This window comes from Streptomyces sp. NPDC024698 (assembly GCF_055559015.1).
Map to the genome: position 1 here is coordinate 111,552 of NZ_JBVHLK010000008.1, position 56,165 is coordinate 167,716.

Here is a 56,165-nt window from a genome sequence, read left to right on the forward strand (position 1 = left end):
GTCGCCTTCGAGATAGGCCGTCACGCGGTACGCCCCGCAGGAAGGGTCGCGTACGTCGTCCCCGCCGTGCTCGACGGCGTTCGCGCAGGCCTCGGTGAGAGCGACGGAGAGGTCGTACGAGATGTCCGGGTCGACACCGGCGCTCTCCATCGTGCCGAGCAACAGGCGTCTGGCGAGCGGAACACTCGCAGCCTCGCGCCGCAGATGGAGTGACCACCAGATGCTCATGCTCCAGCCTCCCGGCCGCGGCTCGACATACCGTTACGTATTGCCGCAACGACCCGTGCGCAATCGCATACGCGACGTGATGCCGCCCATACGGCCGACGCGCTCACCCGAGGGAGCGGTGTATGCGGGAGCGATCAAGGCCCGAACGTCGGCCCTTCGGGCGTACCCCGTACGGAGGACGGGCCGGTCACCGCCGTCCGTCCGACCTGCCGCACGGCGCGGCGGGGCCCAGTGCGATGATGACCCCGCCATGACTGCCCCCCACCAGCGTTCGGCGCGCTCCGGAGCAGGTCTCCGGACCCTGAGGGCCGCGGTGTTCGCCGCGGTCTGCGTCGTGCTGGCCGCGGCCGGTCACGGGATCGCCTCCTGCGCCGTGGTCCCCCTGTGGACGCTGGGCGCCGGATTCCTCGCGGTCTTCGCCGTCGCCGCCGCGCTGGCGGGCCGCGAACGGGCGCTGCCGGGCATCGTGGCCCTGCTCGCGCTCGGCCAGACGGTGCTGCACACGCTGTTCGGTCTGGGACTCCAGGCCTCCACGACGGCCACCGGGTCCATGGGCGCGATGGCGCCGGGGATGCCGATGTCCGACGCCACGCTGGTGGCCCGCGCCGCCCGGCTGGTGTGCGGTACGGCCGCGGCGGCGATCAGCCCCGAGCAGGCCATGAAGATCCTCGCCGACGCGCGGATCGACACGGGCATGCCGGGGATGGCGGGCATGTCGTCCATGCGCCACGCCGCGGACGCCGTACCGACGGCCGCGGGCACGCCGATGCCGGTGCTGCCCTCCCTGCCGATGCTGCTCGCCCACGTGCTCGCGGCCCTCGCCGCCGGATGGGTACTGCGTCACGGCGACCTGGCCCTCCTGCGCCTCATGCGGCTGTCGGCGCACGGAGTCACCGAAGCGGCGCTCGTACGGTCCCTGCGCGCCGCGCTGACCCTCGTACGCGCCCTGCGTACGGGACTTCCCGGGGCGCCCGAGATCGCGCGCACGCCTCGCACCGCGCTGCTCGCGCCCCTCGCCCCACGGACGACGGCCCTTCAGCACACCGTCGTCCGGCGCGGACCACCCGCCTCCACCGCGTTCGCCCTCGTCGCCTGACACGACGCGCCGCTTCACGGAGATCCACCGGACGCCCCGGTCCCCGAGTCCTCGACTCCGCGGATCCGACGGGCTTCACGGAGCCTCCCGAGGGGGACGCGGTCGTGCCGCACGCGCGCGTGCCCGCCGGGTCTCGCCCGGCACCCTTCCGCCCCCGTTCCGCGGGGCACCGGGGCACCCGCGCGTCCCCTTCGTCACCGGACTGAATGTGGAGTGTTTCCTTCCATGAAGGTTTCTCGTCTCGCCGCCGCCGGCACCCTCGCCGCCACGGCCGTTCTCGCCCTGTCCGCCCCCGCGTTCGCGCACGTCAGCGTGCAGCCCGAGGGCGTGGCCGCCAAGGGCGGCTACACGGTCGTCGACTTCAAGGTGCCCAACGAGCGCGACAACGCCTCGACCACCCAGGTCGAGGTGAACCTGCCGGCCGACCACCCGCTGGCCTCCGTCATGCCGCAGCCGCTCGACGGCTGGACCGTGAAGGTCACCAAGTCCAAGCTCGACAAGCCGGTCACCGCGCACGGGGAGAAGATCGGCGAGGCCGTCACCAAGGTCACCTGGACCGCCGACGGCAAGGGCATCGAGCCCGGCTTCTTCCAGAAGTTCCCGCTCTCCATCGGCGCGCTGCCCGAGGACACCGACTCGCTCGTCTTCAAGGCCGTCCAGACGTACTCCGACAAGGAGATCGTGCGCTGGATCGAACCGCAGAAGGAGGGTGCGGAGGAGCCCGAGCACCCGGCTCCCACCCTCGCGCTCTCGGCCGCGACCGAGGGCGGCCACCACGGCTCCGCCGCCGCGGAGGACGCCTCCCACACGGAGGAGACCGCCGAGCACACCAGCGAGGCCGCCGCGGGCGACAACAGCGACACCACCGCGCGGGTGCTCGGCGGCGTGGGCATCGCCGTCGGCCTGGCGGGCGTGGCGTACGGCGTTCTGGCCGGCCGGCGGCGTACCAACGCCTGAGGTCCCGGCATCCGCCTGAGGTACCGAGACACACACGCTCCCGGTGGACACCGGAGGGTCGCGGACGCGGCTCTCCGGACCGGCCGGACCGGCTCCGGCTGGTCCGACCTGGCCCTTCGGCCCCGCCCGACCCCCGGTGTCCGCCGGAGCGCTCACATCTGGGACATTTTTCTATGCGCAAGAAGACGTACGTGGCGGCCGCCCTGTTCGCCGCCACCGCACTGACCCTCTCCGCCTGTGGCAGCGGTGACGACGGCGCCGAGCCGGCCGCCGTCGTGTCCGCCGAGGCCGGCTCCGCCAAGGCCGCCACGGTCCTCGACAACCCGTTCGAGAAGCCGGACCTCGTCCTCACCGACACGACCGGCAAGAAGTACGACCTGCGCGCGCGGACCAAGGGCAGGCCGACGCTCGTCTACTTCGGCTACACGCACTGCCCCGACGTCTGCCCCTTGACGATGAACAACCTCGCCGTCGCCAAGAAGCAGCTGCCGAAGGCCGAACAGGACAAGCTGCGCGTCGTGTTCGTGACCACCGACCCGGCCCGCGACACCCCGGCCGCGCTCGGCACCTGGCTCAAGGGCATCGACCCCGACTTCATCGGTCTGACCGGCGACTTCGCCGCGATCCAGGCCGGTGCCCGCAGCCTGGGCATCACCATCGAGCCGACGACCAAGGACAAGAACGGCAAGACCGTCTCCGTGCACGGCACCCAGGTCATCGCCTTCTCGCCGAAGACCGACGCGGGCTATGTGCTGTACGGCGAGAGCGCCACCGTCGACGACTACACCAAGGACCTGCCCAAGATCGTCGAGGGGAGGACCCCGTGATCCGCCGTACGGGCCGCCGCGCCGGAGTCCTCGCCGCCTGCTCCCTCGTCGTGGCCGCCGCCGGCACCCTCACGGGCTGCGGCGCGGACGGTTCCTCCTCGTCCCCGGCCGCGCCCGAACTCAAGGTCACCGGCGCCTACATGCCCGCCCCGAGCATGGGCACGATGGCGGCGGGCTTCTTCACCGTCACCAACTCGGGGGGCGCCGACACCCTCACCTCCGTCACCAGCGACCTCTCGGACGAGGTGACGATGCACGCCACCGTGGACGGCGCGATGGAGGAGCGGACGTCGTTCACCGTGCCCGCCGAGGGCACCCTGGACTTCGCCAGCGGCGGCGACCACCTCATGTTCGCAAAGCTCACCCACAAGCCCGGACCGGGCGAGAAGGTGTCCGTGGAACTGCATTTCGCCAAGTCCGGCACCGTCAGGATCTCCATGCCGGTGAAGCCCGCGACGTACAGCCCGAAGACCGGGCACTGAGGGAGGCATCACCGTGAAACCGACCATCGCCCCCCGCCTCAGGACCCTCCTGCTGCTGTTCCTCGCCGTCTGCGGCGCGCTCCTGGCGGGCGCCGCGCCCGCCTCCGCGCACGCCGCCCTGACCGGGAGCAACCCGACGCAGGGATCGGTGGTCGACACGGCACCCGCCCAGGTCTCGCTCACCTTCTCCGAGCAGGTCTCGCTCAACGGCGAGTCGCTCCAGGTGCTCGACCCCAAGGGCGACCGGGTCGACGCCGGGGGCGCCGCCGACCTCGGCGGCGACACCTACGGCCTCAAGCTGCGCCCCGGGCTGCCCGACGGCACGTACACCGTCACCTACCAGGTGGTGTCGGCGGACAGCCACCCCGTCTCCGGAGCCTTCACCTTCTCCGTCGGCGCCCCCTCTCAGACCTCCGTCGCGCTGACCGGCCAGGCCGTGGGCGGCGGCGTGGTGGGCTTCCTCTACGGAACCGCGCGCTACTTCTCGTACGCGGGATTCATGGTGCTCGTCGGCGGCGCCGCCTTCGTGCTGGCCTGCTGGCAGCGGGGCTCGGGCATCCGTCCGGTGCAGCGGCTCGTGGTCGGCGGCTGGCTCGCCCTGACCGGCGCGACCCTCTCCCTGCTGCTCCTGCGCGGTTCGTACGTGGGGTCGGGCAAGGTCGGCGACATCTTCGACCTGAACCTGCTCGGTGAGGTGCTCCAGACCAAATCGGGCGCGGCGCTGGTGTCGAGGCTGCTGCTGCTCGCCGCGGCCGCGCTGTTCATCGCGGTGCTCTTCGGCGCGTACGCGAAACGCGACGAGGACGACCGGGCGGCCGGCGCGGACCCGGCGGACGGCGCACCGGCCCAGACTCCGGACACCGCCGAGGACGGCGAGGCCCGGGGCACGAACACCGGGGACCCGGCCGCCGGACCCGAGGACCTGGCCGCCGAGAAGAACGACCTCACCTTCGGGCTCGCCGTCGGCGGCACGGTCGTCGCGGCCGGCCTCGCCGCCACCTGGGCCATGGCCGAACACGCCTCGACCGGACTCCAGCCGGGCATCGCGATGCCCGTGGACGTGCTGCACCTGCTGGCCGTCGCCTTCTGGCTCGGCGGTCTCTCGACGCTGCTGGTCGCCCTGTTCCGGGCTCCCGCCGAGGCCCCGATCGAGGTGGCGGCCGTACGCCGGTTCTCCCGCCTCGCGTTCGGCTCCGTCCTCGTCCTGGTCGCGACCGGGATCTACCAGTCGTGGCGGCAGCTCGGCTCCTGGTCCGCGATCACCGGCACCTCGTACGGACAACTGCTGCTCGTCAAGGTCGCCCTGGTGGCCGTCCTCGTGGGCATCGCGTGGATCTCACGGCGCTGGACGGCCCAGCTGGCCGAGCCGGCGGTCGCCGAGGCCGCCGTCGTGGTGGAGCGGCGCTCCGAGGTGCGGACACCCGCCGCCGTCGTGGAGCGCTCCGAGGTGCGGACACCCGCAGGCGTCCCCGCCGACTCCCGGCGCGCCGCCCAGCTCGCCCGGCAGCAGGCGGCCGTGGACTCCACCCGCGACAAGCGGGTCCGGGACGCCGACCCGCAACGCTCGGGCCTGCGCCGCTCGGTGCTAGCCGAGGCCGGGGTCGCCGTCGTGCTGCTCGCGGTCACGACCGTGCTCACGGCCACCGAGCCGGGACGTACGGCGGAGGAGGCCCGGCAGGCCACCGCGTCCGCCTCGCGGCGCTCCGGACCGCTGTCCCTGAAGATGCCCTTCGACACGGGCGGCGAGGACGGCAAGGGAACGGTGGAGGTCACCCTCGACCCGGCCCGCGTCGGCGGCAACCAGATGCACGTCTTCGTGCTCCGGCCGAACGGCAAGGCCTTCGACGTGCCGGAGGTGAAGGTCGCCTTCACCCTCACCGCGAAGAACGTCGGCCCGCTGCCCGTGGCCCCCGACCGGATCGCCACCGGGCACTGGGCGGCGAGCGGCGTGCAGATCCCCATGGCGGGCGACTGGAAGATCGCGGTGACCGTGCGCACCTCCGACATCGACCAGGCCACCGTGAACAAGACCGCGCAGATCGGCTGAACCAGACCATGCCCGAGCAGTCCACCCCGGGGACCACCGGACCCGGGACCCCCTCGCCCTCCACCCGCAAGGCCTCGTCCGCCCTGGCGTCCCCCGCCGCGAGCTCGTCCGGCGATTCCCCGCAGGGGGTCATGTCACGGCGCCGCCTGCTGGGAACGGCGGGGGCCACCGGGCTCGCGCTCGGAGCCGCGGGGGCGGCCGTGGGGTACGCGGCGGCCCCCTCTCCCGCGGAGACCGTCCCGCTGACCTCCGTCGGCGCGGACATGGCAATGTTTCACGGGAAACATCAGCCGGGCATCACCGACGCCCTCCAGGCGAGCGGCCATCTCGTCGCCTTCGACCTGGCGGCGGGCTCGGGCCGCCGGGAGGCCGCCGCACTGCTGCGCCGCTGGTCGGATACGGCCCGCCGGCTGATGGCGGGCGAGGCCGCGGCCCACGGGGACACGGATGTCGCACGGGACGCCGGCCCGTCCTCCCTCACCGTCACCTTCGGCTTCGGACACGGCTTCTTCGCTCGTACGGGCCTGTCGAAGCAGCGCCCGGTCGCCCTGGACCCGCTGCCCGACTTCTCCTCCGACCGTCTCGACAAGGCCCGCAGCGACGGCGATCTGTGGGTGCAGATCGGCGCCGACGACGCCCTGGTCGCCTTCCACGCCCTGCGCGCGATCCAGAAGGACGCCGGCTCCGCGGCGCGTGTGCGCTGGCAGATGAACGGCTTCAACCGCTCGCCGGGAGCCACCGCCGCGCCGATGACCGCCCGCAATCTGATGGGCCAGATCGACGGCACCCGCAATCCGAAGCCGTCCGAGCCCGACTTCGACGGACGGATCTTCGTCCCCGCCTCCGGCACCCCCGCATGGATGGCGAACGGCTCCTACGCCGTCGTCCGCCGCATCCGGATGCTTCTCGACGACTGGGAGAAGCTCTCGGGCACGGCCCAGGAGGACGTCATCGGGCGCGGGAAGTCGACCGGGGCGCCCCTCAGCGGCGGCACCGAGACCACCGCGATGGACCTGGACAAGACCGACGCCGACGGCAACCTGGTGGTGCCCGTCAACGCGCACGCCCGCATCACCCGGCCCGACCAGAACGGCGGCGCCGCCATGCTGCGCCGCCCGTTCTCCTTCCACGACGGCATCGCAGCCGACGGGACGCCCGACGCCGGTCTGCTCTTCGTGTGCTGGCAGGCCGACCCGGTGCGCGGGTTCGTCCCCGTCCAGCGCAAGCTCGACCGCGGCGACGCGCTCTCGACGTTCATCCGCCACGAGTCGAGCGGCCTCTTCGCGGTGCCGGGCGGCGCGGCGGAGGGGGAGTACGTGGGGCAGCGACTGCTGGAGGGGTGACGGACCGCGCACCGGACGGAAACGGTGCGCACCGCCGCACCGCCGCACCGCCGCACCGCCGCACCGGGATGCGTGCCGGGTTCGCGGGTACGGACACCGGTGTCCGTACCCCGCTCCGTACCGCGGTATCGGGCTCCGTATCGGCCCGGGGGCCGGGGGCCCGCGAGCGTCGGGCGCGTCGGGCGAGGCCCATTAGGGTGACGGTATGTCGGCGACGCGCTACACCTATCTCGGCCCCGAGGGTACGTTCACCGAGGCCGCCCTTCGCACGCTTCCCGAGGCCGCGACGCGGGAGCTGGTCCCCATGGTGTCCGTCCCGGCCGCGCTCGACGCGGTCCGCGGCGGCCAGGCCGCGGGCGCGCTCGTCCCGATCGAGAACTCGGTCGAGGGCGGTGTCACCGCCACTCTCGACGAGCTGGCCAAGGGCGACCCGCTGATGATCTACCGCGAGGTCGTGCTGCCGATCGCCTTCGCCCTGCTGGTCAGGCCCGGCACTGCGTTGAAGGACGTCAAGACGGTCACCGGGCACCCGGTCGCCCAGCCCCAGGTCCGCAACTGGCTGGCCGCGCATCTGCCGGACGCCCTGTGGGAGTCGGCGGCCTCGAACGCGGACGGCGCCAGGCTGGTCCAGGAGGGCCGTTACGACGCGGCCTTCGCCGGCGAGTTCGCCGCGGCCACCTACGGCCTGGAACCGCTGGTGACCGAGATCCACGACGCGGCGAACGCCGAGACCCGCTTCGTGCTGGTCGGCCGCCCGGCCCGGCCCGCCGCTCCGACCGGCGCCGACAAGACGTCCGTCGTCATCTGGCTCGGCGACGACCACCCCGGAGCGCTGCTCGAACTGCTCCAGGAATTCGCCGTGCGCGGCGTCAACCTGATGCGGATCGAATCCCGCCCGACCGGCCAGGGCATCGGCAATTACTGTTTTTCGGTGGACGCCGAGGGACACATCACCGACCGCCGGGTGGGCGAGGCGTTGATGGGACTCAAGCGGATCTGCCCCCAGGTGCGCTTCCTCGGTTCGTACCCGCGTGCCGGTGTCGCACTGGAGGACGTACGGCCGCTGCGGCCCGGTACGTCGGACACCGAATTCTCCGCGGCCTCGGACTGGCTGGCGCGCTGCGCCGACGGCCGGTTCTGAACGGCGGCTCCACACCCGTCCGAGCGGTTCCCCCAGGTCCCGCCTGCCGATGTCCTTCATCCACAAAGTTATCCACAGGCTTGCTTCTCGACCTGGGGACAAGTCGACAACGAAGCGCTACATCATCGACAAATCGGCTACTCGACCCAAGTCCATCCACACCCTCGCACGTCCCTCTTCGTCTACCCTTTTCCCTTGATCAACCCGATGGAGCGAATCGTTTACACCCGAAAGTGGACGTACGGAGGGTTTGAACCGGGAATTCCTCGGCCGACGAAGAGGGATCGGAATGATCAATTCCGACATCCACAGATCTTCCACACAGCCTGTGGATAACTAGCACGGGGGGTCGATCCCTGTGGACAACCCGTCCCGCAAGTCCCGCCCCGCACAAGGAAATCCGGTCAACCGATGAAGCGCCGTCTGCCCCGTTTCAGGGAGTAGGCCCCTTTTCCTTGACGTCCTTCGGTGATCAAGGGATTCGGTCCGGCATTTCACTCATACCGTGACAGCGGTCACGCTCTGGAATATCGGGTCGTTGGGCGGAAGCGGGCACCGGTAGCCTTGTGGGGTGATTGACCTTCGCCTGCTCCGTGAGGACCCCGACCGTGTTCGCGCCTCCCAGCGCGCCCGTGGAGAGGATGTCGCGCTCGTCGACTCCCTTCTCTCCGCCGACGAACGGCGCAGGTCGTCCGGCGTCCGCTTCGACGAGCTGCGTTCCGAGCAGAAGTCGCTCGGAAAGCTGATCCCCAAGGCCTCCCCCGAAGAGCGGGCCGAACTGCTCAAGAAGGCCGAGCAGCTCAAGACCGACGTCAAGGCCGCCGAGGCCGAGCAGAACGACGCGGACGAGGAGACCAAGCGGCTCCTCCTCCAGCTCGGCAACCTGGTGCACCCGGACGTCCCGGTCGGCGGCGAGGAGGACTTCGTCGTCCTGGAGACGCACGGGACCATCCGCGACTTCGCCGCCGAGGGCTTCGAGCCCAAGGACCACCTGGAGCTCGGCGAGGCCCTGGGCGCCATCGACGTCGAGCGCGGCGCCAAGGTCTCCGGCTCGCGCTTCTACTACCTGACCGGCGTCGGCGCGCTCCTGGAGCTCGCCCTCGTCAACGCGGCGATCGCGCAGGCCACGGAGGCCGGCTTCACGCCGATGCTGACGCCGGCGCTGGTCCGCCCGCGCGCCATGGAGGGCACCGGCTTCCTCGGCCAGGCCGCCGAGAACGTGTACCACCTGGAGAAGGACGACTACTACCTGGTCGGCACCTCCGAGGTCCCCCTCGCCGCGTACCACATGGACGAGATCCTCGACGCCGACAAGCTGCCGATGCGCTACGCCGGCTTCTCGCCGTGCTTCCGCCGCGAGGCGGGCACCTACGGCAAGGACACCCGCGGCATCTTCCGCGTGCACCAGTTCGACAAGGTCGAGATGTTCTCGTACGTCGACCCGGCGGACGCCGAGAACGAGCACCGGCGGCTCCTGGACTGGGAGAAGCAGTGGCTGACCGGCCTCGAACTGCCCTTCCAGGTGATCGACGTGGCCAGCGGCGACCTGGGCTCCTCGGCCTCCCGCAAGTTCGACTGCGAGGCGTGGATCCCGACCCAGGGCAAGTACCGCGAGCTGACCTCGGCCTCCAACTGCGACGGCTTCCAGGCCCGCCGGCTGTCCGTCCGGATGCGCGACGGCAAGAAGGTCCAGCCGCTCGCCACCCTGAACGGCACGCTGTGCGCCGTCCCGCGCACCATCGTCGCGATCCTGGAGAACCACCAGCTCGCCGACGGTTCCGTCCGGGTTCCCGAGGTGCTGCGGCCCTACCTGGGCGGCCGCGAGCTTCTGGAGCCGATCTCCAAGTGAGCAGCGCCACCGGTTCGACGGGACCGTCCCCGGCCGCGGAGCCGGGGGCGTTCCCGTACAGGCTCGTCGCGACCGATCTCGACGGGACGCTGCTGCGTTCCGACGGGACGGTCTCGCCGCGCACACGTGAGGCGCTCGCCGCGGTGACCGAGGCGGGCGCGGCCCACATCGTCGTCACCGGGCGCGCGGTGCCCTGGACGCGGCACATCCTGGACGAGCTCGGCTACGAAGGCCTCGCGGTCTGCGGTCAGGGCGCGCAGGTCTACGACGCGGGGCAGCACCGGCTGCTCACGTCGGTGACCCTGGACCGGCAGCTGGCCGGTCTGGCGCTCGCCAAGATCGAGGCGGAGGTGGGTCCGCTGCTGCTGGCCGCGAGCCGCGACGGGCTCGACGGTGAGGTGCTGGTGGGTCCCGGCTACCGCAGGCTGGAGGGCTCGCTCCCGGTCGTCCCGCTCAGGAGTGCGGCGGACCTCTGGTCTGCCCCGCTGAACAAGGTCTACATCCAGCACCCGACGCTCTCCGACGACGAGCTCGCGGGCACGGCCGAGAAGGTCGCGGGCGGGCTCGTCGGGGTGACGATGGCCGGCGCTGGGATCGTGGAGCTGCTGCCCCTCGGTCTCTCCAAGGCGACGGGACTGTCTCTTGCGGCCCGGCGCCTGAAGATCAAGGCGGCCGAGACCATCGCCTTCGGCGACATGCCCAACGACCTCCCGATGTTCGCCTGGGCGGCCCGCTCGGTGGCCATGGCCAACGCCCACGACGATCTCAAGGCGATCGCGGACGAGGTGACGTCCTCGAACGAGGAGGACGGGATCGCGGTCGTGCTGGAACGGTTGCTGACGCGCTCGTAGCGCGGGTGCGGGGAACGGTTCGCGCCGCTCGTGCTCGTGGCGCGCTTTTCTCATGTCGCGTGCGGAGGATGCGCGGATCGAACGCGCGCGGGGTTTCACCCCCGACCACGGCTTAGCAAGCCGGTGCCTTTCCACTCGGCCAATCCTCCGGGTGGGCGGCCCGCGCGGTGACGCGCGCTCGAAGCGGCCGCCCCGGGCAACTCCCCCTGCGAGCGGGGTTCGACGGAGGGTAGTGACTACTCCGGAACCCGCTGCGGGCTGCCCTGTCGGGAGCTCGACGAACTGCTCCTGATGAACATCGTCGCGCTCCTCTCCCAGCGTGTGGCGCCGGCTCGACGCGGCGGCGTGGACACAACCACTGTGCCCGTACGCCGACTTGGGCGCCACTGATTAAAGGGCGGGCCGACCCGGGCTCACTTGCGGCGCCATCTGCGCCGGCGCGCCTTGCTGAAGAACCAGCCGGCGGGCGGCTCCTCGGAGCGCCAGGGCTGTGGATCGGGGCCGCCCTCACGCCATCGCGCGGCGAGCATGCGCGCGCGGGCCGACGGCTCGGTCGTCTCCGCGGAGCGTATGAAGTTCTCGTCGAGCACGAGGTCGTCCCACGGCTCCCCCGCCGTGTCCCCGACCCCGTCCCCGGTCCTGGCTCCACGCCCGGCGGGTCCATCGACGGGTCCGTCCCCGGCCCGGTCCCGGCCGTCGCCCCGTGGTTCCTCGGTCGCCATCCCCGTTCCTCCCGGCCGTGCGTCCCCGTTCGCCCAGTGTGCCCGGGCCGGGATGAAGCCGCTGTCAAGAAAAAGGGGGCTCCCGCGCGCGTGCCGCCCACCAGACGGCACGCGCGCGGGAAGCCGCTCACTCCTCGCCGGCCAGCGTCAGCGACCGCAGCCGCTGCCCCGCGTACCAGGTGGCGAGGACGGTCACCACGACCAGCAGGACCGTCGCGGTCGGCAGGCTCACGTCCGAGGTGACGATGTCGCCGCCGGTCACCTTGTGGCCCACGGCGAGCGCCCACTGCTGGACGCTGAGCGTGCGCGCGCCGGACACCAGGGACCCGAACAGGGCCTCCCAGACGAGCGCGTAGACGAGTCCGAAGACCACCGCGTGCCGGGTCACGGTCCCGAGGAGCAGGAACATCGCGGCGTAGGCGATCGAGGCGACCAGGGCGGCCACGGTGTAGGCGACGGCGATCTGCTGGCCGTTGCCGTTCAGGATCATGCCCGCGATGAAGGTCGGCAGCGCCGAGAAGGCCATGGTGACGGCGATCGCGACGATCAGCTTGGTGAAGATGATCGTGGGCCGCTTCAGGGGCTTGGCCAGCAGATACACCACCGAGCCGTCGTCGATCTCGGGCCCGATCGCGCCCGTGCCGGCGATCACGCCGATGATCGGCACCATGGTGGCGAGCGCGAACCCGCCGAGCAGGTCCGAGGCCACCTGGTCGTCGGCTCCGGAGAAGCTCCGGACGGCCAGGGAGATCACGATGAGCAGGACGGGCAGGATGCCCAGGATGAGGGCCCGGCGGCGGCCGAGCAGGCCCCGGTAGGTGAGCCGGGCGACTGTGGGGTCGTACATCTTGGGCCTCCTACGCCGCGACGAGATACGAGAAGACGGATTCGAGCGACTCGTCGGACGGTGACACCGTCAGCAGCCGGATGCCGTGGTCGCGGGCGACCTTCGGCAGCAGGGCCGTGAACCGGCCGAAGTCGACGGCCTGGATGCGCAGCGCGCCCTCGGCGAGGTCGACCTCGATGCCGGAGGTCGACGGATCGGCGATGAGCGCGGCCGCCAGCGCCCGGTCGTCGCTGGAGCGGACCAGATAGCGGTGCGGGCGGTCGGTCATCAGCCGGCGGATGCGCCGGAAGTCACCGCTCGCCGCGTGCCGTCCGGCGACGATCACCTCGATGTGGGCGGCGAGCTGCTCCACCTCTTCGAGGATGTGGGACGAGAACAGCACGGTGCGGCCCTCGTCGCCCATGCGCCGCAGCAGGTCCATGAGCTGCATGCGCTGGCGCGGGTCCATGCCGTTGAACGGCTCGTCGAGCAGCAGCAGCGAGGGTTCGTGGACCAGCGCGGACGCCATCTTCACGCGCTGGCGCATGCCCTTGGAGTACGTGGAGATCTTGCGGTCCTGCGCGTACTCCATCTCGACGGTGGCCAGCGCACGGTCGGCGGCCTTCGGGCCCAGTCCGTGCAACTCGGCGTTGGCGAGGACGAATTCGCGTCCGGTCAGGAAGTCGTACATCGCCTCGCGCTCGGGGACGATGCCGATGTGCCGGTAGATGTCCTCGTTGCGCCAGGTCGGCTTGCCGTCGAGGGTGACGGTGCCGGTGGAGGGGGCGAGGAAGCCGCCCATCATGTTGATGAGGGTGGACTTGCCGGCGCCGTTCGGGCCGAGGAGTCCGGTGACGCCGGGGCCGATCGTCATCGTGATGTCGTTGACCGCCACCACGTTGCCGAACCAGCGTGAGACGTGGTCGATGGTGAGCGTGGTCACAGCCCGGCCTTTCGGTAGCGGCGCATCAGGAGGCCGTAGCAGCCCGCGATGAGACCCAGGACGACGGCCAGGTAGACGACGCCCTGCGCGGACGAGGGGCCCACCTGGCCCGGGAAGGCGGAGGAGGCGCCCAGGAAGGCCGTCTGGACTCCGTCGATGAGGGTGATCGGCGAGAAGAGGCCGAGCCAGGGGACGGCTCCGCTGCTGGACCGCTCGAAGGCGATGGCCTGGACGGTGGAGACCGCTCCGTAGGAGATGGTCAGGGCGGCGATGACGGCCGCGATGCCGAAGCCGCGGCGCGGGGTGATCGCCGAGATGACCAGGGCGACGCCCGCGAAGAGCAGCGACAGCAGTGCCACGGAGGCCAGTCCCTGTCCGAAGCCCTTGGACTGGTCGGCGAAGTCGAGCTTGGCCAGCAGCGCGCCCACGTAGAGGACGATCAGCGGGGCGGCCGTGAGGATGAACAGCGCCGAGGCCAGGGCCGCGTACTTGGCGCGGACGTAGTCGGCGGTCTCGATGGGGCGCGAGAAGTACAGCGGGATGGTCTTGAAGCGCAGGTCCCGCGAGACCGCCTGGGGCCCCTGGGAGGCGACGTACAGGCCGATGACCGCCTGCATGATCACCGCGTAGCGCGTGTAGTCGACGGGCAGGTCCTTCGCCTTGGTGGCGACGGCGACGGCCACCATGATCAGCGCGGGGACGCACATGACCACGAAGAGCAGCATGGGCAGGACCTTGGACTTGACCGAACGGCCGAGTCCGTAGGCACCGCGCAGGGACTGCGAGTAGAGGGAGCGGCGGGCGTAGGCGCGGCCGAGGCGCGGGCCGTCGTAGTTGCGGTAACCGATGTTGTGGATACGGGTCTGCTCACCCGGCTGGGTGAGGGGGTGCTCAACTGCCATGGCCGACCGCCTCCTTCCGCTGGGCGTCGCTCTCGGTGAAGACCTCGGCGATGTGGTGTCTGCGCTGTTCCATGCGGACCAGCCCGAGGCCGAGGTCGGCGACCACGTCGCGGACGAGGTCGTAGGTGTCCTCGCTCTCGGCGGTGAGCAGCAGGATGTGTCCCGCGCCCGGGAGTCCGCCGCCCTCGTGGGTCTCGATCCCCCGCGCGTGGAGCACCTCGCGGACCGCGCCCGTGCCGTCCGGGTGCTGGTCGCTGTCGGTGACCTCGACGGCGAGGGTGGTGGTGGTCTTGGTGAAGTCCGTGGTGGAGCTGGAGCGCAGCAGCTTGCCGCCGTCGACGACCACGACGTGGTCGCAGGTGCGCTCCAGTTCGCCCAGGAGGTGGGAGGTGACCAGGACCGAGATGCCGAAGTCCGTGTGGATGCGCCGGATCAGTCCGAGCATGTCGTCGCGGCCGACGGGGTCCAGGCCGTTGGTCGGTTCGTCCAGGAACACCAGCTGCGGGTCGTGGACGAGGGCCTGCGCGAGTTTGACGCGCTGCTTCATGCCGGTCGAGTAGCCGCCGATGGGGCGGTAGCGCTCCTCGTAGAGACCGACGTGGCGCAGGGTGTCCGCGGTGCGCTCGCGGGCGGCGGCCGGCGGCAGCCCGGACATCCGCGCCATGTGGACGACGAACTCGGTGGCCGAGACGTCGGGCGGCAGGCAGTCGTGCTCGGGCATGTACCCGACCCGCTCGCGGATGGCGGCGCCCTCGGTGGCGACGTCGAGGCCGAGCACATGTGCGCGGCCCTCGGTGGCGGGGGACAGACCCAGCAGGATCTTGATCAGTGTGGACTTGCCGGCTCCATTGGCTCCGACGAGTCCGGTCACACCGGGCCCGACGTCCACGGAGAGCCGGTCAAGCGCGGTCACCCTGGGGTACCGCTTACTCAGGCTTTCGGTCGCGATCACAGTCACGTTTCGACGGTAGTGGCGCACCCCACACGGGTCGTCAGCCCACGGAGGTGGATCCGCGTCAGCCTCCAGGCGTACGGGCCCGTAGGGGTCACCCTCAGGTACGGGGACCGGCGGGCGGGCCGCGCCGGGTCGCCGGCGACCGGTTGTCCACAGCCGGACACGGGCCTATTGACGCAGCCTCTAACAACTGTCACATTCGCCGGTGTCACGTTGCGAGCACGTACCGCGGTCGGTGCGGACAGGTGGGGCGGTGGCATGACGACGGCCATGACAGGCGAACTCGCGGTGGAACTGCGGGGGTTCAAAGAGGTGCAGCGGCTCGCGTACGCCTGCGCGGAGGCGGTCGCGGCGCAGCTGGAGCCGGGCGTCACCGAGCGGGAGGCGGCGCGCACGCAGCGGGTGTGGCTGCGTGAGCGCGGGGTGCGGGACTGGTTCCATCTGCCGTTCGCCTGGTTCGGCGACCGCACGGCCTTCGCCGGTTTCCGGATCCCGTTGCAGTTCTTCCCCACGGACCGCCGGCTGGAGCCGGGGATGCCCTTCATCCTCGACATGGCGCCGGTGTACAAGGGCTTCACCGCGGACATCGGCTACTCGGGCTCGCTCGGGCCGAACCCCGTCCAGGACAGACTGCTCGCCGATCTTCAGGCGCACCGCGAGCTGATCCTGCGCGAGGTGCGCGAGCGCCGGTCCCTGCGCGAGATCTACGAGGACGTGGACCGGCTGATGGTGCGCCAGGGCTGCGCCAACCGGCACCGCGCGTATCCCTTCGGGGTGATCGCGCACAAGGTGGACCGGGTGCGGGAACGGCCCTGGTCACCGCGGCTGTTCGGGTTCGGCGTCCAGTCCCTGAAGGGGCTGGCGGGCGACGCGCTGCGCGGGCACCGGGAGGGCTGGTCCCCGCTGTGGTCGCCGTACACCTTCTCCGACCACCCGCCCCGGCCGGGGCTGTGGGCGGTCGAACCGCATCTCGGATTCCGGGGTACGGGCGCGAAGTTCGAGGAACTCCTGGTGGTCACCGACTCCAGGGACCCCGAGGAGAGCGCGTTCTGGCTCGACGACGATCTGCCGCACGCGCGGCGCTGGGCGGAGGACAAGTGAGTCTCGTGGGGGCGCGCGAGCGCCGGGTGCGGACGGGCGGGATCGAGCTGTGCGTCGCCGAGCTGGGTGACGAGAGGCAGCCGACCGTGGTGCTCGTCCACGGCTATCCGGACTCCAAGGAGGTGTGGTCCGAGGTCGCCGTGCGGCTCGCCGACCGCTTCCATGTCGTGCTGTACGACGTACGGGGGCACGGCAGGTCGACGGCGCCGCGGCCGCTGCGCGGCGGGTTCACGCTGGAGAAGCTGACCGACGACTTCCTCGCGGTGATCGACGCGGTCAGCCCCGGTGAGCCGGTGCACCTCGTGGGCCACGACTGGGGTTCGGTGCAGTCGTGGGAGTTCGTCACGGTCGCTCGCACGGAAGGCCGGATCGCGTCCTTCACCTCGATGTCGGGGCCCTCCCTTGACCACTTCGGCCACTGGATCAAGCGGCGGATGCGCCGGCCCACCCCGCGAAGGGTCGGCCAGCTCCTCGGCCAGGGCGCCAAGTCCTGGTACGTGTACCTGCTGCACACGCCGGTGCTGCCCGAACTGGCCTGGCGCGGCCCCCTGGGCAAGCGGTGGCCGAAGATCCTCCAGCGGCTGGAGAAGGTGCCCGCGGGCGACTATCCGACCCCCTCGCTGCCCTCCGACGCGGCGCACGGAGCGTGGCTCTACCGCGACAACGTACGGTCCCGGCTCGGCCGGCCCCGCGAGGACGCGTACGCCCACGCGCCGGTGCAGCTCATCACTCCCCTCGGCGACGCGTTCCTCTCCGAGCGGCTCTACGACGAGCTGGAGAAGTGGGCCCCCGACTCCGTACGCCGCACGCTCAGCGCCAAGCACTGGGTCCCGCGGACCCGGCCCGATCAACTGGCCTCCTGGATAGCGGAGTTCGTGACGGCCAACGCGGGCCGCGGGACCGGTGCGCCCGCGCCCGAGCCGGTCGCCACCGGAAAGTACGCGGACCGGTTCGGCGGACAGCTCGTGCTCGTCACCGGTGCCGGCAGCGGCATCGGGCGGGCCACCGCCTTCGCGTTCGCCGAGGCCGGCGCCCGGTTGGTGGCCGTGGACCGGGACGCGGAGGCCGCGGCCCGCACGGCGGAGATGTCCCTGCTGATCGGTTCGCCCGCGGCCTGGGCCGAGACGGCCGACGTGGGCGACGAGCAGGCCATGGAGAAGCTCGCCGACAAGGTCGCCGCCGAGTACGGCGTGGTGGACGTCCTGGTGAACAACGCCGGGATCGGGCTCTCCGGCTCCTTCCTCGACACCACGGCGGACGACTGGCGGAAGGTCCTCGACGTCAACCTGTGGGGCGTGATCCACGGCTGCCGGCTCTTCGGGAGGCAGATGGCCGAGCGCGGGCAGGGCGGCCACATCGTCAACATCGCTTCTGCGGCGGCGTACCAGCCCTCCAAGGCACTGCCCGCCTACAGCACCTCCAAGGCGGCCGTGCTGATGCTGAGCGAGTGCCTGCGCGCGGAACTGGCGGGCCGGGACATCGGCGTCTCGGCGATCTGCCCCGGCATCGTCAACACGAACATCACCTCGACCGCGCGTTTCGCGGGAGTCGACGCGGCCGAGGAGAAACGGCGCCAGAGGAAGTCGGCGCGGCTCTACGGGCTGCGCAACTACCCGCCGGAGAAGGTCGCCGACGCGATCCTGCGCGCGGTCGTCCGCGACGAGGCGGTGGTTCCGGTCACCCCCGAGGCGCGCGGCGTCCGCCTCCTCCAGCGGTTCGCGCCCGGGGCGCTGCGCGCGATCGCCCGCATGGAGCCACGCCTGTGAGGGACGGATGAGCGACGAGGCGGGCGGTGCCGCTTACCGCATCGAGGACCTGGCGCACCGCAGTGGCGCCACGGTCCGCACGATCCGCGCCTATCAGGACCGCGGTCTGCTGCCCCGGCCCGAGCGGCGCGGGCGCGCCAACGTGTACGCGGACGCCCATCTGGCGCGGCTGCGGCAGATCGCCGATCTCCTGGACCGCGGCTACACCCTGGCCTCGATCAAGGAGCTGCTGGAGGCCTGGGACGCGGGCCGGGGGCTCGGCGGGATACTCGGCCTGGTCGCGGAGGTCGACGGGCCGTGGACCGACGAGGAGGCCGCCCGGATCTCCCGGAGCGAGCTGGTGGAGCGGTTCGGCGGCCGTCCCGACGACGCGGCGGTCGCGGAGGCCGTGGAACTGGGCGTGCTGGAGCCCGTCCCGGGCGACGGGGACTTCTTCCTCGTCCCGAGCCCTCAAGAACTTTCCGTGGCGGTCGAGTTGTACAACGCGGGCGTCTCCCTGTCCGCGATCGCCTGCCATCTCAGGGAGTTGAGGGGGCAGGTCGAGCACATCGCCTCCCGTTTCCTGGAGTTCACCACCGAGCACGTCTTCGCACGCTATCTGGGCGAGCGTCCGCCGAGCGACGCCGAAGCGGCCGAGGCGGCCTCGCTCGTACGGCGGCTGCGGCCGCTGGCCCAGCAGGCGGTGGACGCCGAACTGGCCCGTGCGATGCGGCACTTCGCGACCCTTCACCTGAGCCGGCAGCTGGCGGCGGGGCCGGTCCCGATGGAGCCGGAAGGTGCTCGTCGGGTGGAGGTGCCCGCCGGGACAATGCGGGCCGTGGAGCGTCTGGTTGGCGTGGAGCACGCGGCGGAGTTCGTGACGGCGGCCGCCGAACGTGAGCTACAGACACGTACGTTGGACCAGCTGACCACAAACGGCCCTTTCCCCACAGTTGTTGACGAAACACCTTAAACCGTAAGCGCGTTGTCCACAGATTCGTCAATTCACCTGTGGATAACGCCACTTGGTTGTGGATCAAACCTCCAGTCCAAAATCAAATGCGTGATCCGCCTCTCTCCAGGCACGCTGAGAGGATGCAAGAACATGAGCAGACGGATGATCGGACAGAAAGACGAGCCGATGAACCGATGGACGAAAAGCGCACCGTGAAGGTGTCGAAGTACCTCTCGAAACATCTGCGGCACCAGCCCGAGCGGATCGGGCTCACCCTCGGCGAGGGCGGCTGGGTCGAGATCGGCACCCTGATCACCGCGGCCGCCGCCCACGGTTTCCGGTTCACCCGCGAAGAGCTCGACCACGTGGTGGCCACCAACGACAAGCAGCGCTTCGCCGTCGAGGGAACCCGGATCCGCGCCAGGCAGGGCCACTCCGTCGAGGTCGACCTCGGACTGCCCCCGGCGACCCCGCCGCCGTACCTCTACCACGGGACCGTGGCCCGCAGTCTGGACCCGATCCGCGCCGAGGGCCTGCGGCCCATGAACCGGCACGACGTGCACCTCTCGGCGGACCGCGAGACGGCCACCCGCGTCGGCGCCCGCCGCGGCCGCCCGGTCGTCCTGTCCGTGGACGCCGCCGCCATGCACCGTGACGGCCATGTCTTCCAGGTCAGCGCCAACGGCGTCTGGCTGACGCGGACCGTCCCCCCGCGCTATCTGCGGTTTCCCGGCCCGCACTGATCCGGGACACCGGGGCGCCAGGACACAGGGGCGCCGGGACACTGGGGGGCGCCTGGACGCACGGGCGCCGTGGCGTCGGCCGCCTGGTCCTGAAGTGTCGGGTGCCTGGTCCCAAGGCGTCGGCCGCCTGGTCCTGAGGCGTTCGCCTCCCGGCTCCGTCTACGCTCGACGCATGAGTCTGCGTCTGAGCACCGTGATCCTGCCGTACGTCCGCTGGAACGAGGGCGGGCGTTCCGCATGGCAGCGCGCGGAGCAGCTCGGCTTCCACACCGCGTTCACCTACGACCACCTCTCCTGGCGGACCTTCCGCGACGGCCCGTGGTTCGGGGCCGTGCCGACCCTGACGGCGGCGGCCGCCGTCACCGACCGGCTGCGACTCGGCACGCTCGTCACCTCGCCGAACTTCCGGCACCCGGTGACCCTCGCCAAGGACCTGATCTCCCTCGACGACATCTCGAACGGCCGGATCACGCTGGGCATCGGAGCCGGCGGCACCGGTTTCGACGCCACCGCGCTCGGACAGGACCCGTGGACCCCGCGTGAGCGCGCGGACCGCTTCGGTGAGTTCGTCCCGCTGCTCGACCGGCTCCTGACCGAGGACTCCGTCTCCTACGGCGGGAACTTCTACTCGGCGCACGAGGCGCGCAACATCCCGGGCTGTGTCCAGCGCCCCCGGCTGCCGTTCGCCGTGGCCGCCACCGGCCCGCGCGGACTCCAGCTCGCCGCCCGGCACGGGCAGGCCTGGGTGACGACCGGCGACCCGAAGCTGTACGAGACGGGCACCCCCGAGCAGTCGGTTCAAGCCATTCGCGGACAGGTGTCCAAGCTCGCCGACGCGTGCGCCGGGATCGGCCGGGACGTGGCGGAGCTCGACAAGATCCTGCTCACCGGCTTCACACCGGACCGAGGCCGTCCCCTGGAGTCCGTAGACGCGTTCGTCGACTTCGCGGGCCGGCACGCCGAACTGGGCTTCACCGAGATCGTGATCCACTGGCCGATCCCCGACTCGGACTTCGCCGCCGACGCGAAGGTCTTCGAGCGGATCGCCATGGAAGCCGTGGCCCAGCTGGGCTGAACCCCGCCCCGGGACGCCGCGGGACCTGACGGCCGCGGGCGGGATGCGGCGGTAACCACTCAAGTGTGCGCACCGCCGCACGGCCGTGCGCATATATGCGGGAGAATGAGCCCGTGACCTCAGCGACTCGCCGGCCCGAGACCCCGGCCTCCACCGTCCCGCCCCGGCTGATCGCCACGGACCTCGACGGCACCTTGTTGCGCGACGACAAATCGGTGTCCGACCGCACGATCGCCGCCCTCGCCGCCGCCGAACAGGCCGGCATCGAGGTCTTCTTCGTCACCGGCCGCCCGGCCCGCTGGATGGACGTCGTCAGCGACCACGTCCACGGGCACGGCCTGGCCATCTGCGGCAACGGCGCCGCCGTGGTCGACCTGCACGGCGGCCCGGGCGCCCACCGCTTCGTCAAGATCCGCGAACTGACCCCCGACACCGCCCTCGACGTCATCCGGATCCTGCGTTCCGCGGCGCCCGGCACGGTGTGCGCCGTCGAGCGGACGTTCGGCCTCCATCTCGAACCGGGTTACCCCCTGATGCACATGGAGCCTCCGGAGATCGTCCTGCCCGCCGAGAAGCTCCTCGCCGAGGACGCGCTGGACGCCGATCAGCCGGTGCTGAAGGTGCTCGCGTTCCACCCGGAGATGGACCCGGACGAGTTCCTCGCCGTCGCCCGCCCGGCCATCGGCGACCGGGCCAACGTGACCCGGTCGAGCCCCAGCGCCCTGCTGGAGATCAGCGGCCCGGGCATCTCCAAGGCCAGCACGCTCGCGCTGTGCTGTGCCGAGCGCGGTATCGCGCCCGAGGAGGTCGTCGCCTTCGGTGACATGCCGAACGACGTCGAGATGCTCACCTGGGCCGGCCGGTCGTACGCGATGGGCAACGCCCACCCCGCCGTGATCGCCGCCGCCTCCGGGCGCACGGTCGCCAACAACGAGGACGGGGTGGCGGTGGTGATCGAGCGGATCCTGGCGGACCGCTCGTAACGCGGTGGGCGGCTCGTAGCGCGCTCACAGCGCTGCGAGAGCACGGCCACGGGCCCTCCTGTGGCTTCCCTGGGGGTCCGGGTCCGACCGGGTGCCTCCGGCGACATCCCGGGGCCCGAGTCCGACCAGGTGTCCTCCGGCAACATCCCGGGCCCCGGGTTCGGCCACGGCCCTCCGGCGCCACCCGCCGGAGGGCCTAGACGACGACCCCGTGCTCCGCCAGCCACGGCACCGGGTCGATCGCCGACCCCATGTCCGGTGTCACCCGCACCTCGAAGTGCAGATGCGGGCCGGTGGAGTTGCCGCTCGTGCCCGACTGCCCGATCCACTCACCGGTCGAGACCCGCTCCCCCTGGTCGACGGCGACGGACGCGAGATGCGCGTACTGCGTGTAGTAGCCGCCGGGGTGTTCGATCACGACCTCGATGCCGAAGGCACCGCCGCAGGACACCTTCACCACCCGGCCGGCTCCGACCGCCCGCACCGGAGTGCCGATCGGCACCGCGAAGTCCTGCCCGGTGTGCCGGTGCGCCCAGTGCTCACCCCCGCTGCCGAAGCCCGCGGAGAGTTCGTACGTCTCCACCGGAGTGACCCACTCCCGCGTGAACCCCGTCGGCGGCTGGTCGAGACGGACCGCGCCCCGGCAGGCGCCGGCCGCCACGGAGGCGTCCGCCCGGCTCTGCAACGCAGAGCGCGCCTCGTCGAGGCCGGCCTCGATGGTCCGCTTGATCGCGGCGAGCTCCTCGGTCCGCTTCTCCAGCGCCTGCCACTCGGAACGGGCCTTCGCCTCGTCCACGGCCAGCCGGCCTTCGGCGCGCCGGCTCTTCGCGACGGCGCCGGCCACGGCCAGATCGGCCCGACGCACCGCCTGCTGACCGCGCATCAGCCCGTCGGGGTCCTTCGCGAACAGGATCTGCGCCGTGTACGGCAGCCCGCCGCCCTGCCGGTACTGGGCGCGCACGATACGACCGAGGTCCTCGTGCAGTACGGAGATCTCCTGCCGCTCCTGTACGAGCCGGCGCTCGGCCCGCTCCGCCCGGCCGCGCTGCGCCTCGGCGTCCTGCCGTCCCGCCTCGTACCGTCCCGTCGCCACGGCCGCGTCCTCGTACAGCCGCGCCACCTGGGTGCTGACGTCGAGGTCCGCGCCGTCGCCGTCGCCCTCGGCCGCCGCCGGCCGGGCCGCGAGGACCACGAGCACGGACAACAGGGCCGGGATCAGAAGGGGATGACGGCGAGAGGAGCGCATGACAGCGATCGTGGCCCGCGCTCCGGGACCCGGCCCGTTCAAGGGGTGCACCCGGGGGACAGGACGTCACGAATGGCCCAGCCGCACCGCCGAACGGTCTCGTGGTGGCGGGGCGGCCCGCCACCTCGGCGCCCGCACCGCTCGCGAACAGATCGTCCGCGCAAGGAGGTTCAGTGCGGTACCTGCCACACCACCGTCGTACCGCCGCCGTCGGGACCGATCCCCGGCCCGTACCAACTCGCGCCGCCCAGTGACTCGGCACGCCGCTCGATGTTCCTCAGGCCGCTGCGCCGGCCGCCGTCGGGGATGCCCACGCCGTCGTCCGCGACGGCCAGGCGCACGCCCGGCCGCCCGTCCGGCAGGAGGAAGTCGGCGTCGACGGAGACCTCGATCCGGGAGGCGCCCGCGTGCCGGAAGGCGTTGGAGAGGGTCTCGCGCAGCGCGGCGATGAGGTTCTTGCCGGTGAGTTCGCCGACCGCCGTGTCGACGGGGCCGGTGAAGCGGTGCCCGGGGTGGAATCCGAGGGGCACGGCGGCCATGTTGATCTCGCGCAGGACCCGGGAGCTGAGCCCGGACGACGTCTCGGCGGGGCCCTGCCGGAGCGCGAAGACCGCGGTGCGGATCTCCTGGATGGTGACGTCGAGTTCGTCGACCGCCTTGCCGACACCCCGCGACACCTCGGGCACCTTCGACCGGCGCTGGGCGCTCTCCAGCATCATCCCGGTGGCGAACAGCCGCTGGATGACCAGGTCGTGCAGGTCGCGGGCGATCCGGTCGCGGTCCTCGTACACCGCGAGCCGTTCCCGGTCGCGCCGGGTCTCGGCCATCATCAGCGCCAGGGCCGCCTGCGAGGCGAACTGTGTGGCGACGGTCCGTTCGGTCGCGGTGAACTGCCGTCCGTCGCGGGACCGCGGGGTGAGCAGGGCGCCGAGCACCCGGCCGTCGCTCTGCAACGGGAGCATCATGACGGGCCCGTAGGCGTGGGTGAGATCGGTGCGCATGCGCGGATCGGCGGACGCGTTCGCCACGAACACCGGTTTTCCGTCACGGAGTTCGGCGACCAGTTCGCTCTCCGGCGGGACGACCACACCGAGCGCGTTCGACGGGTGGTCCGAGGCCACCGCGACGACCTCCAGACCGCCCTCCTCCGCGGACAGCAGCACCAGCCCGGCCGCGGCGCCGGAGAGCCGGCGGGCCTGTTCCGCGACGATCTGCAAGGCGTCGTCGGCGTCGCCGCCCGCCAGCAGCGCGGTGGTGACGGCCACGGAGCCGTCGATCCAGCGCTCACGCTGCTTCGCCGCCTCGTACAGCCGGGCGTTGCCGATGGCGGTACCGGCCTCCGTGGCGAACACCCGGAGCAGGTCGAGATCGTCGTCGTCGAAGGTGCCGCCGCCCAGCTTCTCCGTGAGATACAGGTTTCCGAAGATCTCCCCCCGCACCCGGATCGGCACCCCGAGGAAGCTGCGCATCGGCGGATGACCGGCCGGGAAGCCGCAGGAGCGCGGATCATCGGTCAGGTCCGCCAGGCGTACCGGGTCGGGGTCGCGGATGAGCGCGCCCAGCAGCCCCTTGCGGCCGTCGGGCCGCCGCCCGATCCTGCGGGCGGTCTCCTCGTCGACGCCGTACTGGACGAACTCCGCGAGGCCTGTTCCGCTCTCGTCCACGACTCCGATGGCCGCGTAACGCGCCCGGGTGAGCTCGGCCGCGGTCTCGCAGATCCGGTCCAGCTTGGAGCGCAGCTCCAGCCCCGAGCCGACCGTCCGCACGGCCTCCAGCAGCCGCGGGACCCGTGCGGCGGACGCGGCGGACAGTCCCGCGGGAGCACGGGCCGCCGGGCCCGCGTCACCGCCCGTCTCGCCGTCGCCCGTCTCGCCGTCGCCCGTGTCGTTGTCGCCCGGGACGGGGGAGCCCCTCGCCGCTGACATGCATCGAGCCTAATAAGTCTGCTTTGCAAGGAAAAGTCGGAGCGTGGGTGCGAGGAAGCGCCGGACCACGGGTGGGAGCGGCACCCGAGAGCGTGCGCGGCACCCTCAAAGCCCCGCCGGGCACGGCATCGCGCGGCGCCCGTACGGCTCAGGACGCCACCGCGCGCACCAGCAGATCCGCCGCGCACTCCCGTTCCGCCATCTCCCGCAGCGGCCCCTCGACGGCAGACAGGTCCGCGAACGGCCCGCGCTGGACCACGCGTCCCCGCGCGAGGACGATCACCTCGTCCACCGCGTCGAGTCCGGCCAGCCGGTGCGTGATCAGCAGGGTCGTCCGGCCCTCGGTCGCGGCCAGCAGATCCGCCGTGAGCGCGTCGGCCGTCGGCAGGTCGAGGTGTTCCGCCGGTTCGTCCAGGACGAGGACGGGGAAGTCGGCGAGCAGCGCGCGGGCCAGCGCGAGCCGCTGCCGCTGACCGCCGGACAGTCGTGCCCCGTGCTCGCCGATGAGGGTGTCGAGCCCGTCGGGCAGCCCGTCCACCCAGTCGAGGAGGCGGGCTCGCCCGAGCGCGTCGCGCACCGCGGCCTCCGTGGCGTCCTTCTGGGCGAGCAGCAGGTTCTCGCGCACGCTGCTGTCGAAGAGGTGCGCGTCCTGGGCGCAGAGCCCGACCAGTCGGCGCACGGCGTCCCCGTCCAGCCCGTACGCGTCGGTCCCGCCCAGCGTGTACGTCCCCGCCTCCGGGTCCAGGAAGCGCAGCAGCACCTGTGCGAGCGTCGTCTTGCCCGCTCCGGACATGCCGACCACGGCGATCCTGCGGCCCTCTTCGAGGGTCAGGTCGAGTCCGGCCAGCGCTTCCCGGTCCTGTCCGGCGTGACGGGCCCGGAGCCCGGACACCTGGAGCGGGAACGGTGACGCGGGCGCCGGGAGCGGCTGTTCCGGCTCGCGTACGGGATCGGCGGCGTCCAGCACCTCGTACACGCGCTCGGCGCTCTTGCGCACCCGCTGCCGGTACTGGACGGCGAGCGGCAGTCCCATGACCGCCTCGAAGGCGGCGAGCGGGGTGAGGACGACAACGGCCATCAGCACGCCGTGCAGCCGTCCCGCGGCGACCGCCTGGGCGCCCACTGCGGCGGTGGCCGCGACGGTGAGGCCGCAGACGAGTGCCGTGAGTCCGTCACCGAGAGCGGTCGCGGTGGCTGCCCGGGAGGCGATGCCGGTGAGGACGCCGTCGGCCCGCCGTACTTTCGCCGTACGGGCGGGCAGCGCGCCCGCGACGGTCAGTTCGGCGGTCCCCGTGAGCAGGTCGGCCACCTGGGTCGCCAGTTCGCCGCGCGCGGGAGCCAGCCGCCGCTCGGCGCGGCGCGCCACGGCGCCGGTCACCAGCGGAACTCCGATGCCCGCCGCCAGCAGACCGGCGGCGAGGACGGCCCCGGCTTCGGGCAGCAGCCAGGCGGTGAACCCGACGGAGGCGGCGGAGACGAGGACCGCGGCTCCGGCCGGCAGGAGCCAGCGCAGCCAGTAGTCCTGCAAGGTGTCCACGTCGGCGACGAGCCGCGCCAGCAGGTCACCGCGCCGGGTGGTCCGCAGCCCGGCGGGCGCGAGCCGTTCCAGACGTCGGTAGACGGCCACGCGGGTGTCGGCCAGCATCCGCAGCACGGCGTCGTGCGACACGAGCCGCTCCGCGTACCGGAACACGGCCCGCCCGATGCCGAACGTCCGGGTGGCCGTCACGGCCACCATCAGATAGAAGACCGGCGGCTGCTGGGAGGCCCGGGAGATGAGCCAGCCTGAGGTCGCCATGAGACCGACGGCGCTCCCGAGCGCGAGGCCGCCGAGGAGCAGGGCCAGCGCCAGCGGACGCCGCCGGGGAGCGGCCATCGCCCGGACGCGGGCGAGCACACCGCTCCGGTCCGAGGCGGGCGCGGAGAGGGCCTCGGCGTCCGCCGAGGGCATGCCCGGCCACGCGTCGTCCAGGGGAAGGGGGGTGTGCGACGGCTCCGCCGTGCCGGGGGCGTCGGCGTCGGGGGTCGGGTTGGGCACGCCGACGGCAGGGGCTTCCAGGCGGACCACCCGCTCCGCGATGTCCAGCAGGGCCGGGCGGTGCACGACCAGCAGGACGGTCCGGCCCACGGCCAGCCGCCGGACCGCCGCGACGACCTCGGCCTCGGTCGCGCCGTCGAGCGCGGCCGTCGGCTCGTCGAGCACGAGCACGGGCCGGTCCGCGAGGAACGCCCGCGCGAGTGCCAGGCGCTGACGCTGACCGGCCGACAGTCCGACACCGTCCTCGCCGAGGAGCGTGTCGGCTCCGGCGGGCAGCGCGTCGACGAACTCCGCCGCACCGGCGTCGACGAGTGCCCCGCGCAGCGCGGTGTCGTCGGCGTCGGGCCGCGCCAGCCGGACGTTCTCGGCGATGGACCCGGCGTACAGATGGGGTCGTTGCGGCACCCAGGCGATCCGTGAGCGCCACTCCGTGAGGTCGGCGTCGGCCAGATCGGCTCCCCCGGCCCGGACCCGGCCGGCGGCGGGCTCCACGAAGCCGAGCAGCACGCTCAGCAGCGTCGACTTGCCCGCGCCGCTGGGGCCGACGAGAGCGACCGTCTCACCGGCCTCGACCGTGAAGGAGACGTCCGTGACCGCGTCCGTGGAGCGCCCCGGGTACCGCACGGTCACACCCTCGAAGGCGATCTCCCCCGCGGGTACCCGCAGCGCACCGGACCTCGGCGCCGGGGTCTCCAGCACCTCGAAGATCGCCTCGGCGGCGGCGAGTCCCTCGGCGGCGGCGTGGTACTGCGCCCCCACCTGCCGCAGCGGCAGATAGGCCTCGGGCGCCAGCACCAGGATGACGAGCCCCGTGTACAGATCCAGCTCGCCCCGGACGAGCCGCATTCCGATGGTCACCGCGACCAGGGCCACCGAGATGGTGGCGAGCAGTTCCAGGGCGAAGGACGACAGGAAGGCGATCCGGAGCGTCCGCATGGTCGCCTGCCGGTACTCACCGGTGATCTTCCGGATCGACTCGGCCTGCGCCTTGGCGCGGCCGAACACCTTGAGGGTGGGCAGTCCCGCGACCACGTCCAGGAAGTGTCCGGACAGGCGGGACAGCATCCGCCATTGACGGTCCATCTGGCTGCGCGTGGCCCAGCCGATCAGCACCATGAACAGGGGAATGAGCGGCAGGGTGCCGGCGATGATCGCGGCCGAGACCCAGTCCTCGGTGACGATCCGCGCCAGGACGGCGACCGGGACGACGAGCGCGAGCCCCAACTGCGGCAGATAGCGCGAGAAGTAGTCGTCGAGCGCGTCCACGCCCCGGGTGGCGAGGGCGACCAGGGAGCCGGTCCGCCGGCCACTGAGCCATCCGGGCCCGAGCGAGGCGGCCGTCTCCACCAGCCGTCCTCTCAGCTCCGACTTGACCGCGGCGCTCGCACGGTGTGCGGCGAGCTCGGTGAGCCAGGCCACCATGGCGCGACCGAGCGCCACCGCCGTCAACAACAGCAGGGGGACGCGCAGTTCGGTGACGGAGAATCCGTGCTGAAAGGCTCCGACCACCACGTCGGCGATGAGCATCGCCTGGGCGATGACCAGGGCCGCTCCGGCGGCGCCCAGCCCCACGATCGCCACGAGGAAGAGGCGGGTGGCCCGGGCGTACCGAAGCAGGCGGGGATCGATCGGTTTCACGTGAAACACACCTTTGGCCCATCGGGCACGTTTCACGTGAAACGTGCCGTTGCATCGGATTCAGTGCGACACGTCCACAGCGATGTGGTGCGTGCCGATGCGCTTGCGGAACACCCAGTAGGTCCAGCTCTGGTAGACCAGGACGATCGGCGTGGCGATCACGGCACACCAGGTCATGATCGTCAGGGTGTAGTGGCTCGACGAGGCGTTGGTGACCGTGAGGCTCCAGTCCGGGTTGAGCGAGGACGGCATGACGTCCGGGAAGAGCGACAGGAAGAGCATCGCGACAGCCGCCACGATGGTGAGCCCCGAGAGGATGAAGGCCCAGCCCTCCCGCCCGGCGTTGACCATCGCCAGCGCCGCCACGAGGGCCACCACGGCCACGATCAGCGCGACCAGGGACGCCCCGTCACCGCTGTCGACCTGGGTCCAGATGAGGAAGACCAGCGCCAGCACGGCCGTCGCCAGACCGACCTTCACCGCGAGCTTCCGCGACCGCTCCCGGATGTCTCCCACGGTCTTGAGACCGACGAACACGGCGCCGTGGAAGGTGAACAGCGTGAGCGTCACCAAACCGCCGAGGATCGAGTAGGGGTTGAGCAGATCCCAGAAGTTGCCCACGTACTCGAAGTTCCGGTCGATCTTCACGCCGCGCACGATGTTCCCGAAGGCCACGCCCCACAGGAACGCCGGGATCAGCGAGGTCCAGAAGATCGCCGTCTCCCAGTTTCGCTGCCAGTGCTCCTCGGGCCGCTTCGCCCGGTACTCGAAGGCGACACCACGCACGATCAGACAGACCAGGATGAGCAGCAGGGCGAGATAGAAGCCGGAGAAGAGGGTGGCGTACCACTCGGGGAAGGCCGCGAAGGTCGCACCGCCGGCCGTGAGCAGCCAGACCTCGTTGCCGTCCCACACCGGGCCGATCGTGTTGATCAGCACCCGCTTCTCGGTGCGGTCACGGGCCAGCAGTTTGGTGAGGATGCCGACTCCGAAGTCGAAGCCCTCCAGGAAGAAGTAGCCGATCCAGAGGACCGCGATGAGGACGAACCAGACGTCGTGAAGTTCCATGACTCAGCAGCTCCCTGAGCCTAGTAGGAGAAGGCCATCGGCTTGTCGGCGTCATGGGAGTCGCCGCCGATCCTGGTGGGCGGGTTGAGGTCGGACTCGGTGAGCTCGGGCGGCCCGGCCTTCACGTACTTCGCGAGCAGCTTGACCTCGATGACGGCGAGGATCGCGTAGATCAGCGAGTAGACGGTCAGCGAGGTGATGACCTCGCCCTGCGAGACCGTGGGGGAGACCGCGAAGCGGGTCTGGAGCACGCCGTAGACGACCCACGGCTGACGGCCCATCTCCGTGAAGATCCAGCCCCAGGAGTTGGCGATCAGCGGGAAGGCCAGCGTCCAGATGGCGATGCGCCAGCCCCACTTGGTGAGCTTCGGGCCGAGTGCCTTGTTCTTGAACAGGACCAGATGCGGCGCCTCGTCCTCGCCGACCCTGAGGTGCTGCGCCAGCATGAACTTCTTGCGGGTCAGCCAGAGTCCGACGACGCCGATCGCGAAGGACGCCATACCGAAGCCGATCATCCAGCGGAACGCCCAGAAGGTGACCGGGATGATGGGGCGGTAGTCGCCGGGACCGTACTTCTCCTGCTCGGCCTTGTTCGTGTCGTTGATGCCGGGCACATACGAGTTGAAGTCGTCGTCGGCGAGGAAGGACAGTATCCCCGGGATCGACAGCTCGACGGTGTTGTGGCCCTTGCTGACGTCTCCGTACGCGAAGATCGAGAAGGGCGCGGAGTCCTGGCCGTCCCACAGCGCCTCGGCGGCGGCCATCTTCATCGGCTGCTGCTTGAACATGATCTTGCCGAGCGTGTCGCCGCTGATCGCCGTGAGGAGACCGGCGATGACGACGGTGACGAGGCCGAGCCGCAGCGAGGTCTTCATGACGGCGACGTGCCGCTTGCGGGCCAGGTGGATCCCGGCGATGCCCACCATGAACGCGCCGCCGGTCAGGAAGGCGGCCGTGAGGGTGTGGAACGCCTGGGCGAGCGCGGTGTTCTGGGTCAGTACGTGCCAGAAGTCGGTGAGTTCCGCACGCCCACGCGCCTTGTTGATCCGGTAGCCGACCGGGTGCTGCATCCACGAGTTGGCCGCGAGGATGAAGTACGCCGACAGGACCGTGCCGACGGAGACCATCCAGATGCAGGCGAGGTGGAGCTTCTTCGGGAGCTTGTCCCAGCCGAAGATCCACAGCCCGATGAAGGTGGACTCGAAGAAGAAGGCGATCAGCGCCTCGAAGGCGAGCGGCGCTCCGAAGATGTCACCGACGAAGCGCGAGTAGGCGGACCAGTTCATGCCGAACTGGAACTCCTGCACGATGCCGGTGACGACTCCCATCGCGATGTTGATCAGGAAGAGCTTGCCCCAGAACTTGGTGGCCCTGAGGTACTTCTGATTCTCCGTACGCACCCAGGCGGTTTGCAGGCCGGCGACGAGCGCGGCGAGCGAGATCGTCAGGGGAACGAAGAAGAAGTGGTAGACGGTGATAATGCCGAACTGCCATCGCGCCATGGTTTCCGGCGCCAAAGCCAATTCCACGTCGTCAGTCTCCTTACATCGCCGTGGTCACAGCGGCAGTGTGCCCGCTTCATAACAGACATCACGGGAGCAACAGGACACGCTTGTGAACGCGTTCACATTCACAAGCAATTATGACGCATAGCCGTTCGAGGCAAGAGGGGTGGGGGGGGTCCCTCTAGGGGACCGAAGGGACCCGACCGGGAGGGCCGGCCGGTCCCGCGCACGCCGAGGGGCCCGTACGCGATCGACACGCACGGGCCCCTCGGCCACGGCTCACGGGCGGACGCCTCCACAGGGGTGGGGACAGGCCCGCCCCGGCGGGCAGTCGCTCCGGTGGCTACAGCCCCTTGTGGTAGCTCTCGGTCGCCTTCAGGAAGATGTCGTTCCCCTCGGTCTCCCCGATGGTGACCCGCACGCCCTCACCGGCGAAGGGGCGCACGACGACCCCGGCCTGCTCGCAGTGCGCGGCGAAGTCGAGGGTGCGCTCCCCCAGACGCAGCCACACGAAGTTGGCCTGCGTCTCGGGCACCGTCCAGCCCTGACCGCGCAGCGTGTCGACCACCCGGGTGCGCTCCGAGACCAGGGAGCCGACCCTGCCGATCAGCTCGTCCTCGGCGCGCAGGCTCGCCACCGCGGCGTCCTGGGCCAGCTGGCTCACGCCGAACGGCACCGCCGTCTTGCGCAGCGCGGCCGCCACCGGCTCGTGAGCGATCGCGAAGCCGACCCGCAGACCGGCCAGCCCGTAGGCCTTGGAGAAGGTGCGCAGCACACAGACGTTGGGCCGGTCACGGTAGATCTCCACACCGTCCGGGACCTCGACGTCACGGATGAACTCGCGGTACGCCTCGTCCAGGACGACCAGCACATCGCTCGGCACCCGGTCCAGGAACCGCTCCAGTTCGGCCCGGCGGACCACGGTGCCGGTCGGATTGTTCGGGTTGCAGAGGAAAATCAGCCGGGTCCGGTCGGTGATGGCCTCGGCCATCGCGTCCAGGTCGTGCACCTCCCCCGGGGTCAGCGGCACCTTCACCGAGGTCGCGCCGCTGATCTGGGTGATGATCGGGTACGCCTCGAAGGACCGCCAGGCGTAGATGACCTCGTCGCCGGGACCGCTCGTGGCCTGGAGCAACTGCTGCGCGACACCGACCGAGCCGGTGCCGGTCGCCAGGTGGGAGACGGGGACGCCGAAACGGTCCGCCAGCTCGTTCATCAGCGCGGTGCACGCCATGTCCGGGTAACGGTTGAACGAACCGGTCGCCGCGGTCAGGCTCTCGACCACACCGGGCAGCGGCGGATACGGGTTCTCGTTGGAGGACAGCTTGTACGCCACGGCGCCGCCGGCGGCGGCGGGCTTTCCGGGCTTGTAGGTGGGGATCCCCGCCAGCTCGGCACGCAGCTTGGGGTTCGTGTCGCTCACCGCAGTCCTCCTCGTGACCACCAGCGGCTCATGACCACCACCGGCTACCAATGCTTCTCACCTTATGAGGATTCCGCGCCGCTGCGAATGGCCTGTGGACAACCCGACACCGGCACGTGTCCGCACCGGGACCGCCGGCGGTGTCGGCATCGGCACCACCGGCCCTCCGGCCACCCTCGTACGAAGTCGTACGAAAGGGGGCGCGTCGACGGGTATCACATGCGCCGGTGGCTCACGCCGTGGCGCGCATCCCTCGTACAGGTGAGTTGAGACCTCTTCGAGACATGGCCCGCTTGGCAGGCCCACACGCGCCGACAAGTCACGTACTGGGATGAGATCCTTCAACTGCCTTCATTTCAAAGGAAGTTAGCGACTCTCGATCATGCAGAAACGTGCCTGTCAACGCGTGCATATGCGTCCGCGCTACCCCACCGTATGAGCCCTACTATCGGCTCGCCATGACAGCAGCAGGGAAGCACCAGGTGAGCAGGGCGGAGACCTCCCGCCGAGGCGGTCGGCCGGGCCGGGCGGGCATCAGAGACGTGGCCGCGGCAGCAGGGGTCTCCATCACAACCGTGTCCGACGCCCTCAACGGCAAGGGACGGCTTCCGGACGCCACCCGACGCCATGTCCGCGAGGTCGCCGACCGGCTGGGCTATCGCCCCTCGGCCGCGGCCCGAACCCTCCGTACCGGCAAGTCGGGCCTGATCGGCCTGACCGTCACCACGTACGGGGATGAACCTTTCACCTTCACCGAGTTCGCGTACTTCGCCGAGATGGCCAGAGCCGCCACCTCGGCCGCACTCGCCCGGGGATACGCCCTGGTCATCCTCCCCGCGACCTCCCGCCACGACGTGTGGTCGAACGTCGCGCTGGACGGAACCGTGGTCATCGACCCCTCCGACCAGGATCCGGTCGTCAGCGAGCTGGTCCGCCAGGGACTACCGGTCGTCTCCGACGGACGGCCCGTGGGATCGCTCCCGGTCACCGCCTGGGTGGACAACGACCACGAGGCCGCCGTCCTCGGCATCCTCGACCATCTGGCGGACGCGGGGGCCCGCCGCATCGGCCTTCTCACCGGCACCACCACGGACACGTACACCCGCCTCTCGACCACCGCATACCTGCGTTGGTGCGAGCGGGTGGGCCAGGATCCGGTCTACGAGGCCTATCCGGCGCACGATCCGTGCGCCGGAGCCGTCGCCGCCGACCGGCTCCTCGCCCGGCCCGACCGTCCGGACGCCGTGTACGGCCTCTTCGACCCGAACGGCACCGACCTGCTGGCCGCCGCCCGCCGCTACGGTCTGCGCGTACCCGACGACCTGCTGCTGGTCTGTTGCAGCGAGTCGAACGTCTACGCCAGCACCGAGCCGCCCGTCACGACGCTCTCCCTCAAACCGCGCAGGATCGGCACGGCTGTCGTCCAGCTGCTGATCGACGCGATCGAGGGGGTCGAATCGGACCAACCGGTCGAGCAGGTGATACCGACGGAGCTGATCGTGCGGACCTCCTCGCAGCGCCGGCCGCACCGGACGACGGTCAGTCCGCCCCGATCACCCGAGCAGGGCTGACGGCCGGTCCGGATCGGGCGGGGCCAGCCCCGCCCAATTCGGGCGAAAACCGCGGTGAACTGGGCTCCTGTTCCGATTCACCACCCCTGGGTCATCACATGGCGCGATCCGCATTCCTATGATGGGCGGACGACACCGCGGGCCGCTGCGACCAGGCAGTCCGAACCGGTGCAGATGCGGCGCGATCGTGGTGGAGGGGTCGATGACTCAGGGGGCCGGTCAGGGACCCGAGGTGGTGCGGACGGCGACGTTGCGCGACTTCCGGGTGCCCGGTTACGTCCATGAGACCGGTCCGTACGCGCAGAACACGCCTCAGGGCGAGGGCGCGGGACCCGTCGGGGAGGCGGCGCGGTACGCGTCGGGAGAAGCCTCCCCGTACGCGTCCGGGGAGGCTCCGCCGGAGTTCCCCGGAGAGTTCTCCGAGGGATACACGCCCACGCAGCGCGATCTGCCGGTCATCAACCGGGGCGACACCCAGCAGGTCGTCCTCGACCCCGCAGGCGTGCCCGCCCCTGCGCCCGGCGCCGGACCCGGCCCGCTGTACGTCGTCGGGGACGTCCACGGCTACCTCGACCAGCTCGTCGCCGCGCTCCGGGCCAAGGGCCTCGTCGACGCCGCCGGGAGCTGGTCGGCCGGCACCGCGCGCCTGTGGTTCCTCGGTGACTTCACCGACCGCGGCCCGGACGGCATCGGCGTGATCGACCTCGTGATGCGGCTGTCCGCCGAGGCGGCCGCGGCCGGCGGCTACTGCAAGGCACTCATGGGCAACCACGAGCTGCTGCTGCTCGGCGCCAAGCGCTTCGGGGACACGCCGGTCAGCTCCGGCGCCGGCACCGCCACCTTCCAGGCCGCCTGGCTGCTCAACGGCGGCCAGAAGACGGACATGGACCGCCTCCAGGACCACCACCTCCAGTGGATGGCCCGCCTCGACGCCATGGAACTGGTCGACGGACACCTCCTGGTGCACTCCGACACCACCGCCTACCTCGACTACGGCGACTCCATCGAAGCGGTCAACGACACCGTCCGCGAGACCCTCACGCGCAACGACGCGGAGGACTGCTGGGACCTCTTCCGCAAGTTCACCCGGCGCTTCGCCTTCCGCGACGACGGCGCCGACGCGGTCCGCGAACTGCTCGGCGCCTACGGCGGCACCCGCATCGTCCACGGTCACAGCCCCATTCCGTACCTCCTGGGCGACGTGGTCCCGGAGGACGGCGAGTCCGGAGCGGGCCCCGTCATCGAAGGACCGCACGTCTACGCCGACGGACTGGCCATCGCGATGGACGGCGGAGTGACCATGGCCGGAAAGCTGCTGGTCCAACAACTTCCGCTGGATATCTGAGCGTTCGCCGGGCAGACGCCCGGCGGGCGGACCACTCCGGACAGTGGCCAATTTCTTGAAACCCCCTGTCACGGCGTGCCGTCGCCGCTCTACCATCGGCTTATCCGTAGCAGGCTCCCCTCCGTTTCTGCCCGACGGCTCGTCAGCGTGCGAGCCACCAGCCCTACGGAGCATCGGGGGATGCAGATGAACAGCGTTCCGCAGCACCTGCTGAGCGAGGACCGCCAGGAATACGAGCGGATCCTCGATGAGGCGCTGCGCTCCGCACCACACCGCCCGGAACTCGCCGCTGTCGGCCAGCGGCTCAACCTCGAACAACTGCGCACCATGGCGCTCAACGCCACGGCCCTCATCACGACGGCCGCGTCGGACGAGTACGCGCACTATGTGAAGATCCGCAGCGAACTGCGCCGCCCGGCGCCGTCCACCGCGGCCATGGGCGAGGAAACCGGCTCCGCGGAGCCGGACACGACCGCCATGGGTCTCGCCGCCACCGTCGGAGAGGTCACCGAGACCGCCGGTGCCGGCGCGGTCGCCGTCGTCGCGGTGCTCGCCCCGGTCCTCGCCGGGACAGCCGCGGTGATATTCCTGCTCGTGGGCTATCTCCTGAGGATGCTCGACCCCGAGCCGGCCATCGCCAGAACCCTTCTGACCACCGGATGGGTCTTCGGCGCCGTCACGGCGGCCGCCATTCTGGTCGCCGCGGCCGGACTGCTGCTGACCGCCCTGCGCAACGGTTCGTCCTCCCTCCGGGCCGGAGCGGGCGACGAGCTGACCCAGCAGGTCGGCCGGGCCAAGCAGGCCTGGCACGACGCCCTGCTGGAGCGCGGCATCCTGCCGTTCCTCAGGGAAGCCCTCGCGGACCCGGGCTCGGCGGCACTGGGCCGCCCCGCACCGGCCCCCAGCCGCATACCCCACCTCGGGTACGGCCGGCCGGGATTCAGCAGCCCCGACGGCGGACCCGCGGCGGGCCCCCGCCCGAGCTACTCCAGCCCGGACTTCAGCAGCCCCGACTTCGGGGGACCGGAACACCAGCCCGAGTGACCCGGCCGGCCGACGGCCGGGTCCGAGGCAGGAGAGGGCCCGCGCGAGCGCGCGGGCCCTCACACCGCTGCCGGAGCGCCTTTTCGGCCACGGACCGGGATGGGTGCAGGTGCGGCGTGTGCGCCCGCACCTGCCACGCGAAGCCGTCCCACGGTCGGCCCGCGGGGATCGTCCGCCGCCCTCGGGCCACGGGTTTGTCTCAGACGATGCCCAGCCGCCGCGCCTCCTTCATCCACGAGGGGAACTCGGACAGCAGCCGGTCGTAGAGCTCCGGATCCGGTACGTCGCTGATGTCGTCGACCGCGAAGAAGCCGACGTTGTCGACGCGTCGGCCCGGCAGGGTGTCGAATCGCTCCAGCACGCCGTAGTTGGAGCGCCCCAGTCCGACGAACTGCCAGAAGACCGGCTCCTCCACCGCCTCCCGCAGCTCCGTCTCGATCTCCTTGTTGCGGTAGACACCGCCGTCGGAGAAGAAGAGCACCAGGGTGGGATCGGCGGCCGGGTGCTCGCGGACATGGGCGCGGACCTCGGCGATCACCTTCTGCTCCTCGTTCTGGATGCCGACCGCCCGCATGTCCACCTGTCCCGGCAGCAGGCCCTTCTTCGGCTTCTTCCGCCGGAACAGGGTCAGCTCACCGACCCGGACATGGAGCTCCAGCCAGTCCGGCAGATCCCCGAGGGCGAGGTCCGGCAGCCGGGCCGGGTTCGACGCGAAGGTCCACGCCTGCATCTCCCCGTCGTCGTCGAGCTGCGCCGCCACGGCGGCCATCCGCTCCACCACATCGGCCACGACACCCTTGGAGTACAGGAACGACATCGACCCGGAAGCGTCCAGGACCAGGATGACGCGGGCCCTGACGTCCACGGCCCCGTGCTTGCGCAGGCTGACCGCCACCTGCTCCTTGCGCAGGGAGAGGCGCTTGCGCATGTCCACGGGCAACCGCTCCTCCCCCTTGACGAGCCGAGGAGCCGAGCCGAGAGCGGAGGCAGGGACCGGGGCCGGAACCGGGTGATTTTGAGGCGCCGGAGCCGGACGAGCCTGGGGGGCTGGAGGTGCCGGTACGGACGGGGGAGCCGCCGGAGGTCCCGAGGCGACGAGCGCGGTCGGGGGCGCGGGAGCCAGCGGGGGCGCGGATACCGGTGAGACGGCTCCCGCGGCCGTGCTCCCCGGTTCCGTGCTCCCCGAGGCGCCCGGCTCCTCGTCCACGCTGATCCCGAAGTCGGTGGCCAGGCCCGCGAGTCCGGAGGCGTACCCCTGGCCCACCGCGCGGAACTTCCACCGGCCGCCCCGCAGATACAGCTCGCCCCCGATGAAGGCCGTCTCCGTCGTCGCCTCCATGTCGAAGAACGCCAGCTCCTCCCCGGTCCCGGCGTCGAACAGCCTCAGTCTCAGACCCGACAGCGAACCGAAGGTGCCCCCGTCGGCGGAGGCGCCCAGGACCACCCGCTGGATCTCCGACTCCAGGCCGTTCAGATCCACCTCGACGGTGTCCGTCGTCCCGTCGCCCTCCCGTCGCTTGCCCGAGTGACGCACGGCTCCGGAGGCATGGCGGGGCTGGTTGTAGAAGACGAAGTCACCGTCGTCGCGCACCCGCCCGTCCTCGCGGAGCAGCAGGGCCGAGGCATCGGCGTCCGGCGCGCCGGGGCCTCCGGTCCAGCCGAGCACGACCCGCACCTGCCGCGCGGCGACGGGAAGGTTGGCGCCCTTGCTCATCGATGTCGGTGTCATGGGCCCAGTCTCCCCGCAGAAACGGCCGGTGGCTCCGACCGATACGCGAGCGGGTGGGAGGAGGCCGCCGCGTCCGTCGCGGCCCGCACGAACTCCCGTAGGCGCTCACTGGTGTTGCCCTCTCTCCACACCAGTCCCCGCTCGATCGGCCGCGCGTCGTGGAGGGGGACGTAGGCGACATCGGGCCGTGGGTAGTACTGCCGGGAGTGTTCCCCGACCGGGAGGACCCCCCGGCCCATCGCGACGAGCGTCAGCATCTCGGAGAACGACCCGCCCGCCGGGCCTTTGGGAACGGGCCTGCCCGAGGGCGTGCGATCCGGTGTGCGGTCGCGCTTGAATCCCGTCGAGGTCACCTCGGGGTACTGCACCACGGGGTGTTCCGCGAGCACCTCGAGGGACAGCCGCTCCTCCCCGGCCAGCGGATGACCGGCCGCGACGGCCAGGACCCTGCCCTCCCGCAGAAGGGCGGGCCCGCGGGCCATGCCGTCGAAGGGGAACGAGGCGAGCAGCACGTCGATCGAGCCGTCCACCAGACTCGCCCGGGAGTTGGACAGCTGGACCTCCCGCACCTCGACCCGGCAGTCGGGATGCCGCTCGCCGAACAGGCCGACCGCCCTGAGGAGCGCGGGCGCCGTCCACTCCCCGAGGAAGGCGACCCGCAGCTCTCCGGTGATTCCCCGGCCGGCGTCGGCCGCCCTACGCAGCGCCGCTTCCATCCCGGCGACCAGGGGCGTCAGATCGTCCGCCAGCTGCCGCCCGACCGGGGTGAGCCGGACGGAACGACTGGTGCGTTCGAACAGCAGGCCACCGACTCTGCGCTCCACCGCCTTGATCACCTGGCTGACCCGTCCGGTCGTGATCCGCAAGCGCTCGGCGGTCCGGCCGAAGTGCAGTTCCTCGGCCAGCGTCAGAAAGGTCTCGGTCTCCAGTCGCTCCAGCATGAATCCCCCGTCGTTAAATCTGGCTCAACAGTCGTGCAGCGATCCTGTCTTGATGGTGTTCGCCCCGCGGCGGATCGTAGAAGGCGTCCGCACGGCCCGCGGGAGGAAGCCGGGCGTGGCCGTGCCGACGTGACCCGCCCCGCCCTGTTCAGCGCCTGGCTCCGCCACGCCGACTATCTGGAGACGACATGACCACCGTGCGCGTGAAGGCCTTCGACCACCTGGTCCTCAACGTCCAGGACGTCGAACGGTCCTTGGCCTTCTACCTCGGACTGCTCGGTCTGGAGCCCGTACGCGTCGCCGAATGGCGGCGCGGCCAGGCCCCGTTCCCGTCGGTGCGGATCACCGCGGAGACCATCATCGACCTCGTGGCCCATGCGCCCGAGGGGTCCAACGTCGACCACATCTGTCTCACCGTGGAACCGCTGGACTGGGACCAGGTCATCGCGTCGGGAACCTTCACCGTGCTCGAAGGGCCCGTGCAACGCTTCGGCGCGCGGGGCAGCGCGACCTCGGTCTACGTCCAGGACCCGGACGGCAACACCGTAGAACTGCGCTGGTACCCGCAGGACGTCACGCCGTGACCGGACCGAGGACGGAGGAGCACGCCGTGGCCCTGCCTAGGGCGGCGGTCCGGGTGTCCGTCCCGGACCGCCGCCCACTTGGAGCGGCTCAGTCGGCCAGTGGCAGGTACACGCGGTTGCCCGCTTCCGCGAACTCCCGGGACTTCTGGAGCATGCCCTCGGAGATCTCCTCGGCGGAGGCGCCGTCGGCCACGTCACCGCCGAACCGCTCGTTGATGTTGTGGCTGATCTTCATCGAGCAGAACTTCGGCCCGCACATGGAACAGAAGTGAGCCGTCTTGGCGGGTTCGGCCGGCAGCGTCCGGTCGTGGAACTCCCGCGCCGTGTCCGGGTCGAGGGCCAGATTGAACTGGTCCTCCCACCGGAACTCGAAGCGGGCGTCGGAGAGCGCGTCATCCCATTCCTGCGCACCTGGGTGGCCCTTGGCGAGGTCGGCCGCGTGGGCGGCGATCTTGTAGGTGATGACGCCCGCCTTGACGTCGTCACGATCAGGCAGGCCCAGGTGCTCCTTGGGCGTGACGTAGCAGAGCATGGCCGTGCCCCACCAGGCGATCATCGCGGCACCGATGCCGGACGTGATGTGGTCGTACGCCGGCGCGACGTCCGTCGTCAGCGGGCCGAGGGTATAGAACGGAGCTTCATCACAGATCTCCTGCTGAAGGTCGATGTTCTCCTTGATCTTATGCATCGGGACATGCCCCGGGCCTTCGATCATCGTCTGAACCTGAAAACGCTTCGCGACCGTGTTGAGTTCCCCGAGCGTCCTCAACTCCGCGAACTGCGCCGCGTCGTTGGCGTCCGAGATGGATCCCGGCCGCAGCCCGTCGCCGAGCGAGTAGGTGACGTCGTACGCGGCGAGGATCTCACAGAGCTCCTCGAAGTTCTCGTACAGGAACGACTCCTTGTGGTGCGCGAGGCACCAGGCCGCCATGATCGAGCCGCCGCGCGAGACGATGCCGGTCCTGCGGTTCGCGGTGAGCGGCACGTACGCCAGGCGCACGCCCGCGTGGACCGTCATGTAGTCCACGCCCTGCTCGGCCTGCTCGATGACGGTGTCCTTGTAGATCTCCCAGGTCAGTTCCTCGGCGCGGCCGTCCACCTTCTCCAGCGCCTGATAGAGCGGCACGGTGCCGATGGGTACGGGGGAGTTGCGCAGCACCCATTCGCGGGTGGTGTGGATGTTGCGCCCGGTGGACAGGTCCATGACCGTGTCGGCGCCCCAGCGGGTCGCCCAGGTCATCTTCTCGACCTCCTCCTCGATGGAGGACGTCACCGCGGAATTGCCGATGTTGGCGTTGACCTTCACCAGGAACCGCTTGCCGATGATCATCGGCTCGATCTCGGGGTGGTTGACGTTGACCGGCAGCACCGCCCGGCCGGCGGCGATCTCCTCCCGGACGACCTCGGGGGCGACGTTCTCGCGGAGTGCCACGAACTCCATCTCGGGCGTGATCTCACCGCGCCGCGCGTAGGCGAGCTGGGTGACCGCCTGCCCGGCCCGTCCCCTGCGGGGCTGACGCGGCCGGCCGGGGAAGACCGCGTCGAGATTGCGCAGCCCTCCGCGAGGGGCCGTGTGCTTGATCCCGTCGTCCTCGGGACGGACGGGACGGCCCGCGTACTCCTCGGTGTCCCCGCGGGCGATGATCCAGCTCTCCCGCAGCGGCGCCAGCCCCCTGCGGACATCGGTGTCGATGGTCGGATCGGTGTACGGGCCCGAGGTGTCGTACAGCGGCACGGACTGTCCGTTGGTGAGGTGCACCTGGCGAACCGGCACCCGCAGATCGGGGCGCGTGCCCTCGACGTACGCCTTGTGCCAGCCGATGGACTGCCTGTCCTGGCCGTCCGTGGACGACGGGGAGACCCCGTCCGCCCGGCTGACGGCAGGCGTGCGTACATCCTTGTCGGTCATGAGACCTACTCCCTACGCCGGCATTACCCGGTAACAGGTTCAGCGGTCGACGCAGCGGCTTCCGATCGCCGATGTTTCATGTGAAACATCGCGAAGACGGAGGTCAGCGCCCTCTCAGCCCGGTGCTCCGAGCTCCCGCGTGTGCAAAGGTGGCTCCACGCTAGCGTCATGTTTGGCGCGGTGAACAGAGGGCCCTTGACGTTCTTGCGATGATCGGGCGGTGACGACGAGCCGCCAGCACCCGTTCCCTCCCTCCGAGCCGCCGCGCCGTCCCGGCTCCGACGGCGGTCGCGGGCCGGGCCCCGGCAACGGACCCGGGCGTGAGCACGGGCACGGGTCTGAACACGGGCACGGACCGGAGAGCGACCATCACGGGCCCGGCGTGGGCCACGGCCCTGGTCCGCACCGCGGGCACGAGGAGCCAGTGAGCTCCGGGCACGGGCATTCCCACAGCCACGGTCCGGCCGCGCCGGTCTCCCGGCATCTGCGCAAGGTCATCGCAGCGGTGCTGATCCCCTTCGCGGCCGCGGTCGCGGTGGGACTGGTGGTGCTGTGGCCCGGCGGCGCTCCGGCACACGAGCGCACGGGGGTCGGCTTCGACCGGCAGACCCAGCAGGCGACGGTCACCAAGGTCGACCAGGTGGACTGCAAGTCCGTGAACGCCTCCTCGGGGGCCTCCTTGGGCGACACCTCCGCCGGCGGGGGCTCCGCCGCGCAGCGCCGGGCGGCGGGGGAATGCAAGAAGGCGACGGTCCGGATCGACACCGGAAAGGACAAGGGCCGCACGTTCACCGAGATCGTCCAGCCCGACCAGTCACGGCAGTTGCACCAGGGCGAGAAGGTCGTCGTCGCCTACGAGCCCTCCGCGCCCAAGGACCTCCAGTACTCGGTCACGGACGCGAACCGGAAGCTGCCCCTGACGCTGCTCTCCGTGATCTTCGCGCTGGTCGTGGTGGTGATCGGACGGATGCGCGGCATCATGGCGCTGGTCGCCCTGGCCATCAGCTTCATGATCCTGAACTTCTTCATCCTGCCCGCGATCCTTCAGGGCTCGAACCCGCTGCTCGTGGCCGTCGTGGGGTCCAGCGCCATCATGCTGATCGCGCTCTACATGTGTCACGGTCTGTCGGCCCGGACGTCCGTGGCGGTGGTCGGCACCCTGCTCTCCCTGATGCTGATCGGCCTCCTCGGCTCGGTCTTCATCGACTGGGCCGTGCTGACCGGCAACACCGACGACAGCACCGGCCTGATCCACGGTCTGTATCCGTCCATCGACATGAGCGGCCTGCTGCTGGCCGGTGTCATCATCGGTTCGCTCGGCGTCCTGGACGACGTGACGGTGACGCAGACGTCCGCGGTCTGGGAACTGCACGAGGCGAACCCCACGATGGGCTGGCGCGGCCTGTACCGCGCGGGCATCCGTATCGGCCGCGACCACATCGCCTCGGTCGTCAACACGCTCGTGCTGGCCTACGCCGGTGCCGCGCTGCCGCTGCTGCTGCTCTTCTCGATCGCGCAGAGCAGCGTGGGCACCGTCGCCAACAGCGAGTTGGTCGCCGAGGAGATCGTGCGCACGCTGGTCGGCTCGATCGGTCTGGTGGCCGCCGTGCCGGTGACGACCGCGCTGGCCGCCCTGGTGGTCGCCGCGGACCGCGAAGTGGGGGCGCCCGTCCCCGCCCAGCCCGCGGCCTCCAGGACCTCGGCACGGGGCGGCAAGGGACGTCGCCGCAAGCACTGACCGCCGTACGGAAGCGCTGAAACCATCCTGCACCGAAGCGCGTCGTGAGGAAGCGTTACGCCGCTCCGGGCCGGCCCCGGCCTCAGCCCGCGCTCTGCTCCTCGGTGAGGATGCGGTCGAGCACCGCGTCGAGCGAGGTGTCGAATCCTTCGAGGGAGCGTTCCTGCCCGAGCGGCACGAGCCTGTCCGTCCGATCGAGGAAGGCGACGAGCGGCGCGGTCCCGGACCGGAACAGCGCGTGATCGCCACCGACCTGAAGCCGGATCAGCACCTCCCCGAGCGCCTCCGGGTCGGCCGGCGCGATGTGCACATCCCCGTCACCGCAAGGCCTGCCCACTCCGTCGATCAGCAGTTCCCGCCCGAACACCCAGGTCACGGGCGCGTCGCCGGGCAAGTGGAAGGTCAACCGCACGGCGTACGGATCACAGGCTTCGTATCGCAGCTCGACGGGAATGCGGAAGGACAGCTCCTCGGACACGAGGAAGCTCATCATGACCTCTGCCTGCACCGACTCGCGCATCGCCTACCCCGTCGTTTGCCGTCCACCGGCCAGGTTCGTCCCACCTGACACTGCTGGAAATATTGCTCAACGTGCATGCTGGATTACAAGGAGTGATTTTTCAGATACTGATAGAGAAGGCGAGTGTTCCTAGCAGGCGTCCGACCTCGCCGTGCAGCTTCCGTGCCGCGGGCATCAGACGGTCGCCCTGGTGGGACGGGAGGGAGAAGGCCACGGCCGCGGCCGAACCGCCCACGGTGACCGGGATCGCGGCGCAGACCGTGCCCAGCGCGTACTCCTGCCGCTCGATCACCGGTTCCATCCGGCCCGTCCGTTCCAGGCGCCGCAGCAGCCGGTCCTCGTCACGCACCGTGTACGGGGTGAGCACCCGCACCGGGTAGCGGTCGAGGTGGTCACGGCGGGCCGTGTCGTCGAGCTGGGCGAGCAGACACTGGCCGACCGCGTGGGCGTGCCCGGTCTCGCGGAAGTCGGCCCATTCCTGGACCGCCGGGTTCGCCGCGCTGTCGACGACGCACACGACCTCGATCTCGCCCTCGCGGTAGACCGCGTAGTACATGGGCGCGCCGATCATGTCGCGCCAGTGCGCGAGGGTGTCCCGTACCGTGCTGCGACGTTTCTGCCGGGCTCCGCTGCTGCTGAGCCGCTCGGCGGCCTCGCCGAGGAAGAACAGCCCGCTGTCACGGCGCAGATAGCCCTCGTGGACCAGCGTGCGCAGCAGGTGGTAGGCGGTCGGCAGGGCCAGTCCCGCCTCGCGCGCGAGCTGTTTGGCGGGGGCTCCCTGCTCGCGTGAGGCCACGGCCTCCAGCAGACGCATGGCGCGCTGGACCGAGCCGATCAGCGTGGTGGCGTGGGAGTCCAGGGGAGCGGCTTCGGGCCCCGGGGCGGGGGTGCGGGCGAGCCGAGCCGTTCCCGCGGATGCCGCTGGGGAACCGGGCGGCGGCGAGGGTCTGGTGCGTGCGGAGGGCCCTTCCGCCGGCGCGGTGCGCCGGGCGGGTTCCGCCACCGTCGCGGTCCGGGGCGGCGCCGGCTCCCTGGGCGGGGCCGGCGGGCTGTGGGAGAACGGCGGCTCCCCCGGCGAGGTGCGCGGCTGGACCGGTGGAACGCGTGCCGCCGCGGGCGTGCCCGGTCGCCGGAAGGGTGGAGCGACGGATGGTGCGGGTGCGGTGTCGACCGTGGCCAAGGGGCACTCCGAAGAGCGAGGAGGACCGCCCGTGCGGGGAATCACGGGAGGGGGCTGTGCGCTGCCCGCGGGGTCGGCCCCGCGTCGGGTTCCGGACTCTAACGGCCCGTCACCGCTCATACGCGGCCTCAGCGGAAAACTTCCCCCGGCCGAGGGAACCTTGAGTTCCCTTTCCCCCTTCGCCGTTACCTGCCGCTCACCCTCTCGCGCCTCACCAGTCGCTGCGCGAGGAGGAACCCGACATGAACTTCCGCACGATGAAGATCAGTCCGCCGACCAGCGCGACGAAGACGAGCAGCTTGAAGAGGAGGCCGATGACGAACCCGACGACGGTCGCTATCAGACCGCCGAACACCACCAGGGCGATGACCGGCACCGCGACCCACTTCACCCACCACGGCATACCGCTGAAGATCTCCTGCATCGCCCTGTCCTTACCTCTCCTCGCCCGTGGCCCCGATGCCGGGACTCTGATTCCGGGTTCTCTTGTATCTCGCATCCGATGCTAGGCGGCGAAGGGGGCCGTGCGGTGGCCTCGCACCCCTTGTCCTCCCCTGACCGTCCCCCTAGGGAACCCTGAGACTCCCGGTCAGCTCTCGGGCGGAGAGAACATCACCAGGACCCGCAGATCCTCCGTGATGTGGTGGAACTTGTGGGCCACCCCTGCCGGTACGTAGACGACGCTGCCGCGGGCCACCTGGGTGGTCTCCAGGCCGACCGTGATCGACGCCCGCCCGCTGACCACGAAGTACACCTCGTCCTGGGCGTGCGGCTTCTGCGGGTCGGAGGAACCCGCGTCGAGCGCGTAGAGCCCGACCGACATGTTCCGTTCACGCAGAAACTGGAGGTACGCACCGTCGTTGGCGGCGCGTTCCGCCTCCAGTTCGTCCAGCCGGAATGCCTTCATCGCCCTCGTCCGCTCTCGTACACCACAGGCTGTGTCCACAGCCTCTTCTGGCCAGTCGATCTCTCTGCCACGATCAGACACATGAAGAATTTCGTAGTCAAGACGCTCGCCAACGCGGGGGCCCTGGCCGTCGCCGTCTGGCTGCTCGACAAGATCACCCTGACAGGTGACAGCACGGGCAAGAAGATAGCCACGCTCATCCTCGTCGCACTGGTCTTCGGGCTGGTGAACTTCCTGGTCAAGCCGATCGTGAAGGTACTGACCTTCCCGCTCTTCATTCTCACCCTCGGCCTGATCACCCTCGTGGTGAACGCCCTGATGCTGCTGCTCACCTCGTGGGTGGCCGACAAACTCGACCTGAGTTTCCACGTGGACGGCTTCTGGACCGCCGTCCTGGGCGGCCTGATCATCTCCGTCGTCTCCTGGGCGCTCAACGTCGTCCTGCCCGACAGCGACTGAAACGGCTGAGAGAGTCCCATGACCTACCGCGTCTGCTTCGTCTGCACCGGTAACATCTGCCGCTCGCCGATGGCCGCATCCGTCTTCCGTGCCGAGGTGGCACGGGCCGGACTCGACGAGCTCGTCGAGGTCGACAGCGCGGGCACGGGCGGCTGGCACGAGGGCGACGGAGCCGACGAGCGCACCGTCGCCGTGCTGGAGGCGGGCGGTTACGAGAGCGACCACGCGGCCCGGCAGTTCCAGGCCTCGTGGTTCTCCCGGCTCGATCTCGTCATCGCCCTCGACACAGGACACCTCAAGGCCCTGCGCCGCCTCGCGGGCAGTGCCGAGGACGCCGGGAAGGTGCGGCTGCTGCGCTCGTACGACCCCACCGCGGGCGAGGACCTGGACGTCCCCGATCCGTACTACGGACACCTGAACGGCTTCGAGGAATGTCTTGAGATGGTGGAGGCGGCGAGCCCTGGGTTGCTCGCCGCGGTACGCGAGCAAGTGGAAGGACCAGTGGCATGACGCCAGAGGATTTCGTCACGGCGGACAAGGACACCGGCCCCGCGGGCGGACACCCGGACACGCGGGCGGCGGTTCCGGGCGACGGCACACGGGCGGTACGAGCCGGACTGCCCGAGCCCGTCAAGTACGAGCCGACCCTTCCCGGCCCCGTCTTCGCCGCGCACTTCCATCTGCCCGGTGAGCCCACCGGCCCCTACACCTACGGCCGCGACGAGAACCCGACCTGGACGCTCCTGGAGCGCGCCATCGGCGAACTGGAGGCGCCCGGACAGGAGTCCGTGGAGACGCTCTCCTTCCCCTCCGGCATGGCCGCCATCTCCGCGGTGCTCTTCTCGCAGCTGCGGGCCGGTGACATCGTCGTCCTGCCCGACGACGGCTATCAGGTGCTTCCGCTGGTGCGCGAGCAGCTGACCGCGTTCGGCGTCGAGGTGCGCACCGCCCCCACCGCAGGCGATGCCCAGCTGGAGGTATTGGACGGCGCGAAGCTGCTGTGGATCGAGACTCCGTCCAACCCGGGTCTCGACGTCTGCGACCTGCGGCGCCTCGTGGCCGCCGCCCGCGCGCAGGGCACGCTCGTCGCCGTGGACAACACGCTGGCCACCCCGCTCGGACAGCGCCCGCTGGAGCTCGGCGCCGACTTCTCCGTGGCCAGCGGGACCAAGATGCTCACCGGTCACGGCGACATCCTCCTCGGCTACGTCACCGCCAAGGACGCGGCGCTGATGGCTCCGGTGCGACGCTGGCGCAAGGTCGTCGGCGCCATCCCCGGCCCCATGGAAGCCTGGCTGGCCCACCGCTCGCTCGCCACGCTCCAGTTGAGGGCCGACCGCCAGAGCGCCACCGCGCGGACGATCGCCGAGGTTCTGCGGGACCGGCCCGAGGTGACGGGGCTGCGCTACCCGGGACTGCCCGACGACCCCTCGTACAAGATCGCCTCGCAGCAGATGCGGCGCTTCGGCTGCGTGGTCTCCTTCACGCTGCCTTCGCGCGAACACGCGGAGCGCTTCCTCGACGCACTGCGCCTGGTGGACGACGCCACCAGTTTCGGCGGAGTGCGGTCCACGGCCGAGCGACGCGGCCGGTGGGGCGGCGACGCCGTCCCGGCCGGCTTCATCCGCCTCTCCGCCGGCGCGGAGGATCCCGAGGACCTGGTGGCGGACATTCTGCGGGCCCTGGACGCGTCCGCGGAATAGGCGCCCGCCGCGCGGGAACAGGACCCCCACTACGCACGACAGACGGTCCGAGCCTCCCCCCTCGTGGCTCGGACCGTCCCGGTTCTTTGCGCTAAGAACCGCGCGAACAAGGCTAGTTGACTCTGTGTCAGTGTCCAATCACGGTAGCGACAGCGACCTATCGACTTATTTATAGTTGAGGTTCACGCGGGGGTGCTGAAAGGGGAGAGGCACCATGGACTTGGCCTTGCTGCGCACGTTCGTGACGGTGCACCGGGCCGGATCCTTCACTCGCGCCGCCGCCCTCCTCGGCCTGTCCCAGCCGGCCGTCACCTCACAGATCCGCACACTGGAACGCCAGTTGGGGCGGCCCCTGTTCCTGCGCCAGGCCCGTGGCGTGACCCCCACGACCATGGGCGACGAACTCGCCCACAAGGCGGCGCCGCACCTCGACGCCCTCGTGGAGATCACCGGGACCGGTCTCGACGAGGACTCCTCCCTTCGCACGCTGCATCTCGCGGGACCGCCCGAGTTCACCGCGGAACGCGCGTTGCCCGCTCTGATGGGACTGACCGGGGACGACGGCCAGGGCTTCGCCCTGCGCGCCTCCTTCGGCAACGCGGAGGAGACCATGGAGGGGCTTGCCGCCGGACATCACGATCTGGCCATGACGACGGCCCAGCCACGGGGCGCGCTGCTCACCGCGACTCCACTCTGCGACGAGGAGCACGTCCTGGTCGCCGCTCCGCGCTGGGCCGCGGAGATCAGCCCGGGCAAACTCCGCCGCAGGGGCGCCCACACCCTGGAGAACCTCCCCGTCGTCGAGGTCCACGAGTCACTGCCGCTCGTCGCCCGCTACTGGGCCTCCGTCTTCGACTGCCGTCCCGCCGCCTCCGGCACGGTGATCGTCCCGGATCTCCGGGCAGTCCTCGCCTGCGCCGCCGCGGGAGCGGGTCTCGCCGTCCTGCCCCGATATCTCTGCTCCGACGCCATCGAGCGCGGGGACGTCGTGGCGCTCCTCGACCCCGTGGTGCCCCCGCTGCGTACGTACTTCCTGGTCGTACGGACCGGAACGCTGGCGATGCCGCACATCGCCCGAGCGCACGAATGGCTGCTGCGGGCGGCTTCCGACTGGAGCTGAGGCCGGCGCGCACACGGCGGCCGGGACATTCTTCGGGGTTTTCACGCGGAATCGCGGTCACCCGATGTTTCACGTGGAACCAGCCGGGCCACATTTCTCCCATGACCGTCCGACCCGTGGTCAAGCGCACCGCACGTGCCGTCCTGCTCGACGGCGACGACCTGATCCTGATCAAGCGCACCAAGCCAGGTGTCGATCCCTACTGGCTCACACCGGGTGGCGGGGTCGAACCGGAGGACACGACTGTCGTCGAAGCGCTCCACCGTGAGGTGCACGAGGAGCTCGGCGCCAAGATCGTCGATGTGGTGCCCTGCTTCGTCGACACCGTCGAGCACATCGGCGACGACGGCGGCGCGACCGGGGTGAAGGTCCAGCACTTCTTCGTCTGCCGGCTGGAGTCCATGGACCCGTCACTGCGCCACGGTCCCGAGGTGGACGAGCCCTGTGGCGAGTACGAGATCGTCCGCGTCCCGTTCACCCGGGTCGGCATCGCCTCCGTGCACCTCGTCCCCCTGTCGCTGAGGCACTATCTCGACGGAAACATCGAGGGCGTACGAGCCATGCACGCACCCGACCTGGGCTGATCCGGGCCAAAAGCCGGCAGGAGTGCGGGGAAAGCGGTGGACGGCAGGGGTTCGTCTCGGACAGCCTGGTCCGTGTGCCGACTTCTTCCGCCGCCCCTGTTCCGCCCATTCGCCGTCTGACGCCCCGCGACCTCGTCGCCTGCGCCGACCTGTCAGAGAACCGGGGCTGGCCCCGTGAGGAACACAAGTGGGGCCTGCTGCTAGCCGCCGGGAACGGATACGGGATCGACGACCCCGCCGGCGGTCTGGTCGCCGTATGCGTGGTGACGGACTACGGACCGCGTGAGTGTCCCGAACTGGCCGCGATCGGAATGGTCCTCGTCGCCGAGCGGCACGCGCGCCAGGGTGTCGGCCGCCGTCTGATGCGGCACCTCGTCGAGGAGCTGGGCAGCACACCGCTGACCCTGCACGCCACCCCGTACGGTCGCCCGCTCTACGAGGAGTTGGGATTCAAGGTCACCGGCCACGCGGAGATGGTCAGCGGGGTGTTCACTCCCGACGGCTCCGCACCCGGGGTCTTCACCCGCCCCGCCACGGCGGGCGATCTGGCTTCCGTCCTCCGGCTGGACGCGGAGGTCTTCGGCGCCGACCGCACCCACATGATCACGCGGCTGCCCGCCTTCGCGGACCAGCTGCGCGTGGCCGAGGAGAACGGACGGATCACCGGCTACGCGGCCGCCTGGCCCAATATGGCCACCCAGGTCGTAGGTCCCCTGATCGCCCGGGACACGGAGACGGCGAAGGCGCTCGTCTCCTCCCTCGCCGCGCACACCGCCCGGCCGCTGCGCACCGACATCGACGTCCGGCACGAGGATCTGCTGAGCTGGTTGAAGGACCGCGGACTGGCCAAGGTCGGCCTCAACGCGGTCATGACGCACAAGATCCCGGAGCTGCCCGGTGACTGGACCCGCCGCTTCGCACCGCTGACGGTGGCAGCCGGCTAGAGCTCTTCGAGTTCCTGGCGTTCCTGCCGTTCCTGGCGTTCCTGGCGTTCCTGGCGTTCCTGGCGTTCCGCAACAGCCTCGGGTACGCGCAGAGCGCCGGTCCCCCAGAAGCGTGGGGACCGGCGCATTCGGACCGTCGTACGGGCCTCGTCCGACGGGTGTCAGACGAGCGATTCGACGGCGGCGACGGCGAAGCCGTGATCCTGGTCGGGCATACCGCCGCCGACCCCGATCGCCCCGATCAGACGGCCGTCACGGTGGACCGGAACGCCACCCGCGATGAACAGCAGGGGACGGTCGAGCGCGGTCGGCAGGGTGTGGAAGAGGCCGCCGGGCTGCACCGCGTCGACGAGATCGGCCGTGGCCGCGTCGAGCTGGAGCGCCGTGTAGGCCTTGCGTGTGCTGGTCTCTCCCGAGATCAGCACGGCCCGGTCGTCGCGCCGGAAGGCGAGCAGGTGGCCGCCCGCGTCGAGGACGGTGGCGCTGATCCGGACACCTGCGGCTTCGGCGGCGCGCCGGGCCGCCGTGACGAGGACCTCGGCGTCCTCGATGCTCAGCGGGGCTACAGCGGTGGTGGTGCTCATCAGGGACTTCTCCTTGTGGGGGTGTTCTGTGTCGGGTCGGGGAACGTGCCGGATCGGGCCCGCCGCGAAACGGCCCTGGTCCCGCGGCGGGCCGATCCCGGTCAGTGGTGGACGGCGGTGCGGACTTCGGCGGGGACGCCCGAGGCGACCACGAGGCCGGTCCGGGACGTGCGGCGCTCCAGAGCGGCCGAGAGGAGCGCCAGGACGAGCGCTCCGGCGGCGAGAGCCGCGCCCACCCAGTTGGGGGCGGTGTATCCGAGGCCCGCCGCGATGACGACGCCACCGAGCCATGCGGAAAGGGCGTTGCCGAGGTTGAAGGCGCCGATGTTCACGGCCGAGGCCAGCGTGGGGGCGCCGTGCGCCTGGTCGAGGACGCGCTTCTGGAGGGGCGGCACGGTCGCGAAGCCCAGAGCGCCGATGAGGGCGATCGTGACGGCCGCCAGGACCTTGTTGTGCGCGGTGACGGTGAAGAGGGCGAGGACGACGGCGAGGCCGCCCAGAGACACGTACAGCATCGGCATCAGCGCACGGTCGGCGAACCTGCCGCCGATCAGGTTCCCACCGACCATGCCGAGGCCGAACAGGACCAGCAGCCAGGTGACGGATCCGTCGGCGAACCCGGCGACGTGCGTCATCATCGGCGCGATGTAGGTGACGGCCGCGAAGACACCGCCGAATCCGAGCACGGTCATCGCCATCGCGAGGAGGACCTGGACGTTCTTGAAGGCGGCCAGCTCGTGGCGCAGACGGACTCCCTCGGTCTTCGGCATCTCGGGGAGCAGCCTGGCGATGCCCAGGAGTCCGACGACACCGAGCGCGGCGACTCCCATGAAGGTGACGCGCCAGCCGGCGGACTGCCCGATCAGCGTGCCCAGGGGGACGCCGACGACATTGGCGACCGTGAGCCCGCTGAACATCATCGCGATGGCTCCGGCCTTCCTCTCGGGCGCCACCAGTTCGGCGGCCGCCACGGACCCGATCCCGAAGAAGGCACCGTGGGCGAGGGAGGCGACCACCCGGCCCGCGAACATCAGCCAGAAGGACGGAGCCACGGCGGAGATCAGATTGCCGAGGACGAACAGCCCCATCAGCACCATCAGCATCCGCTTGCGGGACACCTTCGTGCCGAGCGCGGTCATGATCGGCGCACCGATCACCACCCCGAGGGCATAGCCGGTCACCAGCAGTCCGGCCGTGGGGATGGAGACGCCGAAGTCTCCGGCGACCTCGGGCAGGACGCCCATGATCACGAACTCGGTCGTCCCGATTCCGAAGGCCCCGATCGCGAGGGCCAGAAGCGCGAGAGGCATGGTGGAGACACCTTCCAGAAGATTGCATGAGCGCTTTGCCTTCGCTCACAATAATTGCAGACGCGGGCTATATGCAACCGCAGACTATTGCGCCCGTGCCCTATCCTGGTCTCAGCCGCTCCGGGACGGAGGAAACGTCATGACAGCCACGGACCCCGCGCTCACCGCCCTCTCTCAGGGATGGTGCGCACTCTCCCTGCTGCACGGGAGGATCGAGGCCCACATCGAGCGGGCCCTGCAAGCCGCGCACGGGCTCAGCGTGCGGGAGTACTCCCTGCTCGACGTGCTCAGCCGGCAGCACGACGGCGAAGGCGGCCATCTCCAGATGAAGCAGGTCGCAGACGCGGTCGTCCTCAGCCAGAGCGCTACCACGCGGCTGGTCACACGTCTTGAGGACCGCGGACTGCTGGCCCGCTATCTGTGCCCCACCGACCGGCGCGGCATCTACACGAACGTCAGCGAGGCGGGACTGAAGCTCCTCGCCGAGGCGAGGCCCACCAACGACGGGGCCCTGCGCGAGGCGCTCGACGACGCGGCCGGGAACCCCGACCTGGCGCCGCTGGTCCGGGCCGTGGAGTCGGCGAGCGCACCCGTACACGCCGTGCCTTCCGTGGGCGTGTCCTCGTAGGCTGCCTTCATGGCTGATCTTGAGATACGTGCCGCGGCCGCCGACGACGTGCCCGCGATCGTCGCGATGCTGGCCGACGATCCGCTGGGTGCCCGCCGGGAGTCGCCCGAGGACCTCGCTCCGTACCTGGACGCCCTGGACCGGCTGAGCCGCGACCCGAACCAGCATCTGGTCGTCGCCGTCCGCGACGGCCAGGTCGTGGGAACGCTGCAACTGACCGTGATTCCCGGGCTGTCCCGCAGAGGGGCCACCCGCTCGGTCATCGAGGCCGTTCGCGTTCACGCCGACGAGCGCGGAAGCGGTCTGGGGACAGAGCTCATCGAGTGGGCGGTCGCGGAGTCCCGCCGTCAGGACTGTCGGCTCGTCCAGTTGACCTCCGACGCCTCCCGCACCGACGCCCATCGCTTCTACGAACGGCTCGGCTTCGAGGCCTCGCACATCGGCTTCAAACTCCCGCTCTGAGGTGTTCGCCGCGCACAGAACCAGGGGCCCTGTTTCACGTGAAACAGGGCCCCTCGTGTCCGGTGGCGCCTACCGGACTCCCCGCCAGCCTTCCGGGTCCACTCCACCGGGCACCGGAGCGGCCTCGTCGTACGGCTGCCGCGTGAACACGAACGAGCCGAGGTCCAGGTGGCTCAGAGAGCCGTCGGGCCGCCGTACGGGCCTCAGGAGCTCGCCCGCGTAGTAGCCGTCGAGCCCCGTCCATGTCCCGTCGCCGTTCGCCCGGAAGCGGGCGCCACGGCCGGCACCCTGGAGCGGGCCCAGCACCAGCCCTCCATCGGCCGGCAGCCGCAGCCCGAACGCCTGGGTCCCCCAGTACCACTGACCCGCCAACTCCATTGCGCCCTGGTCCACTTCGGCCATCGGGTGCCAGGGCTCGGGGATTCTCGGCTCCGCCTCGGCGACGATCCGCACCAGATCGGCGGCCACGGTGAACACCGGCGGTCCCGAGGTGCAGTTGGACAGCACGACCGCCGCCACGTCGTCCTCCACGCTGATCACCAGTCCGGCCAGAAAACCCGGCAGCGAACCGGAGTGCCCGACGAGGATATGGCCGTCGCGATGCACGATCTGAAGGGCGAACCCGTACGAGGAACCCGCCGCCAGCTCCGCGGTCTCCGGCGGGGCCGCCGGCGCACGCATCTCCCTGACGGACTCCGCGCTCAGCACCCGGTCGTCACCGTGTGCGAGGAAGGCCGCGAAGCGGGCCAAGTCCGCTGTGGTGGACCACAATTGCCCGGCCGGAGCCATCCTCCCGAGGTCCTCCGCGGGTTCGGGCATCATCGCGTCCGCCCAGGGATGGACGGCCCATCCCCCCGCGTGCGGTGCCTGCGGACCAGCGCTCGTACGATGCAGGCCGAGCGGTTCGAGGATCTCGCGGCGCAGCACTTCCTCCCAGGGGGCGCCGCGCAACTCCTCGACCAGTGCTCCGAGCACCGTGTAGCCGGGATTCGAGTAGTGGTACCGGCGTCCGACCGGATGCCGGAAGGGCTGCTCGCCGAGCACGTCGGCCAGTTCGGGACGCAGCGAACCGGAAGTGCGCTCCCACCACGGCGCGGGTGACTCGGCGGCCAACCCTGCGGTGTGGGAGAGCAGTTGGGAGATGGTGACCTCCCCCGCACCCGTGCCGGGCACATGCTTCTCCAGCGGGTCGCCCAGGTCCAGGACGCCCTCGTCGCGCAACCGCAGCACCAGAACGGCGGTGAAGGTCTTGGTGATGGAGCCGATCCGGTACTGCACGTTCTCGTCCGGACCATGACCGGACACCGAGGTCCGGGCCCCGTGCCACACCGCCTTCCCGCCCCGGACCACCGTCGCGACGAGGGACGGCGCCCGTCCCTCGCTCTGTGCCACGGCGATGCGGTGCAGCAGGGCCCGGCGCGTTCCGGGAAGGAGATCATCGTGGGATGTCGTCATGGCACCAGTCCACCCGTCCCGGCGCCGGACGTCGAGCGGATTGAACCGGTCCTGGCCCGCCGGGCCGGCGGATCAGGTCTGTGCCATGTCCACGAAGCGGGAGTAGTGGCCCTGGAAGGCCACCGTGATCGTCGCCGTCGGGCCGTTACGGTGCTTGCCGACGATGATGTCGGCCTCGCCGGCGCGGGGGGACTCCTTCTCGTACGCGTCCTCGCGGTGGAGCAGGATGACCATGTCCGCGTCCTGCTCGATCGAGCCGGACTCACGCAGGTCGGAGACCATGGGCTTCTTGTCCGTGCGCTGCTCGGGGCCACGGTTGAGCTGCGACAGCGCGATCACCGGCAGTTCGAGCTCCTTGGCCAGCAGCTTCAGGTTTCGCGACATGTCGGAGACCTCCTGCTGACGGCTCTCGGAGCGCTTGCCGCCGGACTGCATCAGCTGGAGGTAGTCGATGACCACGAGCTTGAGGTCGGCGCGCTGCTTGAGACGGCGGCACTTGGCGCGGATCTCCATCATCGACAGGTTCGGGGAGTCGTCGATGTAGAGGGGGGCCGCGGAGACGTCCGGCATCCGGCGTGCGAGCCGGGTCCAGTCCTCGTCCGTCATCGTGCCGGACCGCATGTGGTGCAGAGCCACGCGGGCCTCGGCGGACAGCAGACGCATCGCGATCTCGTTGCGGCCCATTTCGAGCGAGAAGATCACGCTGGGCATGTTGTGCTTGATCGAGCAGGCACGGGCGAAGTCCAGTGCCAGCGTCGACTTACCCATGGCGGGACGGGCCGCGATGATGATCATCTGGCCGGGGTGCAGACCGTTGGTGAGCGAGTCGAGGTC

The 56,165-nt window shown here is 70.7% G+C and carries 52 protein-coding genes and 1 tRNA gene (2 of these 53 cut by a window edge); 28 read left to right on the forward strand and 25 right to left on the reverse strand.

Features of this window, described 5'->3' with window-relative positions; all coding sequences use genetic code 11:
- On the reverse strand, positions 1-228 hold the 5' end (the start) of the coding sequence (locus tag ACZ4AA_RS20245) for an ATP-binding protein (RefSeq protein WP_467603651.1). The gene continues 228 nt to the left of window position 1, outside the view; 228 of the gene's 456 nt are visible here — the first part of the coding sequence; its start codon is at positions 226-228; the stop codon falls past the left edge of the window.
- Between the two features lie 250 nt (positions 229-478).
- Between ACZ4AA_RS20245 and ACZ4AA_RS20250 the strand changes: the two genes are divergently transcribed.
- The 9 genes from ACZ4AA_RS20250 to ACZ4AA_RS20290 all read left to right on the forward strand — a co-directional run bounded on the left by ACZ4AA_RS20250 (position 479) and on the right by ACZ4AA_RS20290 (position 10,821).
- Complete coding sequence (locus tag ACZ4AA_RS20250) at positions 479-1,324, forward strand: hypothetical protein (protein WP_467603655.1); 846 nt, start codon at positions 479-481, stop codon at positions 1,322-1,324.
- A gap of 225 nt (positions 1,325-1,549) precedes the next feature.
- Complete coding sequence (locus ACZ4AA_RS20255) at positions 1,550-2,281, forward strand: YcnI family copper-binding membrane protein (RefSeq protein WP_467603658.1); 732 nt, start codon at positions 1,550-1,552, stop codon at positions 2,279-2,281.
- A gap of 173 nt (positions 2,282-2,454) precedes the next feature.
- Positions 2,455-3,108 carry an SCO family protein gene (locus ACZ4AA_RS20260; RefSeq protein WP_467603660.1) on the forward strand — a complete coding sequence of 218 codons (654 nt, stop codon included), beginning with the start codon at positions 2,455-2,457 and terminating at the stop codon, positions 3,106-3,108.
- Positions 3,105-3,590: a copper chaperone PCu(A)C gene (locus ACZ4AA_RS20265; protein ID WP_467603664.1), complete on the forward strand. Its 486-nt coding sequence runs from the start codon at positions 3,105-3,107 to the stop codon at positions 3,588-3,590. Before ACZ4AA_RS20260 ends, ACZ4AA_RS20265 begins: the two co-directional genes overlap by 4 nt.
- Before the next feature lie 13 nt (positions 3,591-3,603).
- Positions 3,604-5,637 (forward strand): copper resistance CopC/CopD family protein, encoded by a 2,034-nt coding sequence (locus ACZ4AA_RS20270; RefSeq protein ID WP_467603668.1) that lies wholly within the window; start codon positions 3,604-3,606, stop codon positions 5,635-5,637.
- Positions 5,638-5,645: 8 nt separating this feature from the next.
- Entirely contained in the window at positions 5,646-6,980 is a 1,335-nt protein-coding gene (efeB, locus tag ACZ4AA_RS20275; RefSeq protein ID WP_467603671.1) for an iron uptake transporter deferrochelatase/peroxidase subunit, read from the forward strand.
- 205 nt (positions 6,981-7,185) lie between these two features.
- Positions 7,186-8,121 carry a prephenate dehydratase gene (pheA, locus tag ACZ4AA_RS20280; RefSeq protein ID WP_467603675.1) on the forward strand — a complete coding sequence of 312 codons (936 nt, stop codon included), beginning with the start codon at positions 7,186-7,188 and terminating at the stop codon, positions 8,119-8,121.
- A gap of 571 nt (positions 8,122-8,692) precedes the next feature.
- Positions 8,693-9,970: a serine--tRNA ligase gene (gene serS, locus ACZ4AA_RS20285; RefSeq protein ID WP_467603679.1), complete on the forward strand. Its 1,278-nt coding sequence runs from the start codon at positions 8,693-8,695 to the stop codon at positions 9,968-9,970.
- Positions 9,967-10,821, forward strand: a complete 855-nt coding sequence (locus ACZ4AA_RS20290; protein WP_467603682.1) for an HAD family hydrolase — start codon at positions 9,967-9,969, stop codon at positions 10,819-10,821. Before serS ends, ACZ4AA_RS20290 begins: the two co-directional genes overlap by 4 nt.
- 62 nt (positions 10,822-10,883) lie before the next feature.
- Here the strand turns inward: ACZ4AA_RS20290 and ACZ4AA_RS20295 are convergent.
- From ACZ4AA_RS20295 to ACZ4AA_RS20320, 6 genes are all read right to left on the reverse strand, one after another.
- A tRNA-Ser gene (locus ACZ4AA_RS20295) sits at positions 10,884-10,970 on the reverse strand.
- Between the two features lie 264 nt (positions 10,971-11,234).
- On the reverse strand, positions 11,235-11,543 hold the full coding sequence (locus tag ACZ4AA_RS20300; RefSeq protein WP_467603687.1) for an SGM_3592 family protein: 309 nt from the start codon (positions 11,541-11,543) through the stop codon (positions 11,235-11,237).
- Positions 11,544-11,670: 127 nt separating this feature from the next.
- Complete coding sequence (locus ACZ4AA_RS20305) at positions 11,671-12,390, reverse strand: ABC transporter permease (protein WP_467603689.1); 720 nt, start codon at positions 12,388-12,390, stop codon at positions 11,671-11,673.
- 10 nt (positions 12,391-12,400) lie between these two features.
- Entirely contained in the window at positions 12,401-13,312 is a 912-nt protein-coding gene (locus tag ACZ4AA_RS20310; protein WP_467603692.1) for an ABC transporter ATP-binding protein, read from the reverse strand.
- Positions 13,309-14,214, reverse strand: coding sequence for an ABC transporter permease (locus ACZ4AA_RS20315; protein ID WP_467603695.1), 906 nt, complete (start codon positions 14,212-14,214; stop codon positions 13,309-13,311). The genes ACZ4AA_RS20310 and ACZ4AA_RS20315 overlap by 4 nt, the downstream gene beginning before the upstream one ends.
- On the reverse strand, positions 14,204-15,166 hold the full coding sequence (locus tag ACZ4AA_RS20320) for an ABC transporter ATP-binding protein (RefSeq protein ID WP_467604366.1): 963 nt from the start codon (positions 15,164-15,166) through the stop codon (positions 14,204-14,206). The genes ACZ4AA_RS20315 and ACZ4AA_RS20320 overlap by 11 nt, the downstream gene beginning before the upstream one ends.
- A gap of 261 nt (positions 15,167-15,427) precedes the next feature.
- Here ACZ4AA_RS20320 and ACZ4AA_RS20325 point away from each other — a divergent pair, with 261 nt between their 5' ends.
- The 6 genes from ACZ4AA_RS20325 (at position 15,428) to ACZ4AA_RS20350 (ending at position 21,771) form a co-directional block, all read left to right on the forward strand.
- Positions 15,428-16,270 (forward strand): M24 family metallopeptidase, encoded by an 843-nt coding sequence (locus ACZ4AA_RS20325; protein WP_467603697.1) that lies wholly within the window; start codon positions 15,428-15,430, stop codon positions 16,268-16,270.
- The gene (locus ACZ4AA_RS20330) at positions 16,267-18,036 is read left to right on the forward strand and encodes an SDR family oxidoreductase (protein WP_467603702.1); all 1,770 of its coding nucleotides are present in this window, start codon (positions 16,267-16,269) and stop codon (positions 18,034-18,036) included. The genes ACZ4AA_RS20325 and ACZ4AA_RS20330 overlap by 4 nt, the downstream gene beginning before the upstream one ends.
- Positions 18,037-18,043: 7 nt before the next feature.
- Positions 18,044-18,988, forward strand: a complete 945-nt coding sequence (locus ACZ4AA_RS20335; protein WP_467603706.1) for a MerR family transcriptional regulator — start codon at positions 18,044-18,046, stop codon at positions 18,986-18,988.
- Between the two features lie 176 nt (positions 18,989-19,164).
- Entirely contained in the window at positions 19,165-19,713 is a 549-nt protein-coding gene (locus ACZ4AA_RS20340) for an RNA 2'-phosphotransferase (protein WP_467603709.1), read from the forward strand.
- 172 nt (positions 19,714-19,885) lie between these two features.
- Positions 19,886-20,788: an LLM class flavin-dependent oxidoreductase gene (locus ACZ4AA_RS20345; RefSeq protein ID WP_467603712.1), complete on the forward strand. Its 903-nt coding sequence runs from the start codon at positions 19,886-19,888 to the stop codon at positions 20,786-20,788.
- Between the two features lie 95 nt (positions 20,789-20,883).
- Complete coding sequence (locus ACZ4AA_RS20350; RefSeq protein WP_467603714.1) at positions 20,884-21,771, forward strand: Cof-type HAD-IIB family hydrolase; 888 nt, start codon at positions 20,884-20,886, stop codon at positions 21,769-21,771.
- Between the two features lie 196 nt (positions 21,772-21,967).
- Here ACZ4AA_RS20350 and ACZ4AA_RS20355 read toward each other — a convergent pair whose 3' ends face one another.
- From ACZ4AA_RS20355 to hisC, 6 genes are all read right to left on the reverse strand, one after another.
- Entirely contained in the window at positions 21,968-23,017 is a 1,050-nt protein-coding gene (locus tag ACZ4AA_RS20355) for a M23 family metallopeptidase (protein ID WP_467603719.1), read from the reverse strand.
- A 170-nt stretch (positions 23,018-23,187) separates the two neighbouring features.
- Complete coding sequence (locus ACZ4AA_RS20360) at positions 23,188-24,942, reverse strand: sensor histidine kinase (RefSeq protein WP_467603724.1); 1,755 nt, start codon at positions 24,940-24,942, stop codon at positions 23,188-23,190.
- A 148-nt stretch (positions 24,943-25,090) separates the two neighbouring features.
- Positions 25,091-28,618 (reverse strand): thiol reductant ABC exporter subunit CydD, encoded by a 3,528-nt coding sequence (gene cydD, locus ACZ4AA_RS20365; RefSeq protein WP_467603729.1) that lies wholly within the window; start codon positions 28,616-28,618, stop codon positions 25,091-25,093.
- Between the two features lie 60 nt (positions 28,619-28,678).
- Positions 28,679-29,686, reverse strand: coding sequence for a cytochrome d ubiquinol oxidase subunit II (gene cydB, locus ACZ4AA_RS20370; protein ID WP_467603734.1), 1,008 nt, complete (start codon positions 29,684-29,686; stop codon positions 28,679-28,681).
- Between the two features lie 20 nt (positions 29,687-29,706).
- Positions 29,707-31,215 carry a cytochrome ubiquinol oxidase subunit I gene (locus tag ACZ4AA_RS20375; RefSeq protein ID WP_467603736.1) on the reverse strand — a complete coding sequence of 503 codons (1,509 nt, stop codon included), beginning with the start codon at positions 31,213-31,215 and terminating at the stop codon, positions 29,707-29,709.
- A gap of 319 nt (positions 31,216-31,534) precedes the next feature.
- Positions 31,535-32,614 carry a histidinol-phosphate transaminase gene (hisC, locus tag ACZ4AA_RS20380; RefSeq protein WP_467603738.1) on the reverse strand — a complete coding sequence of 360 codons (1,080 nt, stop codon included), beginning with the start codon at positions 32,612-32,614 and terminating at the stop codon, positions 31,535-31,537.
- Between the two features lie 458 nt (positions 32,615-33,072).
- Here hisC and ACZ4AA_RS20385 point away from each other — a divergent pair, with 458 nt between their 5' ends.
- From ACZ4AA_RS20385 to ACZ4AA_RS20395, 3 genes are all read left to right on the forward strand, one after another.
- Positions 33,073-34,185, forward strand: a complete 1,113-nt coding sequence (locus ACZ4AA_RS20385; protein WP_467603740.1) for a LacI family DNA-binding transcriptional regulator — start codon at positions 33,073-33,075, stop codon at positions 34,183-34,185.
- Positions 34,186-34,387: 202 nt separating this feature from the next.
- Positions 34,388-35,530: a metallophosphoesterase gene (locus tag ACZ4AA_RS20390; RefSeq protein WP_467603743.1), complete on the forward strand. Its 1,143-nt coding sequence runs from the start codon at positions 34,388-34,390 to the stop codon at positions 35,528-35,530.
- A gap of 180 nt (positions 35,531-35,710) precedes the next feature.
- Complete coding sequence (locus ACZ4AA_RS20395; RefSeq protein ID WP_467603745.1) at positions 35,711-36,574, forward strand: hypothetical protein; 864 nt, start codon at positions 35,711-35,713, stop codon at positions 36,572-36,574.
- A 199-nt stretch (positions 36,575-36,773) separates the two neighbouring features.
- On the opposite strand, the gene ACZ4AA_RS20400 is transcribed toward ACZ4AA_RS20395, so the two are convergent.
- Together ACZ4AA_RS20400 and ACZ4AA_RS20405 are read right to left on the reverse strand one after the other, a co-directional pair.
- Complete coding sequence (locus ACZ4AA_RS20400) at positions 36,774-38,303, reverse strand: VWA domain-containing protein (protein WP_467603749.1); 1,530 nt, start codon at positions 38,301-38,303, stop codon at positions 36,774-36,776.
- Positions 38,300-39,244 (reverse strand): LysR family transcriptional regulator, encoded by a 945-nt coding sequence (locus ACZ4AA_RS20405; protein WP_467603752.1) that lies wholly within the window; start codon positions 39,242-39,244, stop codon positions 38,300-38,302. The genes ACZ4AA_RS20400 and ACZ4AA_RS20405 overlap by 4 nt, the downstream gene beginning before the upstream one ends.
- 188 nt (positions 39,245-39,432) lie before the next feature.
- On the opposite strand from ACZ4AA_RS20405, the gene ACZ4AA_RS20410 reads away from it, so the two are divergent.
- Positions 39,433-39,828, forward strand: a complete 396-nt coding sequence (locus ACZ4AA_RS20410) for a VOC family protein (RefSeq protein ID WP_467603757.1) — start codon at positions 39,433-39,435, stop codon at positions 39,826-39,828.
- A gap of 88 nt (positions 39,829-39,916) precedes the next feature.
- Here ACZ4AA_RS20410 and thiC read toward each other — a convergent pair whose 3' ends face one another.
- Positions 39,917-41,737, reverse strand: a complete 1,821-nt coding sequence (gene thiC, locus ACZ4AA_RS20415; protein WP_467603761.1) for a phosphomethylpyrimidine synthase ThiC — start codon at positions 41,735-41,737, stop codon at positions 39,917-39,919.
- A gap of 220 nt (positions 41,738-41,957) precedes the next feature.
- Here thiC and ACZ4AA_RS20420 point away from each other — a divergent pair, with 220 nt between their 5' ends.
- Complete coding sequence (locus ACZ4AA_RS20420; protein ID WP_467603765.1) at positions 41,958-43,475, forward strand: YibE/F family protein; 1,518 nt, start codon at positions 41,958-41,960, stop codon at positions 43,473-43,475.
- Positions 43,476-43,557: 82 nt separating this feature from the next.
- Here the strand turns inward: ACZ4AA_RS20420 and ACZ4AA_RS20425 are convergent, their stop codons facing one another.
- The 4 genes from ACZ4AA_RS20425 to ACZ4AA_RS20440 form a co-directional block, all read right to left on the reverse strand.
- Positions 43,558-43,995, reverse strand: a complete 438-nt coding sequence (locus tag ACZ4AA_RS20425; protein ID WP_467603768.1) for an SsgA family sporulation/cell division regulator — start codon at positions 43,993-43,995, stop codon at positions 43,558-43,560.
- A 100-nt stretch (positions 43,996-44,095) separates the two neighbouring features.
- Positions 44,096-44,854: an IclR family transcriptional regulator gene (locus ACZ4AA_RS20430; RefSeq protein ID WP_467604370.1), complete on the reverse strand. Its 759-nt coding sequence runs from the start codon at positions 44,852-44,854 to the stop codon at positions 44,096-44,098.
- 532 nt (positions 44,855-45,386) lie between these two features.
- Complete coding sequence (locus ACZ4AA_RS20435) at positions 45,387-45,599, reverse strand: DUF5326 family protein (protein ID WP_151471011.1); 213 nt, start codon at positions 45,597-45,599, stop codon at positions 45,387-45,389.
- Between the two features lie 165 nt (positions 45,600-45,764).
- Positions 45,765-46,082 (reverse strand): cupin domain-containing protein, encoded by a 318-nt coding sequence (locus ACZ4AA_RS20440; protein ID WP_467603772.1) that lies wholly within the window; start codon positions 46,080-46,082, stop codon positions 45,765-45,767.
- Between the two features lie 81 nt (positions 46,083-46,163).
- Between ACZ4AA_RS20440 and ACZ4AA_RS20445 the strand changes: the two genes are divergently transcribed.
- The 6 genes from ACZ4AA_RS20445 (at position 46,164) to ACZ4AA_RS20470 (ending at position 50,892) form a co-directional block, all read left to right on the forward strand.
- Complete coding sequence (locus ACZ4AA_RS20445; protein ID WP_467603775.1) at positions 46,164-46,541, forward strand: phage holin family protein; 378 nt, start codon at positions 46,164-46,166, stop codon at positions 46,539-46,541.
- A gap of 18 nt (positions 46,542-46,559) precedes the next feature.
- Entirely contained in the window at positions 46,560-47,051 is a 492-nt protein-coding gene (locus tag ACZ4AA_RS20450; protein WP_467603781.1) for a low molecular weight protein-tyrosine-phosphatase, read from the forward strand.
- Positions 47,048-48,244: a cystathionine gamma-lyase gene (locus ACZ4AA_RS20455; RefSeq protein WP_467603788.1), complete on the forward strand. Its 1,197-nt coding sequence runs from the start codon at positions 47,048-47,050 to the stop codon at positions 48,242-48,244. The genes ACZ4AA_RS20450 and ACZ4AA_RS20455 overlap by 4 nt, the downstream gene beginning before the upstream one ends.
- Positions 48,245-48,458: 214 nt before the next feature.
- On the forward strand, positions 48,459-49,364 hold the full coding sequence (locus ACZ4AA_RS20460; protein ID WP_467603792.1) for a LysR family transcriptional regulator: 906 nt from the start codon (positions 48,459-48,461) through the stop codon (positions 49,362-49,364).
- Between the two features lie 101 nt (positions 49,365-49,465).
- Positions 49,466-49,948 carry an NUDIX hydrolase gene (locus ACZ4AA_RS20465; protein ID WP_365478884.1) on the forward strand — a complete coding sequence of 161 codons (483 nt, stop codon included), beginning with the start codon at positions 49,466-49,468 and terminating at the stop codon, positions 49,946-49,948.
- Between the two features lie 74 nt (positions 49,949-50,022).
- Positions 50,023-50,892, forward strand: a complete 870-nt coding sequence (locus tag ACZ4AA_RS20470; RefSeq protein WP_467603799.1) for a GNAT family N-acetyltransferase — start codon at positions 50,023-50,025, stop codon at positions 50,890-50,892.
- Here the strand turns inward: ACZ4AA_RS20470 and ACZ4AA_RS20475 are convergent.
- From ACZ4AA_RS20475 to ACZ4AA_RS20485, 3 genes are all read right to left on the reverse strand, one after another.
- A complete protein-coding gene (locus ACZ4AA_RS20475) occupies positions 50,889-51,020 on the reverse strand; it encodes a hypothetical protein (protein WP_467603803.1) in 132 nt (43 codons plus the stop codon). The two genes, ACZ4AA_RS20470 and ACZ4AA_RS20475, sit on opposite strands and share 4 nt — an antisense overlap.
- Before the next feature lie 33 nt (positions 51,021-51,053).
- On the reverse strand, positions 51,054-51,476 hold the full coding sequence (locus ACZ4AA_RS20480; protein ID WP_467603809.1) for a GlcG/HbpS family heme-binding protein: 423 nt from the start codon (positions 51,474-51,476) through the stop codon (positions 51,054-51,056).
- Positions 51,477-51,577: 101 nt separating this feature from the next.
- Positions 51,578-52,786 (reverse strand): MFS transporter, encoded by a 1,209-nt coding sequence (locus ACZ4AA_RS20485; RefSeq protein WP_467603813.1) that lies wholly within the window; start codon positions 52,784-52,786, stop codon positions 51,578-51,580.
- 139 nt (positions 52,787-52,925) lie between these two features.
- Here ACZ4AA_RS20485 and ACZ4AA_RS20490 point away from each other — a divergent pair, with 139 nt between their 5' ends.
- The gene (locus tag ACZ4AA_RS20490) at positions 52,926-53,414 is read left to right on the forward strand and encodes a MarR family winged helix-turn-helix transcriptional regulator (RefSeq protein WP_467603818.1); all 489 of its coding nucleotides are present in this window, start codon (positions 52,926-52,928) and stop codon (positions 53,412-53,414) included.
- Between the two features lie 9 nt (positions 53,415-53,423).
- A complete protein-coding gene (locus ACZ4AA_RS20495) occupies positions 53,424-53,876 on the forward strand; it encodes a GNAT family N-acetyltransferase (protein ID WP_467603824.1) in 453 nt (150 codons plus the stop codon).
- Positions 53,877-53,945: 69 nt separating this feature from the next.
- On the opposite strand, the gene ACZ4AA_RS20500 is transcribed toward ACZ4AA_RS20495, so the two are convergent.
- Together ACZ4AA_RS20500 and dnaB are read right to left on the reverse strand one after the other, a co-directional pair.
- Positions 53,946-55,331 carry a serine hydrolase domain-containing protein gene (locus ACZ4AA_RS20500; RefSeq protein WP_467603830.1) on the reverse strand — a complete coding sequence of 462 codons (1,386 nt, stop codon included), beginning with the start codon at positions 55,329-55,331 and terminating at the stop codon, positions 53,946-53,948.
- A gap of 72 nt (positions 55,332-55,403) precedes the next feature.
- On the reverse strand, positions 55,404-56,165 hold the 3' portion of the coding sequence (gene dnaB, locus ACZ4AA_RS20505; protein ID WP_467603834.1) for a replicative DNA helicase. The gene runs 708 nt beyond the window's last position; only the last 762 of its 1,470 coding nucleotides appear in the window; its start codon lies beyond the right edge, outside the window; its stop codon occupies positions 55,404-55,406.

What these genes read in the sequence shown, in the direction of transcription:
- ACZ4AA_RS20250 (WP_467603655.1), top strand. Translation starts at nt 479, where the DNA reads ATGACTGCCCCCCACCAGCGTTCGGCGCGCTCCGGAGCAGGTCTCCGG.
- ACZ4AA_RS20255 (WP_467603658.1), top strand. Translation starts at nt 1,550, where the DNA reads ATGAAGGTTTCTCGTCTCGCCGCCGCCGGCACCCTCGCCGCCACGGCC.
- ACZ4AA_RS20260 (WP_467603660.1), top strand. Translation starts at nt 2,455, where the DNA reads ATGCGCAAGAAGACGTACGTGGCGGCCGCCCTGTTCGCCGCCACCGCA.
- efeB (WP_467603671.1), top strand. Translation starts at nt 5,646, where the DNA reads ATGCCCGAGCAGTCCACCCCGGGGACCACCGGACCCGGGACCCCCTCG.
- pheA (WP_467603675.1), top strand. Translation starts at nt 7,186, where the DNA reads ATGTCGGCGACGCGCTACACCTATCTCGGCCCCGAGGGTACGTTCACC.
- ACZ4AA_RS20300 (WP_467603687.1), bottom strand. Translation starts at nt 11,543, where the DNA reads ATGGCGACCGAGGAACCACGGGGCGACGGCCGGGACCGGGCCGGGGAC.
- ACZ4AA_RS20305 (WP_467603689.1), bottom strand. Translation starts at nt 12,390, where the DNA reads ATGTACGACCCCACAGTCGCCCGGCTCACCTACCGGGGCCTGCTCGGC.
- ACZ4AA_RS20315 (WP_467603695.1), bottom strand. Translation starts at nt 14,214, where the DNA reads ATGGCAGTTGAGCACCCCCTCACCCAGCCGGGTGAGCAGACCCGTATC.
- ACZ4AA_RS20325 (WP_467603697.1), top strand. Translation starts at nt 15,428, where the DNA reads ATGACGACGGCCATGACAGGCGAACTCGCGGTGGAACTGCGGGGGTTC.
- ACZ4AA_RS20335 (WP_467603706.1), top strand. Translation starts at nt 18,044, where the DNA reads ATGAGCGACGAGGCGGGCGGTGCCGCTTACCGCATCGAGGACCTGGCG.
- ACZ4AA_RS20340 (WP_467603709.1), top strand. Translation starts at nt 19,165, where the DNA reads ATGGACGAAAAGCGCACCGTGAAGGTGTCGAAGTACCTCTCGAAACAT.
- ACZ4AA_RS20345 (WP_467603712.1), top strand. Translation starts at nt 19,886, where the DNA reads ATGAGTCTGCGTCTGAGCACCGTGATCCTGCCGTACGTCCGCTGGAAC.
- ACZ4AA_RS20350 (WP_467603714.1), top strand. Translation starts at nt 20,884, where the DNA reads ATGCGGGAGAATGAGCCCGTGACCTCAGCGACTCGCCGGCCCGAGACC.
- ACZ4AA_RS20355 (WP_467603719.1), bottom strand. Translation starts at nt 23,017, where the DNA reads ATGCGCTCCTCTCGCCGTCATCCCCTTCTGATCCCGGCCCTGTTGTCC.
- ACZ4AA_RS20360 (WP_467603724.1), bottom strand. Translation starts at nt 24,942, where the DNA reads ATGTCAGCGGCGAGGGGCTCCCCCGTCCCGGGCGACAACGACACGGGC.
- cydB (WP_467603734.1), bottom strand. Translation starts at nt 29,686, where the DNA reads ATGGAACTTCACGACGTCTGGTTCGTCCTCATCGCGGTCCTCTGGATC.
- ACZ4AA_RS20385 (WP_467603740.1), top strand. Translation starts at nt 33,073, where the DNA reads ATGACAGCAGCAGGGAAGCACCAGGTGAGCAGGGCGGAGACCTCCCGC.
- ACZ4AA_RS20390 (WP_467603743.1), top strand. Translation starts at nt 34,388, where the DNA reads ATGACTCAGGGGGCCGGTCAGGGACCCGAGGTGGTGCGGACGGCGACG.
- ACZ4AA_RS20395 (WP_467603745.1), top strand. Translation starts at nt 35,711, where the DNA reads ATGCAGATGAACAGCGTTCCGCAGCACCTGCTGAGCGAGGACCGCCAG.
- ACZ4AA_RS20400 (WP_467603749.1), bottom strand. Translation starts at nt 38,303, where the DNA reads ATGACACCGACATCGATGAGCAAGGGCGCCAACCTTCCCGTCGCCGCG.
- ACZ4AA_RS20405 (WP_467603752.1), bottom strand. Translation starts at nt 39,244, where the DNA reads ATGCTGGAGCGACTGGAGACCGAGACCTTTCTGACGCTGGCCGAGGAA.
- ACZ4AA_RS20410 (WP_467603757.1), top strand. Translation starts at nt 39,433, where the DNA reads ATGACCACCGTGCGCGTGAAGGCCTTCGACCACCTGGTCCTCAACGTC.
- thiC (WP_467603761.1), bottom strand. Translation starts at nt 41,737, where the DNA reads ATGACCGACAAGGATGTACGCACGCCTGCCGTCAGCCGGGCGGACGGG.
- ACZ4AA_RS20425 (WP_467603768.1), bottom strand. Translation starts at nt 43,995, where the DNA reads ATGCGCGAGTCGGTGCAGGCAGAGGTCATGATGAGCTTCCTCGTGTCC.
- ACZ4AA_RS20435 (WP_151471011.1), bottom strand. Translation starts at nt 45,599, where the DNA reads ATGCAGGAGATCTTCAGCGGTATGCCGTGGTGGGTGAAGTGGGTCGCG.
- ACZ4AA_RS20440 (WP_467603772.1), bottom strand. Translation starts at nt 46,082, where the DNA reads ATGAAGGCATTCCGGCTGGACGAACTGGAGGCGGAACGCGCCGCCAAC.
- ACZ4AA_RS20445 (WP_467603775.1), top strand. Translation starts at nt 46,164, where the DNA reads ATGAAGAATTTCGTAGTCAAGACGCTCGCCAACGCGGGGGCCCTGGCC.
- ACZ4AA_RS20450 (WP_467603781.1), top strand. Translation starts at nt 46,560, where the DNA reads ATGACCTACCGCGTCTGCTTCGTCTGCACCGGTAACATCTGCCGCTCG.
- ACZ4AA_RS20455 (WP_467603788.1), top strand. Translation starts at nt 47,048, where the DNA reads ATGACGCCAGAGGATTTCGTCACGGCGGACAAGGACACCGGCCCCGCG.
- ACZ4AA_RS20460 (WP_467603792.1), top strand. Translation starts at nt 48,459, where the DNA reads ATGGACTTGGCCTTGCTGCGCACGTTCGTGACGGTGCACCGGGCCGGA.
- ACZ4AA_RS20465 (WP_365478884.1), top strand. Translation starts at nt 49,466, where the DNA reads ATGACCGTCCGACCCGTGGTCAAGCGCACCGCACGTGCCGTCCTGCTC.
- ACZ4AA_RS20475 (WP_467603803.1), bottom strand. Translation starts at nt 51,020, where the DNA reads ATGCGCCGGTCCCCACGCTTCTGGGGGACCGGCGCTCTGCGCGTACCC.
- ACZ4AA_RS20480 (WP_467603809.1), bottom strand. Translation starts at nt 51,476, where the DNA reads ATGAGCACCACCACCGCTGTAGCCCCGCTGAGCATCGAGGACGCCGAG.
- ACZ4AA_RS20485 (WP_467603813.1), bottom strand. Translation starts at nt 52,786, where the DNA reads ATGCCTCTCGCGCTTCTGGCCCTCGCGATCGGGGCCTTCGGAATCGGG.
- ACZ4AA_RS20490 (WP_467603818.1), top strand. Translation starts at nt 52,926, where the DNA reads ATGACAGCCACGGACCCCGCGCTCACCGCCCTCTCTCAGGGATGGTGC.
- ACZ4AA_RS20495 (WP_467603824.1), top strand. Translation starts at nt 53,424, where the DNA reads ATGGCTGATCTTGAGATACGTGCCGCGGCCGCCGACGACGTGCCCGCG.
- ACZ4AA_RS20500 (WP_467603830.1), bottom strand. Translation starts at nt 55,331, where the DNA reads ATGACGACATCCCACGATGATCTCCTTCCCGGAACGCGCCGGGCCCTG.